The sequence below is a fragment of the Marinobacter sp. G5_S1_61_S3 genome (assembly GCF_054968585.1).
Window position 1 is genome coordinate 113139 of record NZ_JBQKUK010000011.1, and the last position, 56643, is coordinate 169781.

52 protein-coding genes and 1 tRNA gene (2 of these 53 running past the window's edge) are annotated in these 56643 nt (G+C 58.1%); 23 read left to right on the forward strand and 30 right to left on the reverse strand.

Annotated features, from left to right (window positions below; all coding sequences use genetic code 11):
• Positions 1-2451, reverse strand: the 5' portion of a protein-coding gene (polA, locus tag ACTRWH_RS12650; RefSeq protein WP_228210354.1) for a DNA polymerase I. 285 nt of this gene lie to the left of the window's left edge; 2451 of the gene's 2736 nt are visible here — the first part of the coding sequence; the start codon lies at positions 2449-2451; its stop codon lies beyond the left edge, outside the window.
• Positions 2452-2580: 129 nt separating this feature from the next.
• On the opposite strand from polA, the gene ACTRWH_RS12655 reads away from it, so the two are divergent.
• On the forward strand, positions 2581-2907 hold the full coding sequence (locus tag ACTRWH_RS12655) for a DUF2782 domain-containing protein (protein ID WP_036205605.1): 327 nt from the start codon (positions 2581-2583) through the stop codon (positions 2905-2907).
• Between the two features lie 16 nt (positions 2908-2923).
• On the opposite strand, the gene ACTRWH_RS12660 is transcribed toward ACTRWH_RS12655, so the two are convergent.
• Positions 2924-3448 (reverse strand): fibronectin type III domain-containing protein, encoded by a 525-nt coding sequence (locus ACTRWH_RS12660; protein ID WP_051946545.1) that lies wholly within the window; start codon positions 3446-3448, stop codon positions 2924-2926.
• Between the two features lie 338 nt (positions 3449-3786).
• On the opposite strand from ACTRWH_RS12660, the gene ACTRWH_RS12665 reads away from it, so the two are divergent.
• A complete protein-coding gene (locus ACTRWH_RS12665; protein WP_075195031.1) occupies positions 3787-4209 on the forward strand; it encodes a hypothetical protein in 423 nt (140 codons plus the stop codon).
• Between the two features lie 85 nt (positions 4210-4294).
• Here the strand turns inward: ACTRWH_RS12665 and ACTRWH_RS12670 are convergent, their stop codons facing one another.
• Positions 4295-4942, reverse strand: coding sequence for a DUF4124 domain-containing protein (locus tag ACTRWH_RS12670; RefSeq protein ID WP_036203157.1), 648 nt, complete (start codon positions 4940-4942; stop codon positions 4295-4297).
• A 79-nt stretch (positions 4943-5021) separates the two neighbouring features.
• Positions 5022-5660, reverse strand: a complete 639-nt coding sequence (pyrE, locus tag ACTRWH_RS12675; RefSeq protein ID WP_075195032.1) for an orotate phosphoribosyltransferase — start codon at positions 5658-5660, stop codon at positions 5022-5024.
• Between the two features lie 81 nt (positions 5661-5741).
• Between pyrE and ACTRWH_RS12680 the strand changes: the two genes are divergently transcribed.
• Complete coding sequence (locus ACTRWH_RS12680; RefSeq protein ID WP_036203162.1) at positions 5742-6548, forward strand: exodeoxyribonuclease III; 807 nt, start codon at positions 5742-5744, stop codon at positions 6546-6548.
• Positions 6549-6692: 144 nt separating this feature from the next.
• Here the strand turns inward: ACTRWH_RS12680 and rph are convergent, their stop codons facing one another.
• Complete coding sequence (rph, locus tag ACTRWH_RS12685) at positions 6693-7409, reverse strand: ribonuclease PH (protein WP_085681672.1); 717 nt, start codon at positions 7407-7409, stop codon at positions 6693-6695.
• Between the two features lie 162 nt (positions 7410-7571).
• Here rph and ACTRWH_RS12690 point away from each other — a divergent pair, with 162 nt between their 5' ends.
• From ACTRWH_RS12690 to ACTRWH_RS12710, 5 genes are all read left to right on the forward strand, one after another.
• Complete coding sequence (locus ACTRWH_RS12690; RefSeq protein ID WP_036203167.1) at positions 7572-8438, forward strand: YicC/YloC family endoribonuclease; 867 nt, start codon at positions 7572-7574, stop codon at positions 8436-8438.
• Positions 8439-8556: 118 nt separating this feature from the next.
• A complete protein-coding gene (gmk, locus tag ACTRWH_RS12695; protein ID WP_036203170.1) occupies positions 8557-9189 on the forward strand; it encodes a guanylate kinase in 633 nt (210 codons plus the stop codon).
• 91 nt (positions 9190-9280) lie between these two features.
• Positions 9281-9493, forward strand: coding sequence for a DNA-directed RNA polymerase subunit omega (gene rpoZ / locus ACTRWH_RS12700; protein WP_036203173.1), 213 nt, complete (start codon positions 9281-9283; stop codon positions 9491-9493).
• Between the two features lie 175 nt (positions 9494-9668).
• Entirely contained in the window at positions 9669-11816 is a 2148-nt protein-coding gene (locus tag ACTRWH_RS12705) for a RelA/SpoT family protein (RefSeq protein WP_091642245.1), read from the forward strand.
• Positions 11817-11919: 103 nt separating this feature from the next.
• Positions 11920-12306, forward strand: a complete 387-nt coding sequence (locus tag ACTRWH_RS12710; protein WP_127402106.1) for a RidA family protein — start codon at positions 11920-11922, stop codon at positions 12304-12306.
• Between the two features lie 69 nt (positions 12307-12375).
• On the opposite strand, the gene ACTRWH_RS12715 is transcribed toward ACTRWH_RS12710, so the two are convergent.
• Positions 12376-13248 carry an NAD-dependent epimerase/dehydratase family protein gene (locus ACTRWH_RS12715; protein WP_127402105.1) on the reverse strand — a complete coding sequence of 291 codons (873 nt, stop codon included), beginning with the start codon at positions 13246-13248 and terminating at the stop codon, positions 12376-12378.
• Between the two features lie 89 nt (positions 13249-13337).
• Between ACTRWH_RS12715 and ACTRWH_RS12720 the strand changes: the two genes are divergently transcribed.
• The 3 genes from ACTRWH_RS12720 (at position 13338) to ACTRWH_RS12730 (ending at position 17875) form a co-directional block, all read left to right on the forward strand.
• Positions 13338-14297 carry a hydrogen peroxide-inducible genes activator gene (locus tag ACTRWH_RS12720; protein WP_041332640.1) on the forward strand — a complete coding sequence of 320 codons (960 nt, stop codon included), beginning with the start codon at positions 13338-13340 and terminating at the stop codon, positions 14295-14297.
• Positions 14298-14305: 8 nt separating this feature from the next.
• Positions 14306-16381: an ATP-dependent DNA helicase RecG gene (recG, locus tag ACTRWH_RS12725; RefSeq protein WP_091642248.1), complete on the forward strand. Its 2076-nt coding sequence runs from the start codon at positions 14306-14308 to the stop codon at positions 16379-16381.
• A gap of 129 nt (positions 16382-16510) precedes the next feature.
• Complete coding sequence (locus tag ACTRWH_RS12730; RefSeq protein WP_036203187.1) at positions 16511-17875, forward strand: HDOD domain-containing protein; 1365 nt, start codon at positions 16511-16513, stop codon at positions 17873-17875.
• A 336-nt stretch (positions 17876-18211) separates the two neighbouring features.
• Here the strand turns inward: ACTRWH_RS12730 and ACTRWH_RS12735 are convergent, their stop codons facing one another.
• The 6 genes from ACTRWH_RS12735 to ACTRWH_RS12760 all read right to left on the reverse strand — a co-directional run bounded on the left by ACTRWH_RS12735 (position 18212) and on the right by ACTRWH_RS12760 (position 27106).
• Complete coding sequence (locus ACTRWH_RS12735) at positions 18212-18673, reverse strand: DUF2489 domain-containing protein (RefSeq protein WP_036203189.1); 462 nt, start codon at positions 18671-18673, stop codon at positions 18212-18214.
• 20 nt (positions 18674-18693) lie between these two features.
• A complete protein-coding gene (locus ACTRWH_RS12740) occupies positions 18694-20988 on the reverse strand; it encodes a molybdopterin-dependent oxidoreductase (RefSeq protein WP_350035459.1) in 2295 nt (764 codons plus the stop codon).
• A gap of 279 nt (positions 20989-21267) precedes the next feature.
• Positions 21268-24423 (reverse strand): Ig-like domain-containing protein, encoded by a 3156-nt coding sequence (locus ACTRWH_RS12745; protein WP_462826469.1) that lies wholly within the window; start codon positions 24421-24423, stop codon positions 21268-21270.
• Positions 24424-24436: 13 nt separating this feature from the next.
• Positions 24437-25774, reverse strand: coding sequence for an alkane uptake protein AupA (gene aupA, locus ACTRWH_RS12750; RefSeq protein WP_041332641.1), 1338 nt, complete (start codon positions 25772-25774; stop codon positions 24437-24439).
• A 342-nt stretch (positions 25775-26116) separates the two neighbouring features.
• Positions 26117-26707, reverse strand: a complete 591-nt coding sequence (locus ACTRWH_RS12755) for a PEP-CTERM sorting domain-containing protein (protein WP_036203196.1) — start codon at positions 26705-26707, stop codon at positions 26117-26119.
• 162 nt (positions 26708-26869) lie between these two features.
• The gene (locus tag ACTRWH_RS12760; RefSeq protein WP_036203201.1) at positions 26870-27106 is read right to left on the reverse strand and encodes a TIGR02647 family protein; all 237 of its coding nucleotides are present in this window, start codon (positions 27104-27106) and stop codon (positions 26870-26872) included.
• Between the two features lie 110 nt (positions 27107-27216).
• Here ACTRWH_RS12760 and ACTRWH_RS12765 point away from each other — a divergent pair, with 110 nt between their 5' ends.
• On the forward strand, positions 27217-27897 hold the full coding sequence (locus ACTRWH_RS12765; RefSeq protein ID WP_075195717.1) for a glutathione S-transferase family protein: 681 nt from the start codon (positions 27217-27219) through the stop codon (positions 27895-27897).
• A 34-nt stretch (positions 27898-27931) separates the two neighbouring features.
• Positions 27932-28264 carry a tRNA-binding protein gene (locus ACTRWH_RS12770; RefSeq protein WP_228210358.1) on the forward strand — a complete coding sequence of 111 codons (333 nt, stop codon included), beginning with the start codon at positions 27932-27934 and terminating at the stop codon, positions 28262-28264.
• Positions 28265-28281: 17 nt separating this feature from the next.
• Here ACTRWH_RS12770 and ACTRWH_RS12775 read toward each other — a convergent pair.
• From ACTRWH_RS12775 to rpsU, 4 genes are all read right to left on the reverse strand, one after another.
• Positions 28282-28358 (reverse strand) — tRNA-Ile (locus ACTRWH_RS12775).
• 113 nt (positions 28359-28471) lie between these two features.
• Complete coding sequence (rpoD, locus tag ACTRWH_RS12780; RefSeq protein WP_036203209.1) at positions 28472-30322, reverse strand: RNA polymerase sigma factor RpoD; 1851 nt, start codon at positions 30320-30322, stop codon at positions 28472-28474.
• A 180-nt stretch (positions 30323-30502) separates the two neighbouring features.
• Positions 30503-32236, reverse strand: a complete 1734-nt coding sequence (gene dnaG / locus ACTRWH_RS12785; RefSeq protein ID WP_462826470.1) for a DNA primase — start codon at positions 32234-32236, stop codon at positions 30503-30505.
• Positions 32237-32388: 152 nt separating this feature from the next.
• Positions 32389-32604, reverse strand: a complete 216-nt coding sequence (gene rpsU / locus ACTRWH_RS12790) for a 30S ribosomal protein S21 (RefSeq protein ID WP_007153483.1) — start codon at positions 32602-32604, stop codon at positions 32389-32391.
• Between the two features lie 239 nt (positions 32605-32843).
• On the opposite strand from rpsU, the gene tsaD reads away from it, so the two are divergent.
• On the forward strand, positions 32844-33899 hold the full coding sequence (gene tsaD, locus ACTRWH_RS12795; RefSeq protein WP_462826471.1) for a tRNA (adenosine(37)-N6)-threonylcarbamoyltransferase complex transferase subunit TsaD: 1056 nt from the start codon (positions 32844-32846) through the stop codon (positions 33897-33899).
• Here the strand turns inward: tsaD and plsY are convergent.
• On the reverse strand, positions 33896-34489 hold the full coding sequence (gene plsY / locus ACTRWH_RS12800; RefSeq protein WP_036203213.1) for a glycerol-3-phosphate 1-O-acyltransferase PlsY: 594 nt from the start codon (positions 34487-34489) through the stop codon (positions 33896-33898). The two genes, tsaD and plsY, sit on opposite strands and share 4 nt — an antisense overlap.
• Before the next feature lie 159 nt (positions 34490-34648).
• Between plsY and folB the strand changes: the two genes are divergently transcribed.
• The gene (gene folB / locus ACTRWH_RS12805) at positions 34649-35005 is read left to right on the forward strand and encodes a dihydroneopterin aldolase (protein WP_036203216.1); all 357 of its coding nucleotides are present in this window, start codon (positions 34649-34651) and stop codon (positions 35003-35005) included.
• Positions 35005-35523 carry a 2-amino-4-hydroxy-6-hydroxymethyldihydropteridine diphosphokinase gene (folK, locus tag ACTRWH_RS12810; protein WP_036203219.1) on the forward strand — a complete coding sequence of 173 codons (519 nt, stop codon included), beginning with the start codon at positions 35005-35007 and terminating at the stop codon, positions 35521-35523. Before folB ends, folK (ACTRWH_RS12810) begins: the two co-directional genes overlap by 1 nt.
• Before the next feature lie 7 nt (positions 35524-35530).
• Here folK (ACTRWH_RS12810) and pgi read toward each other — a convergent pair whose 3' ends face one another.
• The 10 genes from pgi to dksA all read right to left on the reverse strand — a co-directional run bounded on the left by pgi (position 35531) and on the right by dksA (position 47587).
• Positions 35531-37195: a glucose-6-phosphate isomerase gene (pgi, locus tag ACTRWH_RS12815; protein WP_136633950.1), complete on the reverse strand. Its 1665-nt coding sequence runs from the start codon at positions 37193-37195 to the stop codon at positions 35531-35533.
• Positions 37196-37226: 31 nt separating this feature from the next.
• Positions 37227-38075, reverse strand: coding sequence for a pantoate--beta-alanine ligase (gene panC / locus ACTRWH_RS12820; protein ID WP_036203225.1), 849 nt, complete (start codon positions 38073-38075; stop codon positions 37227-37229).
• The gene (gene panB / locus ACTRWH_RS12825) at positions 38072-38866 is read right to left on the reverse strand and encodes a 3-methyl-2-oxobutanoate hydroxymethyltransferase (protein WP_136633951.1); all 795 of its coding nucleotides are present in this window, start codon (positions 38864-38866) and stop codon (positions 38072-38074) included. The genes panC and panB overlap by 4 nt, the downstream gene beginning before the upstream one ends.
• Positions 38867-38984: 118 nt before the next feature.
• A complete protein-coding gene (gene folK / locus ACTRWH_RS12830) occupies positions 38985-39500 on the reverse strand; it encodes a 2-amino-4-hydroxy-6-hydroxymethyldihydropteridine diphosphokinase (protein WP_036203230.1) in 516 nt (171 codons plus the stop codon).
• A 3-nt stretch (positions 39501-39503) separates the two neighbouring features.
• Positions 39504-40880 carry a polynucleotide adenylyltransferase PcnB gene (gene pcnB / locus ACTRWH_RS12835; RefSeq protein WP_278366755.1) on the reverse strand — a complete coding sequence of 459 codons (1377 nt, stop codon included), beginning with the start codon at positions 40878-40880 and terminating at the stop codon, positions 39504-39506.
• A 745-nt stretch (positions 40881-41625) separates the two neighbouring features.
• Positions 41626-43035 (reverse strand): sigma-54-dependent transcriptional regulator, encoded by a 1410-nt coding sequence (locus ACTRWH_RS12840; protein ID WP_041332653.1) that lies wholly within the window; start codon positions 43033-43035, stop codon positions 41626-41628.
• A gap of 7 nt (positions 43036-43042) precedes the next feature.
• Entirely contained in the window at positions 43043-46003 is a 2961-nt protein-coding gene (locus ACTRWH_RS12845; protein WP_036203238.1) for an ATP-binding protein, read from the reverse strand.
• Positions 45993-46169: a hypothetical protein gene (locus ACTRWH_RS12850; protein ID WP_007153470.1), complete on the reverse strand. Its 177-nt coding sequence runs from the start codon at positions 46167-46169 to the stop codon at positions 45993-45995. The genes ACTRWH_RS12845 and ACTRWH_RS12850 overlap by 11 nt, the downstream gene beginning before the upstream one ends.
• 50 nt (positions 46170-46219) lie before the next feature.
• The gene (gluQRS, locus tag ACTRWH_RS12855) at positions 46220-47092 is read right to left on the reverse strand and encodes a tRNA glutamyl-Q(34) synthetase GluQRS (RefSeq protein ID WP_199480625.1); all 873 of its coding nucleotides are present in this window, start codon (positions 47090-47092) and stop codon (positions 46220-46222) included.
• A gap of 54 nt (positions 47093-47146) precedes the next feature.
• A complete protein-coding gene (dksA, locus tag ACTRWH_RS12860; protein WP_036203245.1) occupies positions 47147-47587 on the reverse strand; it encodes an RNA polymerase-binding protein DksA in 441 nt (146 codons plus the stop codon).
• Positions 47588-47763: 176 nt separating this feature from the next.
• On the opposite strand from dksA, the gene sfsA reads away from it, so the two are divergent.
• Complete coding sequence (gene sfsA, locus ACTRWH_RS12865) at positions 47764-48492, forward strand: DNA/RNA nuclease SfsA (RefSeq protein WP_199480626.1); 729 nt, start codon at positions 47764-47766, stop codon at positions 48490-48492.
• Positions 48493-48497: 5 nt separating this feature from the next.
• On the opposite strand, the gene ACTRWH_RS12870 is transcribed toward sfsA, so the two are convergent.
• Positions 48498-48854 carry a pentapeptide repeat-containing protein gene (locus tag ACTRWH_RS12870; RefSeq protein WP_036203251.1) on the reverse strand — a complete coding sequence of 119 codons (357 nt, stop codon included), beginning with the start codon at positions 48852-48854 and terminating at the stop codon, positions 48498-48500.
• 67 nt (positions 48855-48921) lie between these two features.
• Complete coding sequence (locus tag ACTRWH_RS12875; protein WP_462826472.1) at positions 48922-50550, reverse strand: AAA family ATPase; 1629 nt, start codon at positions 50548-50550, stop codon at positions 48922-48924.
• Between the two features lie 80 nt (positions 50551-50630).
• Between ACTRWH_RS12875 and mrcB the strand changes: the two genes are divergently transcribed.
• Together mrcB and ACTRWH_RS12885 are read left to right on the forward strand one after the other, a co-directional pair.
• Positions 50631-52955 carry a penicillin-binding protein 1B gene (gene mrcB, locus ACTRWH_RS12880; RefSeq protein ID WP_036205614.1) on the forward strand — a complete coding sequence of 775 codons (2325 nt, stop codon included), beginning with the start codon at positions 50631-50633 and terminating at the stop codon, positions 52953-52955.
• Positions 52952-53527: a tetratricopeptide repeat protein gene (locus tag ACTRWH_RS12885; protein WP_075195705.1), complete on the forward strand. Its 576-nt coding sequence runs from the start codon at positions 52952-52954 to the stop codon at positions 53525-53527. The genes mrcB and ACTRWH_RS12885 overlap by 4 nt, the downstream gene beginning before the upstream one ends.
• 54 nt (positions 53528-53581) lie before the next feature.
• Here ACTRWH_RS12885 and ACTRWH_RS12890 read toward each other — a convergent pair whose 3' ends face one another.
• Positions 53582-54490 carry a DUF4382 domain-containing protein gene (locus ACTRWH_RS12890; RefSeq protein WP_041332663.1) on the reverse strand — a complete coding sequence of 303 codons (909 nt, stop codon included), beginning with the start codon at positions 54488-54490 and terminating at the stop codon, positions 53582-53584.
• 227 nt (positions 54491-54717) lie between these two features.
• Here ACTRWH_RS12890 and ACTRWH_RS12895 point away from each other — a divergent pair, with 227 nt between their 5' ends.
• The 4 genes from ACTRWH_RS12895 to ACTRWH_RS12910 all read left to right on the forward strand — a co-directional run.
• The gene (locus ACTRWH_RS12895; protein WP_075195703.1) at positions 54718-55305 is read left to right on the forward strand and encodes an RNA polymerase sigma factor; all 588 of its coding nucleotides are present in this window, start codon (positions 54718-54720) and stop codon (positions 55303-55305) included.
• Between the two features lie 4 nt (positions 55306-55309).
• Positions 55310-56050: an anti-sigma factor family protein gene (locus ACTRWH_RS12900; RefSeq protein WP_227664981.1), complete on the forward strand. Its 741-nt coding sequence runs from the start codon at positions 55310-55312 to the stop codon at positions 56048-56050.
• Positions 56047-56424 carry a hypothetical protein gene (locus ACTRWH_RS12905; RefSeq protein WP_227517804.1) on the forward strand — a complete coding sequence of 126 codons (378 nt, stop codon included), beginning with the start codon at positions 56047-56049 and terminating at the stop codon, positions 56422-56424. Before ACTRWH_RS12900 ends, ACTRWH_RS12905 begins: the two co-directional genes overlap by 4 nt.
• Before the next feature lie 154 nt (positions 56425-56578).
• Positions 56579-56643 carry the 5' end (the start) of a tetratricopeptide repeat protein gene (locus tag ACTRWH_RS12910; protein ID WP_136633629.1) on the forward strand. 1249 nt of this gene lie beyond the right edge of the window, so only the first 65 of its 1314 coding nucleotides appear in the window; its start codon is at positions 56579-56581; its stop codon lies off the right edge, out of view.

The window sequence follows — 56643 nt, forward strand, 5'->3', positions numbered from 1 at the left end:
AAGCTGCTTGTTGCGGGCGTTGATTTCCGGCAGGTACAGGCGACGGCCGTAGAGCGTTTCCACGTATCCGTCGTCGTGGGCCTGTTTGCGAATTCTGTCCATGTATTTCAGCACGCCGGGATAGCGCTCGAAATAGCGGTCAATATACTCCTGTGCTTGGTTGCGGCCCACATCCAACTGGCGTCCAAGGCCAAAGGCGGACATGCCATAAATGAGTCCGAAGTTGATGGCCTTGGCGCTGCGGCGCTGGTCGCCGGAGACGTCGTCGACGGCCACGCCAAAGACTTCGGCAGCCGTCGCCCGGTGAATGTCCTCGCCCTTTTCGAATGCCTTGAGCAGTCCCTTGTCGCCCGACAGGTGCGCCATGATGCGCAGCTCAATCTGGGAGTAGTCCGCCGCCATCAGCTTGTAGCCCTCCGGGGCCACGAAAGCCTGGCGAATGCGCCGGCCCTGTTCGCTGCGGATGGGAATGTTCTGCAGGTTCGGCTCCGAGGACGACAGCCGGCCGGTGGCCGTTACCGCCTGGTGATAGGAGGTGTGAATCCGGCCAGTGCGATGGTGAATCAATTCCGGCAAGGTGTCGGTGTAGGTGGATTTCAGCTTGCTCAGGCTGCGGTGCTCAAGGATCAATCGGGGCAGGGTATGCTCGTGGGCCAGTTCCTGCAGCACCGGTTCCGCCGTGGAGGGCGCGCCTTTCGGGGTTTTCTTTACCACCGGCAGCCCCATCTTGTCGTAGAAAATGGCCTGTAGTTGCTTGGGAGAGCCCAGATTGAAGCTTTCGCCGGCTTCCTCGTGGGCTTCCTTCTCAAGCTCCGCCATACGCTCTGCCAGTTCCTGGCTGTGCTTGCGCAGCGTGCTGGCGCTGATCATCGCACCTCGTTGCTCCATACGGGACAGTACGGGCACCAGTGGCAGGTCGATGTTTTCATAGACGTCCCGCAGCCGGCCGGTTTTCTCCAGTTGCGGTCGCAGCGCCTGGTGCAGTCGAAGGGTGATATCGGCGTCTTCTGCCGCGTAGGGGCCAGCCTGCTCCAGATCAATCTGGTTGAAGGTCAGTTGCTTGGCGCCTTTGCCGGCGATGGATTCGAAAGTGATGGTCTGCTCGCCCAGGTATTGCCTGGCCAGCGAGTCCATGTCGTGACGAGACCCTACGGAATTGAGTACGTAGGACTCCAGCATGGTGTCTTCCGCAATGCCTTCCAGGTGGATGCCGTGGTTGGCCAGCACGTTCTTGTCGTATTTGAGGTTCTGGCCGAGCTTAGCTTTCTTCGGGTCTTCCAGCAGTGGTTTCAACTGGTTCAGCACTGTTTCCCGGTCCAGTTGTTCCGGGGCGCCCATATAATCGTGGCCAAATGGCACGTAGGCAGCCTCGCCGGGCTCAATGGCAAAGGACACACCAACGACATCGGCGTCCATATAACGCAGGCTGGTGGTCTCGGTATCAAAGGCGAACAGCGGTGCCTTGTTGAGGCGATCAATCCAGGTATCCAGCTCTGCCTGATCGGTCACTATTGTGTATGTTTTCTCTTTGCTGGCCGGATTGGCGCTGTTGTCGACGGCATCGTCCGCGCTTTTTTCATCGGCTGAGTCGCCGTTTTCGAGCTCGGCAATCCAGGATCGAAGCTCATATTCCCGGAACAGTTCCAGCAACTGACCGTCGTCCTGGGTCCTCAGCTTGAGGTCTTCCAGCCCGAACTCAAGATCCACGTCGGTTTTGATGGTGGCCAGTTGGCGACTGAGCGGCAGGGTTTCGATGGCTTCCCGAAGGTATTCGCCAATTTTGCCTTTGACCTCATCCGAGTGCTCGATGATGTTATCCAGGTTGTCCCACGCCTGTAGCCATTTAACGGCGGTTTTCGGGCCGCACTTGTTGACTCCGGGAATGTTGTCCACCTTGTCGCCCACCAGCGCCAGGTAGTCCACGATCTGCTCCGGGCCAATGCCGAATTTCTCGACCACGCCGTCGCGGTCCATGCGGGTATCCGTCATGGTGTTAATCAGGGTGACGTGATCGCTCACCAGCTGCGCCATGTCCTTGTCGCCGGTCGACACCACCACATCAATGCCCTTGCTGGTGGCTTCATGGGCCAGGGTGCCGATGACATCGTCGGCTTCCACGCCACTGACGATCAACAAGGGCAGGCCCATGGCCCGAACCATGTCGTGGATTGGCTGGATCTGCATGGCCAGGTCGTCCGGCATAGGCGGGCGGGTGGCCTTGTAGTCTTCGTACAGGTCGTTGCGAAAGGTCTTACCCTTGGCGTCGAACACCACCACCATTTTTGAGCCTGGAAAATCCTGTTCCAGCTTCCGGATCATGCTGATAACGCCCTTTATGGCGCCCGTGGGGTGGCTCTTGCTGGTCATCAGTGGCGGCAGGGCATGATAGGCGCGGAAGAGGTAGGAAGAGCCATCTACAAGAACTACCGGCGGAGTCTGCTGCTGTGTCATATCAAAACGGATCCGGATTCTGATTGAAGCGTTGATAGGCTTGTGCAACTCTGACATAAACGGGGTGCATTTCCCGTGTGTCAGCGTGATTATGCACGTCTCTAAACAGAACCGAAGAGTACCATGAAAATGAAACGTATCGCTTGCTCGGGTCTTGTGTTGGGTGTGCTCTGCGGGCCTTCAATGGCCCAGGAGGATGTCGATGTTGTACAGACACCCAGGGAGCCCCTGGTGGTGTCTGATTATCAGCCATCCGCTGACGGGGCGCAGATCGTGATTCGCCCGGGTGAGAACGAGGTGTTCTACGAATACCGGGTGAATGGTCAATTGGTGGAGATCAAAGTAGTGCCGGAAGTCGGTCCCGAATACTACCTCGTGCCAGCAGATGGTGGTGGCTGGATTCGTGAGAGCGAGACCGACATGCTGGTGCCCAGTTGGGTCATCTTCAGGTGGTAAATTTCTCGGATGCTACTCAGATCAGGTCGACGGTAACTGCGTCGGAGCGCTTGCTTTCCAGCCCGCTGTCGTCGAGGGCGGTAATGCTGAATTCATAGGCACCCGGCGGAAAATCCTCAAGCTGGTAGCGAGTGTCTTCGTCACCGGAAAGTGATATGACCTCGAAACTGTCTCTGTGCCGCAGGCGATAATAAATGCGATAGCCGCTGATGTCGCTGGCATAGAGGCGTGAGCCGTCTTCCCGGGTGAGCGGAGCGTCCCAGCGTAGTGTGGGAGGGGTGATCGACTCCTCGTCGGCCGGAACTCCAGTGTTGGATGTCTCTTCCTGTACCGGTTCAGGCTGCCCGAGGGTGTCCCGAATGGACGAAACGGCATCTCCCAGCCTTTGTTCAGATGCTTCGTTGGCTTGGCTTGAAGCGGCCCTTGATGCCCCGGAGTCTTCCTGGCATCCGGCCATGATGGCCAGTGCCATTCCGGCAACGACCATTTTCCAAAGCTGCCGATGGCCCGCAGCGTTCTGGCTGAGTCTTATACCTGGCATGGTGTTTCTCGCAATCCGTTTGTCAGCGCGTTATTGGTGCTGTTGTTACTGTAATGGGATACGTCAGAAGCGAGGCCTGAATAAAACGGGGAGACGGGCTTTCTCATTTCAAGGCGCAGAGCATGCCGAATCTTTAAAAAATCATCAAGTGAACTATCCGTAAATTCCGAGACTATCCTGTTCCCCCGTTGACAGATGGCGAATAGGGGGTGGTTTTAGTATGAACATTCTAATTTTTGACCGTAACCTTCGACATGTGATCAGAAGTCGGCATCGGTTTGCCGGCGATAACGATGCAGATTTTCAAACCACGCATCCACAATCTTAGGAGATTCATCATGGGTAAACTCAAGACCTATCAGGAACAGCTTCAGGACATCGTAGAGAAGGGCATCAACGCAGCTGAAGAGCAGCAGAAGAAGCTGGCTTCCAAGCCGTTCGAGTACGCTGAAAAGCTGGAAACCGAAGCCCGCGAGTACAGCGTAAAGACCCTGCGCACTCGTTACTATGGCTACAGTGAAAACCTGTTCGAGCAACTGCGCAGCCTGAACACCCGTTTCGGCAGCTTTGCGGCTGACCTGGTTGCCAAGCTGGAAAAAGAAGCGGCTGAAGGTGCAGATACCGTTGCCGACGCAGCGGACGAAGTGACCAGCGTCGCCCAGTCAACCAAGGCTACTGCGCAGGCCAAGAAGCCGGCTGCACGCAAAACCACAGCTCGCAAAAGCACCAGCACTGCCAAGAAGAGCCCCGCTACTGCCTGAGCGGCAACCGGAGTTCTTTGAAGCATAAAAAAGGTCACCGTGAGGTGACCTTTTTTGTGCCTGATTGTTCGAGTCGTGTGGTTTATTATTCTTCCAGGTCGTCCGGGTCCAGCGGAAGCGTTCTTTCCTCGCCTGTAATCTCTTCCAGCCGTTCGATATCGGCTTCGAAACGTTCCCGCAGGGCTTTTATATTGGCGTTCTGCGAGTTGATTTCCCGTTCGATGTCACGAATCTGGGCTTCCAGTCGCCGTATTTTTTCCAGTGTCGCTTCGGGGATGTCGCGACCGGATCGCTCCAGGTCTGCAGCCCGGCTCTGTTCGCTGTCCAGTTGGCTGACGATCACCGAAATGTTGCCTCGCTTGAGCTGATTCAGCCCCTGCAGCTCACGTATCTTGCGGTGCATGGCGCGCACGGCTTCGTCTGGGTGGCTGTAGCGCTCCAGAAGCTTGCGATCGAGCTCCCGCTGTCGTTCCGCTTCGGCCTGGCGTTTTTCCTCGGCTTCCCTGGCGGCAATTTCCTCTTCGGTGGGTTCCGGATCGATCGTTTCAATTACCCGACCGTTCTTGCTGAGAATGTCGTAGCCCCGTCTGGATGCTTCCTGGGGGATGGTACTGCTGATGACAATCTGACCGTTTTCATCGGTATAACGATACATCCTTGCCTCTACGATAGAGGCAGACATCAGCGCAGCCGCAGCAGATACAGCGATTGAAAACCTGGTCAGACGATTCATGGTGAGAGACTGGCGCTCCGCTTGAAACAATGTATGTCAGGAAGCATACCAAAAGCTGAACGATAAACCATGCCCGGATTCAGACTCCGTACTCGTCCCGATATGCGGCGACTTTGTCAGCATGTTCTGAAAAGCCGGGCCTGCTTTGCAGGTAGGCAAGCACCTGCTCAAGCTTGATAATACTGACCACAGGAATGCCGAACTCCTCTTTGACTTCCTGGATGGCGGAGAGTTCGCCAGCGCCTCGCTCCTGGCGATCCAGGGCAATGAGTACGCCTGCAGGCTCCGCCCCTGAGGTGCGGATCAGCTCCATGGATTCCCGGATAGCCGTGCCAGCGGTAATAACGTCATCAACAATCAGAACCTTGCCTTCCAGGGGGGCGCCCACGATATTGCCACCCTCGCCGTGATCCTTCTTTTCTTTTCGGTTGAAGGCGAATGGTTTGTTGTTACCCTCGGCGGCCAGGGCCATGGCGGTGACCGTCGCCAACGGTATGCCCTTATAGGCAGGCCCGAAAATAATGTCATAATCCAGCCCACTACGCTGGAGTGCTGCGGCATAGGCCTTGCTTAACTCAAGCAGATCCTCCCCGGTATTGAACAACCCCGCATTGAAGAAATAGGGGCTGGTGCGGCCGGATTTAAGCGTAAATTCTCCGAAACGGAGTACGTTACGGCGGATGGCGAACTCAATGAACTGTTGCTGATAGTCGTGCATGACAGGGCTTCTGGCGGGTTTGGATCTTTAATTAACGCGTAAAACCGGTATCATACACACAAACCGAATCAGGGAACACGTATGCGGGTAGTTACAATCAGCGTCAACGGTCTGGCCCAGGCTGTTGAAAAAGGTTTCTTTGAATGGCTAGCCAGGCAGGACGCTGACGTGGTTTGCGTTCAGGACCACCGCATGCGGGCTTACGAGGTCGAGGATTTCAACCTGATCCCGGACGGCTATGAGGCCTACTTTATTGATGGCGAGCGTAACGAGGATGGGGGCGTTGGTATCTATACCCGCCATTTCCCGAAGGCCATTATGTACGGTTTCGCCAATGAGCAGGCAGATCGCGAAGGCCGTTTCATTCAGGCGGATTTTGACAAGGTATCTGTCGCCTGCGTTCTCTCTCCCTGCGCACTTGGCCGCGAAGAAGAATTGATTGGCGAGGACGACCTGACGGTTCTGGATCACAAGGACGACTTCATGGAAGCCTTTGGCCTCCATATGCAGAAAACCCTGCGCAAGCGCCGTCAGTTTATTTTCTGCGCCAACCTGCAAACCGCCCATCACGTAACTGACGCCAGCCCGCTGTACCACAAACTGGATTTTTCCGGCTTCCTGCCCCATGAGCGGGCATGGCTGGACCGTTTGTTTGATGAAATGGGCTGTGTTGATGCATTCCGCGATATCAACAAGCAGAGCAACCAGTATACCTGGTGGCCCGAGCAGGCAGAGGGTTCCCGTAAGAGCGCAGGTATCCGGGTGGACTATCAGCTACTGACGCCGGGTATCCGCAAGACCATTCAGGATGGCTGGATTGACGACAGTACCCGTTTCTCCGATCACGCGCCGGTGATCATGGATTACGACATCGGAATCGGTTTCTAGGATTGGAGTAAGCGGTCTCGGGAAGATGGGCCTTCCCGGACACGCTACAAGCACATCCCTGTGCGCTCGACTCCGGCCGTCCCTGGCCGGAGACGGTCCGGGAAGGCCCATCTTCCCAAGCCCGCCGAACCTCGGAGTTAACGGCTACTGAGCCAAAGCCGCTTTCTGCGCCTCAAACAACTGTCCAATGCCCAGTTTCGCCAGCTTCAACATGCCGTCCAGTTCTTCCTGTTCAAACGGCGCACCCTCGGCAGTTCCCTGAATTTCAATGAAACCACCTTGATCCGTCATGATCACATTCATGTCGGTTTCGGCTTCGGAATCCTCCGGGTAATCCAGGTCCAATACCGGTGTGCCCTTGTAGACGCCCACGGAAAACGCCGCAATCATCTGCTTCAGCGGCGATTTTTTCAGCCGGCCTTCTTTCACCAGATGGTTCAGCGCATCCACAAGCGCCACGCAGCCACCGGTAATCGCAGCGGTGCGGGTGCCACCGTCGGCCTGGATGACGTCACAGTCGATGGTGATGGAATGCTCGCCAAGAGCGCTCAGATCAACCGCTGCACGCAATGAACGGCCGATCAGTCGCTGGATTTCCACGGTGCGGCCGCCCTGCTTGCCGCGAGCAGCTTCCCGCCCCATACGGCTGCCGGTAGAGCGGGGCAGCATGCCATACTCGGCGGTTATCCAGCCTTTGCCTTCGCCCCGCAGGAAAGGGGGGACCTTGTTTTCAACAGAGGCGGTGCAGATCACCTTGGTGTCGCCAAATTCCACCAGCACGGAGCCCTCAGCGTGGCGGGTGTAGTGACGGGTGATGCGAATGTCTCGGGATTGTTCCGGCGTTCTTCCGCTCGGTCTCATAATTGTTCCTGGTATCAGTGGTGAGTGTCCGGGGTGAATCCCCGGTCGATTGCAAAGTCGAAAGATTGCGGAGTATAACACGCAGTCTGTGGCGTCTGTTCGATGTTGGAGCGGCCAGCCTGCTAAACTTGAAATCTGCTTCTTCGCAAACGTGGAGTCACCATGATCAGAAGTATGACGGCCTTCGCCCGCCAGGATACCCAGGAAGACTGGGGAACGCTCACCTGTGAAATTCGCACGGTTAACCACCGGTACCTGGAGCCGTCCTTTCGCTTGCCCGAAGCGCTCCGGGAGCTGGAGAACAGTTTCCGTGAGCAACTGCGCAAGCAATTGCGGCGCGGCAAGGTAGACGTGGCCATTCGTCTTCAGGCCAATGAATCGGCAACCCAGGGCTTCGAGATCGACGAAGATGTGGCAAACGCTGTCAATGAGGCGGCCAACCACATCAACAGGATGCTGGACAACCCGGCCCACATTAGCGCACTGGATATACTCCGTTGGCCGGGAGTGCTGGCCTCCACTGAACAGGATTTTGGCCCCGCCAGGAAAGCGGCTGGCGAACTATTCGAGCGTACTGTGAGTGAATTGGTGACGGTCAGGGAGCGGGAAGGTGAACGCCTGCGGCCGCTGTTTGAAGACAGGCTCACCACCATGGGTGAGCGGGTGACTGAGGTTCGGGAGCGAATGCCGGAACTGATTCGTGCCCAGGAAGAGCATCTGAAAAACCGCTTTGAGCAGGCGAAGGTGGAGCTTGACCCGGATCGCGTGGCCCAGGAAATGGTGATGCTGGCCCAGAAAAGCGATGTCGCCGAAGAGCTGGATCGCTTGGAAGCCCATATCACCGAGGTGTCGGACACTCTGCAGTCCGACGATGCCATCGGTCGCCGTTTGGATTTCCTGATGCAGGAGCTCAACCGCGAGGCCAATACGCTCAGCAGCAAAAGCATCGATGCCCGGGTGACAAGGGCAGCGGTTGACCTGAAAGTGTTGATAGAGCAAATGCGGGAGCAGGTCCAGAACCTGGAGTAACCTCACTTGGATGCGGGGGCGGCGCAAACGCCGTATAATTCCGCCCTCGTTATTGTGGTGGCGCCGGGGTTGTTCCGCGCCAACTGAAAGCCCGTCAATGCCCGGAGTTGTTAGTCCCATGAGCCAGGAATCAGAACAAGGCACGCTGTATGTGATTTCCGCCCCCTCGGGAGCCGGTAAGACCAGCCTGGTGGCTCAAATGCTGAAGCAGGACGAAAAGCTGGGTGTTTCCGTGTCCCATACAACCCGGCCTATGCGGAAGGGGGAGCAGGATGGCGTCAACTATCACTTTGTCACCCGGGAGGCCTTCGAGGCGATGATCAGCCGGGGCGACTTCCTGGAGCATGCGGATGTCTTCGGGAACTACTACGGCACCTCCCAGGTCTGGGTGAAGCAAACACTGGCCACGGGTCAGGATGTAATCCTGGAAATTGATTGGCAGGGTGCGGAGCAGGTCCGCCACCTGATGCCAGACTGTGTCAGCATCTTCATCGTGCCACCGTCTCCGGAGGCCTTGAAAGACCGCCTGACTGGCCGGGGCACAGACGCACCGGAGGTGGTGGCGCGTCGCCTCAATGAGGCGGCGGATGAATGCAGCCACGCGGTGGAATTCGATTATCTGGTGGTTAACGATGATTTCGACACTGCGCTGGACGACCTGCTGGCGATTGTTCGTTGCCATCGTCTGCGCATGCAGGCCCAGCAGGTCAGGCATTCCGGGCTGTTGGTCAGGCTGTCCGAGCGCCATTGATCGGCGCACATTGCCTGTATACAAATTGAACCGGCCGCAGTAAACTACGCGGTCTGCTGAAATCAGTCATTTTGCTATTGTCGGGGAAGTTATGGCACGAGTTACCGTTGAAGATTGCCTTGAACACGTTGATAACCGCTTCCAGCTGGTTATGCTGGCCACCAAGCGTGCCCGCCAGATCGCAACCAAAGGTTTCGAGCCGCTGGTCGCCGAAGAGAACGACAAGCCTACCGTTATCGCCCTGCGTGAAATCGCGGAAGGCAAGATCTCCCGCGATCTCCTCACTGAGGATGACGACGAATAAGGTTGAATGTGGCCGAAGACGGGAATATTTTCTGGTTACCCGTCCAAAGCATTGAAATCTGTTCTTGCGGTTTTATAGTGTATCTATAGGCATGACTGGAAGAACGTCGGAAGGACCCGAATGCTTGCATTCGGGTTTTTTTATCCCTGGCATTTATGATCCCCACGGAGGCGCGGTGTCGGCAGAGGCAACGGTTGATGTGCTGGCCAATGAACTCAGCACGTATCTTGATACCAATCGCATCAATCAGGTGCGAAGAGCCTACTATTATGCCGAACAGGCCCACGAAGGGCAGATGCGCAAAAGCGGCGATCGCTATATTACCCATCCCCTGGCGGTTGCTCGAATCCTTGCTGGCCTGAAACTGGATCACCAGAGCCTGATGGCGGCCATGCTCCACGATGTCATCGAAGATACCGGCATCCCCAAGGATGCGCTGTCGGAGCAGTTTGGCGAGGATGTGGCTGAACTCGTAGACGGCGTCAGCAAGCTCACTCAGATTGAGTTCCGTTCCCGCGCCGAGGCCCAGGCCGAAAACTTCCAGAAAATGACGCTTGCCATGGCACGGGATATCCGCGTGATCCTGGTCAAACTGGCGGATCGCCTGCACAACATGCGCACCCTGGGCCCGATGCCTTATGAGAAGCGTCAGCGCATCGCCAACGAAACCCTGGATATCTACGCCCCGATTGCCAATCGCCTGGGTATGCACTCCATTTGCACCGAACTGGAAGATCTGGGGTTCTCTTCACTGTACCCGATGCGGTCAAAGTACATTTCCAAGGCGGTCGCAAAGCTTCGGGGCAGCCACCGGGAAATCATTGACGATATCCGTGGCAAATTGCAGGAGAAACTGGAAGAGCGAAGCCTGCCCGGCCGCATCCTGGGCCGGGAAAAGCATTTGAACAGCATCTACAACAAGATGAAGTTCAAGCAGAAATCCTTCCACGAAATCATGGATGTGTACGCGTTCCGCATCATCACCGACACCGAGGACGACTGCTATCGCATCCTCGGCGCCGTACACAGCCTCTACAAGCCGCTGCCGGGCCGTTTCAAGGACTACATTGCCATGCCCAAGGCCAATGGCTATCAGTCCCTGCACACCACTCTGTTCGGCATGCATGTGAATATTGAAATCCAGATCCGCACCGAGGAAATGGAGCACATCGCCAACAACGGTATTGCGGCCCACTGGATGTACAAGAACGAGCCCTCCAGTGTGACCAGCGTCAACCAGACACGGGTGGACCGTTGGGTGAAGGGCCTGATGGAGATGCGTGAGCGCGCGGACGACTCCCTGGAATTCATCGAACACGTGAAAGTCGACCTGTTCCCGGACGAGATCTACGTGTTCACGCCCAAGGGCAAAATCATGGAATTGCCCAGCGGAGCGACCCCCGTCGACTTTGCTTACGCCATCCATACGGACATCGGTAATGCCTGCGTGGCCTGCCGTATCAACCGCAACCTCGGATCCCTGAGCCAGCCGCTGCAAAGTGGCCAGACCGTTGAAATCATTACCGCACCCGGAGCACGGCCTAATCCCGCCTGGCTCAGTTTCGTGGTAACCGGTAAGGCTCGCAGCAGTATTCGTCATGTGCTCAAGAACCAGAAGCGTGCCGAATCCCTGGACCTGGGCAAAACCCTGTTGAAGAAATCCCTCAAAGGGTTTGGTACCAGCCTGTCCGAGATCAACGAGCATCAGATCCAGGCGGTGGTCCGCCACAACCAGGTGGACAGTTTCGAGGATCTGGTCAGCGATATTGGTCTGGGCAATCGCATGGCTTATCTCGTGGCGCGCCAGTTGGTCAGCGGCAGTACAGACGATGAGGCATCGGACGTGGCATCCGCGACAATCATGGACAAGGCCGATAACAGCCCGGTTACCATTCGTGGCACCGAAGGCTTGCTGGTTCGGTTTGCCAGCTGTTGCAAGCCGATTCCAGGTGACCCGGTGGTCGGTGCCATGGACTCGGGCAATGGCATGGTGATCCACTCGGATACCTGCTCACGGTTGCCAGAGGACGATGAAGGCAGGGCGCGCCTCACTCATTTGAAGTGGGCCAAGGACATTGCCAACGAGTTCTCCGTTGAACTTCGAGTGGAGCTTGAGCGCCAGCGTGGGGTCATTGCAGAGCTTGCCAACGCGGTTGCCATGGCGGATGGCAATATCGAGCGCATCAACGTGGAAGAGCAGAACGCCAAGCTGGGCATTGTCAGCCTTGTGGTGCATGTGAACGGTCGCCGGCATCTTGCCAGGGTGATGCGGCGGATCAGGAATATTCGCGCTGTTACCCACATCAACCGGGTAAGGCACTGACGCAACCGTGGTGCAACGGGCCAGAGCCGCGACGTTTGGCCTGTTGACACGCCTGCCACCCAAAGGTGAGGATTGGCGTTTTGATAAAGAGGACCCCAAGGTCATGACCAACAAATCCATAATACAGACTGATAACGCGCCACAGGCCATCGGCACATACTCCCAGGCAGTGAAAGCCGGGGACACCGTGTACCTGTCGGGGCAGATTCCGCTGGTGCCGGAAACCATGGAAGTGGTCGCGGGTGATTTCGCCGCCAAGACCCGCCAGGTGTTCGAAAACCTTAAAGCCGTCTGCGAGGCCAGTGGCGGCGAGCTCAAGGATATCGTTAAGCTCAACATCTACATGACGGATCTGAGCAACTTTGCGACGGTGAACGAAATCATGGCCACCTATTTTCAGGAGCCGTACCCGGCGCGTGCCGCCGTGGGTGTCGCGGCGTTGCCCAAGGGTGTCCCGGTTGAGATGGAAGCGGTGATGGTGCTGAGCTGATACTCGTTCAAGCAAACACCGAAGGCGGCCCATGGGCCGCCTTTTTCGTTGGTAGGGGGCTCGCCAGGACTACCGGGTTTTTTCGGTAATCATCTCCTGGTAGCCCACCCGGAAGTCCGGATAGCGGAAATGGAAACCAGAGTCCAGCAGCCGCTGGTTGTTGCAGCGTTTGCTCCCTGCGCGACCACCCTGGCGGGCGTCGGGGCCAGGCTTGGCACAGGGTAGTTGTTCACGCACCCACGCCACCACCTCATCCAGTCGCACAGGCTCGCAATCACTGGCAAGGTAGCAGTCTTCAAGTGGTTGGCCGGCGAGTGCCCGCTCCACGATATGGCAGGTGGCCGCGGCCGCATCCGCTTCGTGGATACGATTGCTGTAGGGGCCGGGAGAGGTCGGGTTCATGTTGCCGTTCATCACGGCATCGAGGAAGCGCGCCCGCGACGGGCCGTAGATGCCACTGAAACGGATTACGGTTGCCGGACTACCGCTCTCCAGGGCGACCCTCTCACCCGCGAGTATCGCCTGGCCACTGTATCGGGTGGGGTCGGTTGGGCTGGTCTCATCCACCCAGGAATCGTCGTCCTGAGCGTAGACACTGCTGCTACCGATAAACACCAGCCGCGTGAGCTGGCGCCCGTCCAGTGCGTCGATCAGGTTCCGCAGGCCCTTTACGTAGGCATTGTGATAGCCCTCGTTGTCGTAGCTTGCTGGCGTGAGGCAATAAACCACAATGTCGAGGTTGTCCGGCAGTACTGAACGCACCTGCTCCGGCACCATGAGGTCCGCCCCCAGCGCCTGGATGCCCTCCGGGACCTTGTCCGGACTGCGCCGTAGGCCGTATACCTGCGCCGTTCCGGTAAGCTGAGAGGCAATGGCGCCACCGAGCTTGCCACAGCCCGCAACCAGTATTCTTGGCGTTTGTTGGTGCTCAGTGATTGCCATAGACAATATCAATCCTTATGCTTTGGCTAATAAATTAACGGAACGTTTGTACGATCCCTGACCTGGACGAATTCTGACCGGAGCCCGCCATGACTCTGACCGAGTTAAGATACGTTGTTACCCTTGCCCGGGAAAGGCATTTTGGCCGTGCCGCCGAGCGCTGTCATGTCAGTCAGCCGACCTTGAGTGTGGCCGTCAAGAAACTGGAGGACGAACTCGGTATACCCTTGTTTGAGCGTAGCAAAAACAGTATCCGGGTCACCGAAACGGGCAAGCGTATCATCGACCAGGCCCAACGGGTCCTGGATCAGGTGGGTGTTATCCGTGACATGGCTCAGGATGGCAAGAACCAGCTCAATGCCCCCCTTAAGGTGGGTGCCATCTACACCATCGGCCCCTACCTGTTCCCACACCTGCTGCCGGAGCTGCGCCGCGCGGCGCCTGACATGCCGCTCTACATTGAGGAAAACTACACCGCCACACTGCGGCAGAAACTGCGCCAGTCAGAACTGGACGCCATCATCATCGCACTGCCGTTTGAAGAGCCGGAGGTCGTTACCCTGCCGCTCTACGACGAGCCTTTCGTGGTGCTGCTGCCGGGAGGTCATCCACTGACCAAGCGTGACAGCCTGACCGCCGAGGAGTTGGCGAAGGAACAGTTGCTGCTGCTTGGCCCCGGCCACTGTTTCCGTGACCAGGTGCTGGAATCCTGCCCGCCGTTGGTGGATGCGGTCACCCGTAATCCGAGTGCTGCGGCGCCGTCACTGGTGACTGAAGGCAGCTCTCTGGAGACCATACGTCACATGGTCGCCTCTGGTTTGGGTATCACCGTTTTGCCTTTGTCCGCTGCAACGGCGATGCAGTATGACGAGAGCATACTTGCGGTCAGGCCTTTTGCGGCGCCAGTACCCTATCGCACGGTGGCGTTGGCCTGGCGGGTCACTTTCCCACGACCAAAGGCGATTGATGTGCTGTCGCTGGCGGCCAGCCAGTGTCGGGTAATTGAGAAAGCGAAGATTGAAACCCCGGCTGCGGCCGCAACCGCCTGAGCCAGGCCATGATGTCACTGGACGACATTGCCGTTACCACCCTGAAGGGCGTCGGTAATGCCCTGGCCGACAAGCTGTCGAAGCTGGGCATCCGTTCGCTGCAGGATTTGCTGTTCCATCTTCCCCATCGATACGAGGATCGCACACGCATTGTCTCCATGGGCAACCTGCGCATTGGCGACGTCGGGGTGGTGGAAGGCGAGGTGATGAAAACCGATCTGGTGATGGGCCGGCGCCGAAGCCTGCAGGTGACCCTGAAGGATCACAGTGGCTTCGTGGTCATGCGTTTCTTCCATTTCAATGCCGCCCAGAAGAACCAACTCACGGAAGGCGCGAGGGTGCGTTGTTTCGGCGAAGTTCGGCCGGGGCGGGCCGGTTACGAATTCTACCACCCTGAATACCAGGTCAATCCGCCGCCGATGCCCGCGCAGGGTGAGGCCACGCTAACGCCCGTTTATCCCCTGACAGAAGGCATTCAGCAGCCGCGAGTGCGCGCTCTGTGCCAGCAGGCGCTGGGCTACCTCAAACGTTACCCGATCCGTGACTGGTTGCCGGAAGAACTGCTCGCCAGTTACCAGTTGCCGGGTATCACCGAAGCGGTCGAGCTGGTGCATTCGCCGCCGGCCAATGCGCCGGTTCATCTGTTGATGGAGGGGCGGCACCCGGCCCAACAGCGACTGGTTATGGAAGAGCTGCTGGCCCACCAGCTAAGCCTTTTGCAGGTACGGCAACAGGTTCAGGCCCGGGAAGCGCTGCCGTTACTGCCAACCGGTGATCTGCCGGAACGTTTTCTTGATCTGCTTCCGTTCAGCCTTACCGGGGCACAGCGACAGGTTATGACCGAGATCCGCCAGGATCTCAGCCAGCCGGTACCCATGTTGCGGTTGGTGCAGGGAGACGTGGGGTCTGGTAAAACCGTGGTGGCGGCGCTGGCAGCACTGCAGACCATTGGTGCTGGCGCCCAGGTGGCGCTGATGGCGCCCACGGAAATACTGGCGGAACAGCACTACCAGAATTTCCGCGGCTGGCTGGAGCCGCTTGGCATCCAGTTGGCGTGGCTGTCGGGAAAGATTAAGGGCAAGGCACGAAAGGAAACTCTGGAGGCCGTTGGCAGTGGCGAAGCCACCGTGGTGATAGGTACCCATGCCCTGTTCCAGGAAGATGTTGCGTTCAGTCGCCTGGCACTGGTGATTGTGGACGAACAACACCGTTTTGGCGTGCATCAGCGGCTGGCCCTGCGGGAGAAGGGCGTCGGCGGCACCATGGCGCCACACCAGTTGATTATGACAGCGACCCCGATTCCGCGTACGCTGGCCATGAGCGCCTATGCGGACCTGGATACGTCGGTGATTGATGAGCTGCCCCCCGGCCGCAAGCCTATCGAAACCATCGCCATTCCCGACAGCCGGCGTGACGATGTGACCGATAGGGTACGAAAGGCCTGCAAGGAAGGCCGGCAGGCATACTGGGTGTGCACGCTGATTGAGGAGTCAGAAGCGCTGCAGTGCCAGGCGGCGGAAGTGACTGCGCAGGAGCTGGCGGAACGTCTGCCAGATCTGAAGGTGGGGCTTGTTCATGGTCGCCTCAAGGCGGCCGAAAAAGCAGCGGTCATGGAACAGTTCAAGAACGGCGAGCTCGACCTTCTGGTCGCGACCACCGTAATTGAAGTGGGGGTGGATGTGCCCAATGCCTCGCTGATTATCATCGAGAATCCGGAGCGCCTGGGCCTGGCGCAGTTGCACCAGTTGCGGGGCAGGGTTGGCCGGGGCGAAGAGGCCAGTTTTTGCGTGTTGATGTACCATCCACCATTATCGCTGAATGGCAAGGCGCGTTTGCAGGCCCTGCGCGACAGTCAGGACGGTTTTGTGATTGCCGAGAAAGACCTGGAAATACGCGGGCCAGGAGAAGTGTTAGGCACCCGCCAGACCGGTATGATGCAGTTCCGGCTGGCAGACTTTGAACGGGACAAGGGCTGGATCGAGCCAATCCGTGAAATGGCGCCGCCGCTGATGAAGCAGCCGGCGTTGGTGAACGGTTTGATTCGCCGTTGGTTGGGGGAACGAATTCGTTACGGCGACGTGTAACTGCGCCGCGCCGGTAGAAAAAATCGTGTGAAAACCCACCTGATGTCAAAGTTGGGTCGCTGTTTGTGCCCTATACTGAGTGAAACCAATGTGTCCAACGGGGCACCGTCTACATTTTGGGAGAAACTTATGGAGCTACCTGTCGTAGTCAGGCAGGCGTTGGGTGAGTCTGCTGCCGGCGTTTCCCTTAGGGATGTGAGCCAGGCCCGGGACGACGAACTGTTGCGAATGGTGTTGCTCACGGATGAGGAGGGGAATCTCCAGGCCATTTGCCGCGAGGGTGACCTGCTCGATATCAGTGCCCTGAACAAACAATTGGGGCGAGATCTGCGGGTGATGAAGCGACGGGAGCAGGTCCGGGTTCGTGAGCGCTCTGGCCTGACCGAGCTGCCCGCCTTACCGTCTCTGACCGGCTGGCCCACGATTGTGGACGCGCGGGTGGATGAGTTGGCGTCCGTGGCATTGGTCCTGGGCGAGCAGAATCTTTGTATGGTCATGCCCGGCGACGAGTTCCGGGGAATCACCGTCGCGGCCGACCGCCATTCGTTTTCGGTGGCGCGGGATACCATTGCCGTGAATCTCAACAGCCCGGAAAAAGACCGGGACCAGCTGCATTCCGCCATTCGACGGTTTACCTCGCTGCGCATTCAGCAGCGCCTGGAAGACACTCTTGAGTTGCCTCCTCTACCCGAGACCGCCCAGCGCATTATTCACCTGCGGGTGAACCCCAATGCTGTGATGGGGGATCTGGTGGATGTCGTGGAAAGTGACCCCAGCCTGGCGGCTCAGGTGGTCAGTTGGGCGTCCTCGTCCTTTTATGCGGCGGCGGGGCAGGTGCGTTCTGTGCACGACGCGGTCTCTCGGATTCTGGGCTTCGACCTGGTGATGAACCTAGCCATGGGCCTGTCTCTGGGGCGTGCCCTGAAGCAGCCCCAGGATCATCCGGAAGGCTATGTGGATTACTGGCAACAGGCGATATGGCAGGCTCAGTCGGCCGGTATCCTGGCCAGCATGATGCCTCGTGGCGAACGTCCTATCTTTGGTCTTGCGTACCTGGGGGGGTTGTTGCACAACTTTGGCTACCTGGTGCTGGCACAGGTGTTTCCTCCCCATTTCAAGTTGGTGTGCCGGTCGCTGGAAGCCAACCCCCATCTCGACTCCTCAATGATTGAGCATTATCTGCTGGGCGTGACCCGGGAGCAGATTGCGGCGGAACTGATGCAGAACTGGGGTATGCCCGACGAGGTCTGTCTGGCAATCCGAAACCAGAAGAATCCTGGTTACGACGGCCCTCACGCGGTATACAGCAAACTGCTCTGGCTGAGTCGGCAACTGCTGACCAAGCGCGGTGTTGCGTTGGGTGCGGGGGAAGAGGTGTCGGACGCGTTCTACGAATCGCTCGGTCTGAACAGGGAAAAGGTGGAAGCGCAGTTTGATGAACTGGTAGGAAACAAGGACAGCATTATGGCGATGGCGGGGATGATGAATCAGTAGGTCCTCTCTACCGCCAAACCTCTCTAGTTTAGCCCCGCAAAAAAGCCGGCCCGAAGGCCGGCAAGCTCACCCGCTTGTTGCAGATCAAACCAAACGTGTTCAGGAGAAAACAACGTGAGCAGTTGCAGGGTCGGTAGTGGCAACGTGCTTTTTTAAACTTAGCCAATATGGAGTGAAATAAAAGCTGGCTACGTTGGTGTTTGGTGAATGAGCCGGGCGTCATAATTTCGTGACATCTGAAGAGATTGATTTGTAAAGCTAATCAAACCTTCAGTGATGAAATTCGATTACAAACTGTTACAAAATACTGGAGCGTCAGACTCATATTGGTAAGGGTCAGGCCTGGAACGGATGGTGTCGAATGGCCGTTGCGGCGCGGCGAATGGCGTCGGCGTGCTCCTTTTCGACTGCCAGGCGCTCGCGGTCCATCTTTTCCACGAAGCGGGCATCTGTTTCCTGGCGGGCGCGATGGGTCGGCATGTGCTGGATCTGCTCATGCACTTCCTGGAACACCCGGAAAGGAGACTGGTCCAGCAACTCCGGTGCCACGTGGTCCAATAGGCCCTTGATTCGCAGACAGGCTTCGGAGTATTCAACCTGATTCTCTTCCACCGCCATGGCCAATACCCGGATACTTTCAATCATGCTGTCGCGGCGTTCCTTCTGGAAAGACTCTGCTTTCTCCTGCCGCCTCCTGCTGTCCTGCAGGGCACGGGACTGGCGGCCGATAAACGCGACAAGCAGCGCGATGGCCAGCAGGCCGGCAATAATCAGTGTCCATTGAAGCCACGGCGGCATAGAAGTCTCCCTTGAGAATGTCAGGCCTGTTTACGCTGGCGGTCCGCACGCCAGACTTTTACAGACACGGTCTGCCCATTAAGTACGGACGTGCCAACAAGCGGATCAATCTCCTGATCGCTCAACACGTCGTTTATGCTGGCGCCAGCGTGGGCAACCGCCACACTCTGCCCGGTACCCTTCCGATGGTGGCCCCAGCCATGGGGTACTGAAACCACGCCCGCCATCACATCCTCGGTGATCTCCACCGGCAATACGATCTGCCCGGAGGTGGAGCCAATCTCGGCGGAATCACCAGCCTGAAGGCCACAGCGAGCAGCATCTTTCGGATGGATCATCAGGGTACAGCGGTCTTTGCCTTTCACCAACCGCTGGCTGTTGTGCATCCAGGAATTATTGCTGCGAACGTGCCGGCGCCCGATCAGTAGCAGACCGTCGGAGGCCGGTGCCGTGAGTAAGGCATGGAGCCGCCCCAGATCCTGTAAGTAGCGGCGTGGGGCGAGGTTTACCTTGCCGTCGCGGGTAAACAACCTGCCGGGCATGCATGGGCGAAGTGGCCCGAGATCCACACCGTTGGGTAGTTCCTTAAGGGCGCTGATGGACAGCCCCTTGGGCAGGTCCTGCCAGTGGCGGTTCAGTGGGCTCATTTTTGCCAGACCCCGCAGGGGATGGCGCTCCGGAAGTATATCCATCACCAGGTCGATGGCGGGCTGGACCAGGCCGCGTGCAGGACCGATGTCGGTTCCGTAGGGCCCGGCCCGCAACATAAGATCAAGGATCGGGTCCGGCCCGATCTGTTTGAACGCACGCCAACCCATCTCGGAACGCAGGGGCAGGCGGCCACCTTTTCGCTTCTTCTCCAGACGGTGGGCCAGTTCCAGCAGTATCTGCCAGTCGTGGCGGGCGTCTTTGCCCGCATCGAACAGGGCAGGGCTGTATTTGGCGGTGTTGCGAACGGCAAACATGTTGAAGATCAGGTCGTAGTGGCTGCGTTCAAGCCCGGCGGTGGGAGGCAGTATGACGTCCGCATGACGGGTGGTTTCATTGAGGTAGTAATCCACCGACACCATGAAATCGAGGCCGCCGAAGGCCTCGTCGAGCCGTCCACCGTTGGGGCTTGAAAGCACCGGGTTGCCCGCCACCGTCACGAATGCCCGTATCTGGCCCTCGCCCGGCGTGAGAATCTCATCGGCAATGGTGCTTGAAGGGTATTCGCCGGCAAACTCAGGCAGTTTTTTCACCCGGCTGAACCGCTTGCCGAAATGGCCCTTCTGGCCGGACATGCCACCGAGTGCGATCAGATCAATCGCGGGTTGCGTGAACATCATGCCGCCAGTGCTGTCCAGCTTCCCGGTCAGGATATTGAGCACGTAGGCAAGCCAGGTCGCAACGCCGCCAAAGGCCTGGGTACTGGTGCCCATGCGAGTGTACAGCGCAGCCCTCGGTGTTGTGGCCAGTTGCCGCGCGAGGTTGCGGATATCAGCAGCCGGCATGCCCGTCTGTTCGCTGACGGCTTCGGGGGTGAAGCCCATTGCGGCCAGCCGGACCAAGTCTACGTCTTTCGTCCATTGTTCTGCATGGCCGAGGTTCACCAGGTCTTCTTCAAACAGGGTGTGCACCATGGCCATTAACAGCAGGGCATCGGTGCCAGGGCGAATGAAGTGGAACTCGTCGGCCAGTTTGCCGGTCTCTGTGCGGCGTGGGTCCACGACCACCATCCTGCCGCCACGGCCCTTGAGTGCCTTGAGTCGCCCACGGAAGTCCGGCACGGTCATCAGGCTGCCGTTGGAGGCCATCGGATTGGCGCCAATGCAGATGAACAGGTCGGTGCGGTCGATGTCCGGTATCGGGAAGAGAATCTGGTGCCCGAACATTTCCAGGCTGGCCAGCATGTGGGGCAATTGGTCGTTGGAGGTGGCGGAGAACCGGTTCTGGGTACCCAGGGCCCGGAGGAATGGCATGGTAGCCACCAGCGAGCCGTGATTGTGTACGTTGGGGTTGCCGAGGTAAGCGCCAATACTGTTGCGGCCGTGCTCTTTGCGTACCCGGTGCAGTCGGCTGGCCACCAGGTCAAAGGCTTCGTCCCACTCCATTTCCTGCCAGCCGTCGGTGGTGCGCCGTACCGGTTTGCGCAGGCGCTCCGGGTCTTCGTGGAGGTCCTGGAGGGCGACGGCCTTGGGGCAGATGTGGCCATGGCTCAGCGGATCGTCCTCGTCGCCCTTGATGGAGGCGACGTGGCCATCCCTGACCTCGATGGCCACGCCGCACATGGCTTCACACAGATGGCAGGTACGGTAGTGGGTGCCGTTTTCCATGGGGTCTCTCCAAACTGGTTGTTATTGTTCTGAGCATGGCCAAGCAGGGACGGTATTCCGAAACACGCTTTGAATACGTCCCTGTAACGCTCGGGCTCCGCCATCCATGGCTCCGCACGGTTTCGGAACACCGTCCCCGCTTGGCCCCGGACTTCGGAGTTGGTTTCAACAGGCAACCAGATTAGCAGGAAACGCAGGAGAGTGGAAAACCGGTTTATGGCCTTTCCGGCCACAAAAAAGGCCAGCCCGAGGGCTGGCCATAAGTAGCGGAGCCTGAAGTTAGTACTCTGCTGGAATTTCCTTGATGGGGTTGGACAGGAAGTTCAGGTAAACGCCGCCAGCTGGAATTTCCAGAGGAATGTTCCCCAAGCTTTCTATGTTGACTGTCAGCGGCACACGATTGGTGTTTCTTTGCTCTATTTGCATCCTGCCATCATCAAAGAAATTGATGTCGCCTTTCAGTTCAAGAGTGAACGGTTTGCTGTACAGGTCGTGTGGTCCGCCAATGGGTGGTTCCAGCAGCGGGGCGTCGAGCTGAAGGCGGGCTTCGGTTCTGAACTCGGTCTGGCCATCATCATTCTCGACAATAACGCCTTCCACCAAGCCTTGTGGATTGTCCTCGGAAGTTTCCGTGTTGTATCGCATCCGAAGGATCTGTGGGCCTGTCGGTTCTTCCAGCGTGATTAAGCCGATAATCCGCAGGTAAACCGAGGTAGAGGTTGTCGCGAGCATGGTTGGGTATAAGAGTACCCTTACACCGGTCTGCTCTCCTGAGTCCGGATCGATGTAGGGGCCGATAACCTCTGTATTCAGTCCATAGGTCTGATAGATGAATTTATTCTCTGGGCATTCATCACCGTTGGTCGGGCACCCGACTCTTGCCGGAGTGGACATTAGCAGTATTGTTGCGTTGCCTGCTGATTTCAGTTTTGCGGCATTGGCGGACGGCAGGAACTCGCTGGCATCGTTTGGATCCACTTCATGATCGAATGGCTCCAGGCAGTCCTGGGAACCCAGCGCGTCGCAGTCAACCACATAGTTCGAGTTTGTATCCCGAATCGGCAGGTTCCGTAAGGGAGTGAATACTGTATCTAGCGCTTCACCACCTCGGAAGTAAATGTCCATATTTGGCCCGCCAACATCTTCAGGGTTTACCAGGAGATCGGTTTGCAGGGCAAGGCCGTTGGCACCGCAGATGAAATCCTCGGTTCCGGTCTGGCATTGGCCTCCGGAAGTGGATTTCATGCGATAACGATACAGGCTATCGATTTCCCAGGGCTCGTCCGGGTAAAACCGAATCCGTTGATTGTTCTTCTCCAGCCGGCCGGATACCGCTTCAATTGCAGCGCCGCTCTCGTCCACTCTCTCAACCACAAACGTCTCGCCGCTGCGGATGGAGTCCAGATCCATGGACTGGGAGAACACGACCACGATGGGGCGGTCCGTAGGCATGGTAGTTACCGGCAACTCGTCCCCGCGAGGACCATTAGGTGCGTTATCCACACACTGCCCATGGCTATCTTGGCTTAGGTTGACCCCGGTGGTGACGCATGGGTAACCGGGATAGGTTGTCAGCGCCAGAGGTGACCTCTGTGGGACTGAACCGCCGCCAATGTCAGGGAGGGCGAAGCTGAGGTTCTGCGGTGTGACACCATTGCCTGCAAGGTCGGTCAACGCGTTGCCAATCTGCACGGTGTAATCAACACCATGCTCCAGGCCTCCGACCGGGTTCAGTACCAGGGCGGTTCCGTCGAGTTTGGCGTCCAGTGTGTTGTCGCCAACCGTCAGCGGTGTGCCTGCCGCGTCCAGCACAATGCCATCGGCGATGGTATCGGCGTCCAGCGGTTCGTCAAAATTCAGTACGATCGGGTCGCCAGGGCGCTGCATCTGATCACGATCACCCGGGAAGGCATCGTCCGGTCCTGGCATCCAGCTCACTAACTGTGGGCCGGTGTTGTCCGCCAGTTCTTCGTCCCGTTGTTCGGCGGCATCCAGTGCGGACTCGGAATCCGTCGCGGCTTCGATGCGAAACGCAATGGTGGCATCGGTGAATTCCTGGCCCAGCAGGTTGGGTTCCACCATGCCGATGGCGTCGATGGTCAGAACGCCGTCTTCCACGATCGCGATGCCGGTCAGCTCCACCCCAAGCAGGTCCTGGGATAACGAAGCATTGGGCTGCGCCTCTTCCGTGTTCATGGCAACATCCATGAACAGTTTGACGTGGCGCGGCGCGTTCATGTTATCCGTGTAGGGGTTTGGCATCAGGTAACCGGTGGCGTCCGACAACATGGTCACCTTGATGTCACCGGTTTTCTGGATGTTTCCGGTTGCCGGATCTATAACCGGTACCTCACCGTTGACACGGACATCCAGGCTGCTGCTGGTCAGCACGCTGCCTTTCGGAACTCGCAGTGGCAGGGGCTCATCCGCCGTAAATGCCGGTGCGTAAGCGAGCTCTGCAAACAGATCGCCGGTTTGCTGGGACGGCCCGGCATTGCCCTGCAGTACGGAGTTCAGAGTAATTCCGTTGATGATTTGCCCGTTTAGCCGAGACTTGCGGGTGTTCTCAGCACTCTCGCCGGCGTTCAGACCGGAATCCACCACTTGCTGGGACAGAACAACGGTTGGGCCGGTGTCGCGTGGGGTGATAGTTTCGCTGAAGTCGTCCAGCGTGCCGCCATGGAGACTCGGCAGGTTGTGGACTGACACGGTGTAGGTCTTGCCCGAGGTGAGTATGTCCTCCTCGCGGCCACAGCGCTCTTTCGAGTCTGCAAGGCAGGGGTCGATGGTGATGTCCCGGCCTTTCACAAGAACGGTGGCCGGCACCACGTTCGCGTTGCTGTCAGTGATTTCAATGACACCACCGAGTGCCTTCCAGTCCGGGTGTACGGTCTGGGTCATTTGCAGTCGGAACGTTGAGAAGTTCATGGGCTGGAATACATTGCCCCCGGAGGGAATCATTTCCGCAACTGTGAACTCGGGGCTCAGGTTGTCCAGCCCGGCGATGCCGCTGAATGCACCCCGTGTTGAAAACTGCACGCCCTCCGGGCCAAAAGCATTGGGGGTCGGAATCGTACGGCCGCCTTCTGCCTGCAATACCTCGGTAAACTCAATGGTGTAGTCGGCGCCCGGGCTGAGTTCGCCCTGTGGCGACAATGTCAGACTGCGCCCACCATCCACGCTTTCGGCCGTGAAGCTCAGGTCGGTGCTACCATCGGTGATGCGGATTTTGCTGGCAACATCGTTGTCAGACAGCGCATGGGAGAAGCGCAGCACCATGTCGGCCTTGGGGCTAACGTTGCTCTGGCCATCCGCCGGGTAGGAGTAAACCACTTCTCCCGGAGTTGTGGGCTCGTCGATGGTCTGATCATCACCCCCGCCGCATGCTGCCAGGAACATCGCGGGAATCAGTGCCAATGTATTGTTGTGTTTCATGGCAAACCTCTCCTCAGAACTTCAGGGTGATGGAGCCGCTGATAACGTGAACGTCACCGTCGGCGGTTGCCTGCTGTTCGTTACCGTCATAGTCGACGATGGTGAAATCCCGGTCCTGCAGCTGCTGATATTGGTAACCGATATCCAACCGTACCGGGTAGGCCAGCACACGGGTGCGTTCATAGGTTGCACTGATGCCTAGCCCGGCCACGATCTTGTCGGTGTCCAGATAGTTCAGCTCCGGGTTGCGGGTGGTTTTGAGGGGAGACTCCTCATACGCCAGCCCGCCCCGGACGGCAAAATGACGGCTGAGCTGGTATTCAGCGCCGATGCGAGGCACCAGGATGTCATCAAAACGGATGCGATTGGCTGCGCTGACATTCTCCTGATCCTTGATTGTATCGCCGGCGAACTCGTCTTCCAGCTCAGACCAGTTCTGCTGCTCAATGCTGCCGCCGATGCGCCAGCCGTCACCCTTGTACTGGGTGCCGATGGCAAAGGTTTCCGGTTGGAAGGAATCGATAGTAGCCACCGCGAGGCTCAGGCCCGGGTCGGGGATGGTCTGTGTAACGATAATGTTGGAGTCTACAGACGTCGAAGCGGATGACTTGGTGCGATAGGTGATCGCGCTTTCCCAGCCGTCGAGGAAACAGTCACTGTCCGGACAGAAAGTATCGCCCCACTTGATGGTGGTGCCAAGGATGGACTTCAGCGAGGGCTCGGCGTTAACCGCCAGTCGCTCGCGGCTGGTTTCACCGCCAAGTGTTGAAACGGCATCCAGTTGAGCGGCTGCTTCCAGAGTGACACGCACCGAAAAACCGCCTGAGATGCCCCGCCAGAGGGGGGTGGCACCACCAATGTTCAGGAATAGGGGTTCCTTGCCATATTGCAGGTACTGCCCGGTTTCGGAGGTTTCCGAGGAGAATGCCAGCATTTCCTTACCATACTTCTCAACGCCTGCGATGAAGCCCAGGTAAATCGGGTGATCGAAGCGGGTCAGGGACGCCAGGTTGGTTTTCATACCGATCAGGACGTGCTGGCTCGGCGAATCCGAAATGATATCGCCGTCTGCATCGGAACGGCTGGAGCGCAATTCCTGCTCCGCGTGAAGGATGCCGCCGGTCAGCTCGCCACGCTCGTCACTGGTCAGATAGGACGGATTGTAATAGGTGGCTGACACATGCTCGTTGAACATCGACAGGGACTGTGCGGTAGCCACGTCCACGGGCATCACGCCATAGGTTGTACCGATATTGCCCATACTGGCAGAGGCATTCAATGAAAAACCGGCCGAGGCGGCTGCAACGGCGAGTGTCATCGCACGCAGGGAAAAGCGGGAGGTTGAAACCATGAAACACACTCCATTTGTTTGTCTTTGTTATGGACCTTTGCCGTGCCCCCGGAGTCGGGTAACAGGGCTGGCAATTATTGTTGGTACATTTGTTCGAAAAGCAGTGTAGTGCTCTTGTCTTATCGGGACGTTGGCTTCTTTGACAGCTTTTGGTGTCGAAACGACCACCCTCTAGTTAAAGATGGTTTAAAAATGAAGGAAATACAGAGTCTTATCAGGCCGGAAGGTGTTTATTTCTGTAACGAAGAGTTGTGAACTGTTGCAGGTTTTCTGCGGGCATAAAAAAGGCTCCCTTCCGGGAGCCTTTGAATACTGCGCTAATGTGTATTGAAACTCGACGTTTCAGTTCGCGCGGCGTTTTCGACCAACCAGTGTCAGGCCGATGATGCCAATGCCCAGCAGCGCCAGTGAGCCAGGTTCGGGCACGGTAACAGAGCCCTTGCCGTAAAGGCTCACGTGAGACAGGCCATTACCCTTGCCGAAGTACGCCCAGTCTCCAGAGGAGACGAGGGAGTTAAGTTCATAAACGAACCAGTTGTCAGCCTTGTTTCCGCCACCAAATTTGAAGCCGATTGCAATAGTGCTGTATGAGTCCCAAAGGCTGCTATCGAATTCCCAGGTGCCGGTGCTGTCGGTCTGTCCGTACTCCAGATTGTAAAGTGCTGTGGGGTTCCCTGCGTTTTCAGATTTCTCCACAAACTGATAACCCGTTCCTGCGGCGTTGTTAAGAAAAATGTCATTGGCAGGGTTGCCGGTAAAGCTCGGGTTGTTCTTGCCGGACGCCAGGCATGCTGTGGCCTGCGAATCGTCCATCTGCATATAGTTATAGGCATCATCACATTTGATGGGTGCCGCGACAGCATAACCTGACATCAGTAATGCGGATGTCAGCGTTCCAGCCACCAGTGGCCAAAACTTAGTTCTCGTGTTCATTTTTGCTACTCCCGGTGATATTCCTTACTACGGGAGAATCACAGCATTAAAGGTGCCACAGTCCAAAATCATCGTTGTTACCGATACATAGGCAAAGCGCAGTTTCCGACTCGGTTTGATAGTGTAAGAAAAGCTGACATTCCCGGAGTCACGATGCCAGTGTCAACTGGTCAGCACCGATAGCACCTTCTGCGCATGCTCCGCCATTTCACTGCCCAGACTTGTCAGGTAACCGCCATCCTTCTGAGTGATCAGCCCCTTCTGGTGTAGGCGTTCAGCCGCGGTCACCATCTCCGGTGCAGCTGAATGCTGGTGAACCTTGATGCCCTCCTGCGCGGAAGACAGATCGAACATCGCCAGCAGGTTGAGTTCATCAATGTGGTCGGAAGAGAAAGGCATGGTGCGTTCCTTGTGTTATTTTTAATGGTCTTAGTGTAGTTGTATACGAAGCCACGGTATTCGGCAAAACTGATTTCCGGATAAACCACCCCACCTGGATGGAGACAGGGATGTACACCCTTCATATTGCGAACAAGAACTACTCGTCATGGTCGTTACGCCCTTGGGTCCTGATGAAGGAGCTGGGCATTGAGTTTAATGAGCAGCTCATTGTGTTTGGTGATGAGCCCACCTGGCAGGCTTACAGGCGCCTGAGCCCCAGCGGCAAGGTACCCTGCCTCACGGATGAAAGCACAACCGTATGGGACTCGCTGGCCATCATTGAGTATCTGGCCGAGCGTCACGAGGGCGTCTGGCCCAAAAACGTAAAGGCCCGCGCCTGGGCTCGCTGTGCTGCTGCTGAAATGCATTCCGGGTTCCAGTCGCTACGGGATATCTGCAGCATGAACGTGGGCCTGCGTATCCGCATGAACACGGTCAGTGAGGGCCTGCAAAAGGATGTCGACCGCATCGACAGCCTGTGGTCCCATGGCCTGCAGCAGTTCGGTGGCCCGTTCCTCGCCGGTGACCGCTTTAGCGCTGTGGATGCCTTCTTTGCCCCTGTCGTCTATCGGGTACGCACCTACGGGCTGGACCTGAGCGAAGGCGCCGCTGCCTACGTTGAGAGGGTTCTGGCGTTAGGCAGTATGCAGCAGTGGGAAGCCGAATCCCTCGCGGAACCGTGGCGAGACACCGAACACGAGGACATCGCGTTCACCGTCGGCACCTTGCTCGCGGACCACAGACAATAGCCACTTTCTTTAACAGACAGAGGACTCACCAGGCATGATCAGTTGGGAAGACTTTGAGAGCGTAGAGCTGCGCATCGGCACCATCATCGAGGTAAACGAATTTCCGGAAGCCCGCAGGCCGGCGTACAAGTTGAAAGTCGATTTCGGTCCGGAAGTGGGCATCCGAAAATCCAGTGCGCAGATTACCGACCTGTACGATCCTGAGACGTTATTGGGTAAACAGGTGCTCGCCGTAACAAACTTCCCGCCAAAACAGATTGGCAAATTTATGTCCGAGTGCCTGGTGACTGGGATCAAGAATGATGAGGGGGCGATAACCCTGGTAAGCACGGATCACAAGGTGAGTAATGGGCAGAGGCTTATCTGAAGGTAAAACTGGGGAAATGGTGGGCCCACCTGGACTCGAACCAGGGACCAAAGGATTATGAGTCCTCTGCTCTAACCAACTGAGCTATAGGCCCTTTTTCAGCGGATGCTGCTTAAAGGTTTGCTTTTGGGGTGTCGCTTCCGGGCGGGAGCAACAAAGCGGGCGCCATTATACCGGTGAGGGATGGCGCCCGCTACTGTTGTGGTGTTATCCGTTGCCCTGATCGTCAATGAAGCCGCGCAGGTGATCGGAGCGGGAAGGATGGCGCAGTTTGCGCAGGGCCTTGGCTTCGATCTGGCGGATTCGCTCGCGGGTTACGTCAAACTGCTTGCCCACTTCTTCCAGGGTGTGGTCGGTGTTCATTTCGATACCGAAGCGCATGCGCAGCACCTTGGACTCGCGCGCGGTCAGGCCGGAGAGCACGGAGCGGGTAGCTTCGCGCAGGCCTTCAGCGGTAGCGGAGTCAACAGGTGACAGGGCCTGGATATCTTCAATGAAGTCGCCCAGGTGGCTGTCTTCGTCATCACCGATCGGGGTTTCCATGGAGATCGGTTCCTTGGCGATCTTCAGTACCTTGCGGATCTTGTCCTCGGGCATTTCCATGCGCTCGCCCAACTCTTCCGGCGTGGGCTCGCGGCCCATCTCCTGCAGCATCTGACGGGAGATGCGGTTGAGTTTGTTGATGGTTTCGATCATGTGCACCGGAATACGGATGGTGCGGGCCTGGTCCGCGATGGAGCGGGTGATGGCCTGACGAATCCACCATGTGGCGTAGGTGGAGAACTTGTAGCCACGGCGATACTCGAATTTGTCGACCGCCTTCATCAGGCCGATGTTGCCTTCCTGAATCAGATCGAGGAACTGCAGGCCGCGGTTGGTGTACTTCTTGGCAATGGAGATAACCAGACGCAGGTTGGCTTCCACCATTTCCTTCTTGGCACGGCGGGCCTTGGCTTCGCCGATGGAAACGCGGCGGTTGATTTCCTTGATGTCGGAAACGTCCAGGTCCACTTCGGTCTGGATATTGGCAATGCGCTTCTGCAGGCGGACAATTTCGTCGATGCGCTCAGCAATCAGCGGTGCATAGGGCTTCTTGCCCTTGGACATCTTCTCGGCCCAGTCCAGGCTGGTTTCGTTACCGGGGAACGACTTGATGAAATCCTTACGCGGCATCTTGCACTCGCGTACGCAGATTTTCATGATCGCCCGCTCGTTCTCCCGCACCAGATCGTTGGTGGAGCGAACGACGTTCACCAGTTCGTCAAACGCCTTGTTGCCCAGCTTGAACGGGGCGAATACCTGGCCCAGTTCGTTCAGGGCTTCCTGGGTTTTCTTGTGGCCGCGGCCGTGTTTGGCCAGGCTTGCGTCGGCGGCATCGAGCTTTTCTTTCAGCAGCTCAAAACGCAGACGGGTTTCTTCCGGATCCGGACCGCTTTCGGTTTCTTCTTCGCTGTCGTCATCGTCATCATCGTCGTCGGATGAATCGTCCGAGGTGCTGGACGTGTCCGGGGTAGTGTCTTCCTCCATGAACGGCTCGGCGCCGTCGGGGTCGAGGAAGCCGGAGACGATGTCGCTGAGGCGGCCTTCGTTCTCGATGATGCGGTCGTAGGCCTGGATAACGGTACCGGTGATGCCGGGAAAGTGGGCCACGGCGGCCATGACATCACGGATACCTTCCTCGATGCGCTTGGCAATGACAATTTCGCCTTCGCGGGTCAGCAGCTCCACGGTGCCCATTTCGCGCATGTACATGCGGACCGGGTCCGTGGTGCGGCCAGCGTCGGATTCCACGGCTGCAAGTGCCGCAGCGGCTTCAGCGGCCGCAGCTTCGTCAGCGGTGGAGTCACCGTCAGTCATCAGCAGCGTGTCCGCGTCCGGCGCCACTTCAGACACCTGGATGCCCATGTCGTTGATCATGCGAATGATGTCTTCGACCTGGTCCGGGTCAGCAATGTCTTCCGGGAGGTGGTCGTTTACCTCGGCGTAAGTCAGGTAACCTTGTTCCTTGCCTCGTGCAATGAGGTCTTTAAGACGTGATTTCTGCGAATTGCCTGACATAGACACCCTGTGAACTCGCTGGTAAAAGGAAAAAAGTGAAACAGCCATTATAGCTGTCGCGCGGTTGCTCTGCCACCGGATGGTTAGATGGTGATCAATACTGCAAGTTTCAAGTGCAGTGCCGTTTCCGGCGGCAGTTATTGCGTTTTTTGGCCCGCCGGCTCTGTTTTCTGGCGCTGGTCAGTCGTCGTTCTGTCCGGTCAGTGCCTTCAGCTCCTGCCGCTCTTCAGCGCTAAGGTCTGCCAGGCTACGTTTTTCCGATAGCAGAGACGCCAGCCGCTGCTTGCGCGCCACTTCCCGGTTCGGGTTTAGCATTTCCCTGGCGCCAGCCAGGGTCTGTTCCCGTGCGGGGATGTGTTCAATGCCATCGAACAGGCTGTAAAACTGTTCTCTGGCGCGGTTATCCGTTGCCAGTTCGCGGACCAGGGAGCGCCGGTCTTTGATGGCGTGCTCCAGGATCCAGCCGGCGAACTGGCTTGCCTGCCGGTATTGGCGGCTGCTGCGGCAAAGTTCAGCAATTTCGCTGGCCATGTCCGGCGCTTCAAGCAGGGCCAGACAAAGCTGGGTATCCTTGCTGAGTTTTACGTCAATCCGTTGTTCCTGCACCCGGCGTTCGCCGTATCCGCCCTTGCCGTTTGGCTGGCGGCGGTTCTGCCAGTCGCCCCGGTTGTTGCCGCACAGTCGCAGCATTTCATGCCACATGGCATCCCTGAGGGTGCTCCTGGGCATTTTCTTCAGCAGCGGTTCTACCCGTGCCTTCAGCTCACCCCGGTCTTCCGGCAGCGTCAGGTCCAGTCCCTCGCTTTGCCGGTTGAACAGGTAGCGAGACAGGGGCGTGGCGCCGTTGATGCGTTCCTGGAACGCGTCGGGGCCCTCCTTGCGCACCAGTGTGTCCGGGTCTTCACCGTCCGGCATCATCAGGAATTGCAGATGAAGGCCGTCGGTCAGCAATTCCAGAGCATTCTCCAGGGCCTTGTCGGCCGCCCGGTAACCGGCCTGGTCGCCGTCAAAACAGAACACCAGATGCCGTACCTGCTTCAGCAGTGCCGACAGGCTGTCCTGGTTCGTGGCTGTGCCCAGCGTGGCCACGGCAAAGTGGATGCCGTTCTGCGCGAGCGCAATGACATCCATGTAGCCTTCCACCACCAGCAGCCTGTCGAGTTGGCGGATCGACTGTTTGGCTTCATAAAGGCCGTAGATTTCGCGGCTTTTATGGAACACATCAGACTCCGGAGAGTTGATGTACTTGGCCTTGTCATCACCCAGTGTGCGCCCGCCAAAGGCAATGGTTCGTCCGCGGCTGTTGCGGATCGGAAACATCACCCGGTTGCGGAACAGATCCCGTGGCCGGCCATACTTGTCGGAGACCGTGCCGGTTTCAACCAACGGCCCCTGCAGATCCTTGCTGGCACTGTCGAACAACGCGGTGCCGGTGCCGGGCGCGTAGCCCAGCTGGTACTGTTCGATAATGCTGTCGTCCAGGCCCCTCTGTTTGAGGTAGTCCCGGGCGAATTCGCCTTGCTGGCCCTTCAGAGCGGACTGATAGAAGCGGCTGGCGTAATCCAGGGCGTCCGTCAGTGTTCGCGCCTGCTGCATTTCCTGGCGCGCGCTCTGGTCGTAGGGCACTTCCATGCCGGCTCGGCGGGCCAGTTCCTCTACCGCGTCGGTAAAGCCCAGGCCATCGAATTCGCGGACAAAACTGATGGCATCGCCATGGGCGCCACAGCCAAAGCAGTGGTAAAAGCCCTTGTCCGGCCGAACGTTGAAAGACGGCGTTTTCTCATCATGGAAGGGGCAGCGGGCCTTGTAGTTGCCGCCGGCCTTTTTCAGGGTGATACGTGATCCGATCAGCTCCGCCAGGTCTATCCGGTCGAGCAGGTCTTCAACAAAGCGTTGCGGGATCAGTCCACTCATGATGTCTCCGGTCGCGCGGAAAGTGCCGGGCCTGGAAGTACAGCCAAAAATGCCGCCGAAGCCAGGCCTCGGCGGCATTTTGGTATCGCTCTGTGCAACCTGCGGCTATACAGGCGATTATAGGCTTGCAGTCAAGCGGCGTCCGGTAAAGCTTAGTACAGACGCTCGAACTTGCGCTGTTCCCGCTGAAGCTTCTTGAGATGACGCTTGACGGCTGCGGCTGCCTTGCGCTTGCGCACGGCTGTCGGCTTCTCGTAGTGCTCACGGCGACGTACTTCCGACAGAACGCCTGCTTTCTCGCAGGAGCGCTTGAAGCGACGAAGGGCTACGTCAAACGGTTCATTCTCTTTCACTTTAACAGCTGGCATTCGAAAATCACCTACCTGATTGATTCGGTTTCTGTTTTGTCTGATCGACCGGTCTGTCAGATCGACTCGATACCTGGTCAGATTGGCTAAAACTCGACCAGTGCGTATTTAAGGCCGGCAATGATAGCGCCTGCCCATGGCCGAGGTCAATGTTTGTTCGATGAAACTGACGGAGGGTTTCGGGTTTCTGCTAAAATGCTCCGCTGATGTTCACCAGTCTGGAGTTGTGGCCCTTATTTATGCTGATTCTCGGTATTGAAACCTCCTGTGATGAAACCGGCGTTGCCCTCTATGACAGCGAACGCGGGCTGCTGGCGCATGCGTTGTTCAGCCAGATTGATATGCACGCGGATTACGGCGGTGTGGTGCCGGAGCTGGCCTCCCGCGACCATGTCCGCAAACTGCTGCCGCTGTGTGATCAGGTGCTTGCCGATGCCGGTCGGGTTCGCGCTGATATCGACGGCATTGCCTACACCGCCGGTCCCGGTCTGGTGGGAGCGCTGATGGTAGGTGGTTCTGTGGCCCATGCCCTGGGATTTGCTCTGGGTGTGCCGGTGCTGGGTGTCCATCACATGGAGGGTCATCTGTTGGCACCAATGCTGGAAGACAATCCCCCGGCGTTTCCTTTTGTTGCCCTGCTGGTTTCCGGCGGCCATACCCAGTTAGTGCTGGTTAAGGGCATTGGCGAGTATGAAATGCTGGGTGAGTCTGTGGACGATGCCGCCGGCGAGGCCTTCGATAAAACCGCCAAGATGCTGGGGCTGGATTATCCCGGCGGGCCCAGGGTGGCGGCGCTGGCTGAAACGGGCACGTCTGGCCGGTATCGGTTCCCGCGCCCGATGACAGACCGGCCGGGGCTGGATTTCAGTTTTAGTGGCTTGAAGACGTTTACCCTCAATACGGTAACTGCGGCAGAACGTGCTGGGGGGCTGGATGACCAGACCCGCGCCGATATTGCCCTGGCCTTCGAGGCAGCGGTGGTGGATACACTGGCCATCAAATGTCGCCGTGCCCTGGAGCAGACCGGTTGCAAGCGCTTGGTGATTGCCGGCGGCGTTAGCGCCAATAAGCGGTTGCGTGCCGGGCTTGAGAAAATGACTGAGAAACTTCGTGCCGCCGTGTTCTACGCACGCCCTGAGTTCTGTACGGATAATGGCGCCATGATTGCTTACGCGGGTTGTCAGCGTATGAACTCAGGCCAGCAGGATGGCGATCGAATTGTGGCGGTGCCGCGCTGGCCGATGAATACACTGCCACCGGTTGGCGAACCACGGACGAATGGGCTGGTGGACTAGAAGCCCGGTTCCCGGCCCTGGGCCATGCGGATCAGGTTGTTGCGGTGACGCACCACAATCAGGATGGCCAGCAAGCCGAACAGTGGCAGGGTGTCGGGTTCGATCAGGGCGCTGATGATGGGGCCGCTGACAATGGCTACAATCGAGGCGAGCGCCGAGATCTTCCAGCGCCACATCACCAGGGCCCAGATGGCGGCCAGTAGAAGCGTGGTCGCTGGAGCCAGCGCAAGCCCGGCGCCCAGTGCCGTCGCCACGCCTTTTCCACCCTTGAATCGATAGAACAGTGGAATCATGTGCCCGGTCACCGCGCACAGCGCCACCATGGCCTGGGAAAGGATGGTCAGGTCTGCCTGGTGGGCAAACCACACCGGAAGCCAGCCCTTGGCGGCATCCAGGAATAACGTCAGTGCCGCTGGCGGCCATCCGCCGGTACGGTAGACGTTGGTGGCGCCGGGGTTCCCAGAGCCCTGGGCGCGTGGGTCTGGAAGATGCCAGGCGCGACAGACCGGCAGTGCAAACAGCATCGAGCCCGCCAAGTAGGCCAGGGCGCACAGTAGAACGGTCAGTACCGGGTCACTCAGATAGCTCATCGGTGGCGATCATTGGCAAAGTGAAAAAGACGCAAAGACGCGTACTGGTCATTTGTGAGAAAATGCCGGCCCCGCGACGAAGCAGGTCAGATTTTACACAGTATCCGCTGCCTGCGCGTTATTCAATCAGCAAAGAGTGTAAGCCCGGGAGAGCCTCCGTTGACAGATAGTGTACTGATCGAAGGTCTGGCCGTTGAGGCAATCATCGGCGTGTACGACTGGGAGCGGGAAGTCAGTCAGCGGCTGTTGGTGGACCTGGAGATGGCCTGGGATAACAGGGCACCGGCGGCGTCGGATGATGTCAGTGATGCTCTGAACTACGCTTTGGTCAGTGAGCGGGTCTCAGACTACCTTGTCGAGGCTCGCCCCCAATTGCTGGAAACCGCTGCGGAAGGCATTGCCGGTTTGCTACAGAGTGAATTCAACGTGCGCTGGGTCAGGTTGACCCTTCGTAAGCCAGGCGCCGTTCCGGCTGCAGCAGCCGTGGGTGTAAGGATTGAACGGGGGAGCCTCTGATGGCGCGGGTGTATATCAGTATCGGTAGCAACATTGACCGCGAGCGCTATATCACTGCGGCGCTGGATGCACTGGCTGGCTGGTTTGACGAACCGCTTATCTCATCTGTCTACGAGAGCGAGTCGGTCGGTTTTGATGGCTCGCCCTTCTACAATCTGGTGGTGGGCGTCGATACCGACCTGAGCGTGGCCGAGCTGTCGGCCCGCTTCAAGCAACTTGAGGCGGACAATGGTCGACGGCGGGGTGTGCCAAAGTTCAGCCCCCGAACACTGGATCTGGATATTCTCACCTACGATCACGAGGTGGGCCGGGTCGATGGTGTCGAGCTGCCCCGGGGCGAGATCCTGAAAAACGCCTTCGTGCTGTTGCCACTGGCGGAAATTGCGCCGACCGCCGTTCATCCGGTCTGCGGCGAGCGTTACCAGGCACTGTGGCAGGCCTATGACCGTGACCAGAAATTGTGGCCGGTGGACTTTACCTGGCGGGGCCGGCGCATCTCGCAGGCCGCTGCCCGATAAAGGGACTTTACGCCCCGTGATGTGAGCGGTATATCTGGATCAGGCTGGCCGTTGAGCTGTCGATGGCCTCGTCGCCTTCGGCAGTATCGCCGGTCAGGCGGTCCAGTATGCCCTTGCCCATCTGTTTCCCCAGTTCCACGCCCCACTGATCGAACGAATCCACATCCCAGATAATGCCCTGCACAAAGGTACGGTGTTCATAGAGAGCGATCAGCGCGCCGACGGTTTCCGGCGTCGATTTCTCCATCAGCAGGGTATTGCTGGGTTTGTTGCCGGGAATCACCTTGTGAGGCGCCAGTTTGTCGATCTCTCCAGAGCTCATGCCTTCGGCTTTCAGTTCCGCTTTGGCTTCGTCCAGGGTCTTGCCGGACATCAGAGCTCGTGACTGGCTCAGGCAGTTGGCAAACAGCGTAACGTGGTGACTGGCGACCGGGTTGTGGGTCTCCAGAGGAATAATGAAGTCCGCCGGAATCAGGCGTGTGCCTTGATGCAGTAGTTGGTGGAAGGCGTGTTGGCCGTTGGCACCCACGCCGCCCCAGATCACCGGGCCGCTTTGGTAGGTTAGCGGCTCACCGCCCTGGGTCACGCTCTTGCCGTTACTTTCCATGTCCAGTTGTTGCAGGTGCGCGGGCAGGCTGCGGAGGTAATGGTCGTAGGGCAGGATGGTGTAGGTTTCCGCGCCCCAGAAGTTGTTGTACCAGACCCCCAGCATGGCTATGACCACAGGCAGGTTCTGCTCCAGTGGCGCAGTATGGAAATGTTGGTCCATGGCATTGGCGCCGGAGAGCAGGGCACGGAAATTCTCCATGCCGATGGTCAATGCCACGGGCAGGCCGATGGCGGACCACAGCGAGTAGCGTCCGCCCACCCAGTCCCACATGGGGAAGATGTTGTCTTCGGAGATGCCGAATTTAACGGCTTCCGGGGTATTGGCAGTAACCGCCACGAAGTGCTTCGCGATCTGATCCTCGCTGCCGCCGTTGTCCAGGAACCAGTCCCGGGCCACCTTGCTGTTCTCCAGGGTTTCCTGGGTACGGAAGGATTTCGACTGGATCAGGAAGAGGGTGGTTTCCGGGTTGACCCGGCGCAGTACCTCGGCTATTTGGGTGCCGTCGATGTTGGCGACGTAGTGGCCCTTCAACTGGCCATGCCAGTAAGGGCGTAGAGCTTCCGATACCAGTTTGGGGCCGAGGAAGGAGCCGCCAATGCCAATACTGACCACATCGGTAAAGGCCTTGCCGGTATGCCCCTGCCAGCGCTCGCTAAGCACGTCGTCTACGAACTGCGCCATGCGATTCAGCGTGCCTTCCACTTCCGGAGTGATGTCCGTGCCGTCAACGTGGATGGAAGCGCCGCTGGTGTCCCGCAGGGCGATGTGCAGCGCCGGGCGCTTTTCAGTGACGTTGATGTGGTCGCCACGAAACATGGCTTCGATTTGCTCCGGTACACCGCATTTCCTGGCCAATGCCATCAGCTTCGCCAGGGTGTCATCGGTCATGCGGTTGCGGGAGTAATCCAGCGACAGGCCGCCGCCGCGAATGAAAAAACGGCTGGCTCGGTCGGGATCGTCGCTGAAAAGCTCCCTCATGTGGGTGCTTTCCAGTTCCGCCTGATGTGTCTTCAGTGCCTGCCACTCGGGCCGGCTGGTGAGTGGTACAGAGCCCTGGGACATTGTGGAATCCTTTCTGTCAGTGAATGTCGGATTAGCGGGTGATCGACAGGTTGTCGATCAGTCGTGTGGTACCCAGAAACGCTGCCACCAGTAGAGTCAGTTCGGTATCGTCGGCGCTGGCCGGTTTCAGGGTCAGGCTGTTGGCGATGTTGAAGTAATCCGGGCGTAACCCCGCTTTACTGAGGGCATCGTTGGCCTCTTGGGACAGCACTGTGAAATCGGTCCGGCCTTCGTGAATCTGTTCTGCGGTGTTCTTCAGTGTCTGATAGAGAGTCGGTGCAATGGCGCGTTCGTCCTCGGTAAGGAACCCGTTGCGGGAGCTTTTCGCCAGACCGTCCTCTTCGCGAACGGTCGGGCCGCCGATGACTTCCACCGGTATCATCAGATCCTGGGTAAGTTTGCGAATGACTGCCAATTGTTGGTAATCCTTCTCGCCAAACACCGCGATATCCGGCTGAACCATATTGAACAGCATGGTGACGACCGTGGCTACGCCCTCAAAGTGTCCGGGCCGGCTGGCGCCGCAATGGCCCTCACTGACTTCCGGAACAATAATACGGGTGTGCCTGGCCAGTCCCTCGGGATAGATTTCTTCATTGGAGGGGGCGAACACCAGGGTGCTGCCTGCAGCCTCAAGCCGCTCCTGATCTTCAATCAGTGTGCGGGGATAGGTGTCCAGGTCTTCCGTAGCGCCGAACTGCATCGGGTTCACGAAGATACTGGTCACGACGATGTCGGCTGCTTCACGGGCCTTTCTGACCAATGAAATATGCCCGTCATGCAGGTTGCCCATGGTGGGAACCAGCCCAATACGTTTCCCTTGCTGGCGATAGCTGCGCAGCATGGCACGGAGTTCTTTAAGCGTATGTACGGTTCTCATGCCTTGAACGTATGCTCCTCGGCGGGGAATGAGCGGTCGCGAACTGCGGCCACATAGGCTTCGATGGCACCTTTGATGGAGCCGGACTCCGCCAGGAAGTCCTTCACAAAGCGTGGTTTTCGGCCGGTGACCATGCCCAGCATATCGTGGACCACCAGTACCTGACCGTCGGTGTCTGCGCCGGCACCAATGCCGATCACCGGCGCTTGTACGGCCTGGGTGATCCTGGCTGCCAGCGGCGCAGGTACGCATTCCAGCAGGATGGCATCGGCGCCCGCGGCCACCAGTTCACAGGCGTGTTCAATCATAAGCTCGGCGTGCTTTTCGTCCCGGCCCTGGACCTTGTAGCCGCCAAACTTGTTGACGAACTGCGGGGTCAGGCCCAGATGGGCGCATACCGGCACGCCGCGTTCGCTCAGGGCGTGAATGGTGTCCTTCATCCAGTCGGTGCCTTCCAGCTTGACAATGTGGGCACCGGCGCGCATCAGCTCGGCGGCGTTCTCCAGGGCGGCCTCGGTGGTACCGTAGGTCATGAACGGCATGTCGGCCATGATCAGCGAGCCCCGGTTGCCTTTGGCTACGGACGACACGTGGTACACCATCTGATCCATGGTCACGGGGAGTGTGCTGTCGTGCCCCTGAAGCACCATGCCAAGAGAGTCGCCAATCAGGATAACATCAACGCCGGCCTCACTGACGATTTGAGCAAAGGTGGCATCGTAGGATGTCAGAACGGAGAAAGCTTCGCCCTTCTGCTTGTAATCGCGCAGAGTATTGATGGTAACAGCCATAGAATCCTTGCCTTGTGGGTGGATGGGCCAGACCGGGCCGGGTGTATGCCGGCATCCAGGCCTTTAGGGTAATCCGGGGGTGTGTTTGTGGCAATAGCCGCACGCCGAGCCGTTGGTCTCAGCCGGGCGGGAAAGGTGCCCGTTCCACCGGATTGAGTTTTTGCAGGTTGTTATCAGGGCATTGTTGTCGCAGTTGCGCGATGGTGCGGCCGTCTGGCAGTGCCAGTCCGGGCTCCAGGTCCAGTAACGGCTGCAAGACAAAGTCGCGGTTGGCGAGTTCGGCGTGGGGTACGGTCAGGCGTTCGCTGGCGATGGTTTCATTGCCATAGAGGAGCAGGTCCAGATCCAGGGTTCTCGGCCCCCAGTGCTGTATGCGTTCGCGGCCATGAGCCTGTTCAATGGCCTGTAGCTGGTCCAGCAGTTCCAGGGCGGAAAGTTCCGTGCGTAACCAGGCTGCGCCGTTTACGAAATCGGGCTGGTCCTGCGGGCCCACCGGCTTACTGCGATAAAAAGGGGACTGGGCCACCAGTTCAGTTTCCGACAGCGCAGCCAGCCGGGCCACGGCACCGGCCAGTTGCGCGGAAGGGTCAGCCTGGTTGCTGCCGAGCCCGATAAAAACATCCGTGGCCGTCATCGGTCAGGCCTTTTTCGCGGGCTTCTTGCGGCGGCGTTTCTTGGGGCCGTCACTGCCCAGTTGTGTCAACATACGTTCCTGGCCGCGTTCGTCAGTTTCCTGGAATTCCGTCCACCACTGGCCCAGTCCGGGTTCGATTTCGCCCGAGGCTTCCCTTACCAGCAGGAAGTCATAGGCGGCCCGGAAGCGGGGATGGGACATGGTGGCGAATGCGCGCTTACCCTGGCGACGTGGCAGGCGCATCTGCAGTTCCCAGATCTCCTTCATCGGGCCGGAGAAGCGCTTGGGGATCGAGGTGGCCTGAACCTGTCGGCCGATCACCTTGGCGATGGCCATGTGCAATGCCGGTTGTACCGGCTCCCCATTATCCTGGCGTTTCCGCCATTCCGCCTGCAGGGCTGGCCAGAGCATGGCCGCAAACAGGAAGTAGGGCGTTACTGACTTGCCCTGAGCGATGCGGGCATCGGTATTTCGCAGGGCCTTGCGGATCAGTTCATCCGGCTCGCCGTTGTTGATGGCCTGCACCGTCTCCGGGAACAAAGGCGCCAGCAGGTTGTATTCGCTGAGCAGGTCGTAAGTGGCTTCACCGAAACCTGCGGAGAACAGCTTAAGCACTTCTTCGAACAGGCGAGCTGGCGGAATGTGCGTGAGCAGTGGTGCCAGTTCCCGGATCGGGGCTTCGGTGTCGGGTTCGATATCGAAGCCCAGCTTGGCGGCGAAGCGTACGGCGCGGAGCATACGTACCGGGTCTTCCCGGTAGCGGGTTTCCGGGTCACCAATCAGGCGCATCTGACGGTTTTCCAGGTCTTCAATGCCGTTTGCGAAATCCACCACGGTGAAGTCGCGGATGCAGTAATAGAGGGCATTCACGGTGAAGTCCCTGCGCAAGGCGTCTTCTTCCAGATTGCCGTAGACGTTATCCCGCAGCAGCAGGCCATGCTCGCTGGTTCTGCGGTCATCGTCGTCGTCATCTTCCTGCGCTTCTGCCGCATTTCCGCGAAAGGTTGTGACCTCAATGACTTCCCGGCCGAACAGGACGTGAACAATGCGGAAGCGCCGGCCAATCAGCCTGGAGTTGCGGAACAGGTCATGCACCTCTTCCGGCGTGGCGTTGGTGGCGATATCAAAATCCTTGGGTTTGCCGCCAAGCAGTATGTCTCGAACACCGCCGCCTACCAGATACGCTTCGTAACCGGCATTATTCAGCCGACTGAGCACTTTCTTGGCGGGCTCGCTGATGAACGAGCGGGAAACGTTATGCTGGTCCCGGGGGATTTCCTGACGTTGATAGGTTCGGGCTTTTTTCTTCCCGTTTCCCTTTAGGAGCCCTCGAAATTTCTGGACGGCTGACGACAGAATGTTTGGAGTATTAGTAGACATTGAATTCCGTTATTGCGCTGAGCAAAAGCGAGAGTTTAACGGTTTGGGCGGGATTTGCACACGTTTGGCGACATAAGCTGGTGAAAACAACCAAGGGAAGGGCGCAAATGGTCAGTTCGAAAAAACGGTTGGGCCAGATAATCAAAAGGCGGATTCGTTTACACGAACCCGCCCTGAAAGCGTTGACGATCTGCATTGTTTTTGTTTTTACCGGGATTTTTCTTCGTTTTTCTACCCCACTGTCAATCCCCAAGCTTAGGGATTCCAGGAGTGCAAACGGAAAGCTTTGAATACACAGAGCAGTCAGAGACATCGGGCAAGTCATTGGGTAAATGCAGTGCCGCCTGGAAGACGATTCTTCTCTACATCTACAACTCGCACGTGCCGTGGGACCACTAAAAAGCAAAGTACCCAAAACACTCAGTTCGCTCACGTTCTGTTTTTGTTTTTGTTACCGAACGTCTTCTACAGCTTTTTGTTCTTGTTGTTGGCGCTGCGTTGTCACTGTTGTTTTTGTTGTTGTGCGCCCTATAGACTGCAGTCCGTGTGCCAGTTTTTGAAAACTGTTTATTAACAGTAGGTTAGTATTGTCGGTCTATTTGAGAAGGTGGATCGTAAGACTTAAGTGTTACTGAGGTCGCGTTTTTTAGATCTGGGGTGTTACCGTCAGGAACACTGGGTAACAACTGAGCTCAGGTTCACACTTTCCCGGTAACAACGCTTGCTGAGGGGTACCGGAAAAGTATCAGTTCCCCGAACTTTTCTTTCGTGGTATGCCCAGGCGTTGCCGCCGCTCCCACAGAGATTTACGGCTGATCCCCAACTTTTGGGCCAGCTCGGTTTCACTCATACGATCCTGGTTTTCCAGCACAAAGTGTTGGAAGTAATCTTCAAGGGAGAGGTCACTGGTGGCCTCGGCTTCCCGGGAGGGCGCCTGCTCGTTGTTGCCGTCCACCAGGGTTTCGGGGATGTTGACGTCGCCGCCTTCGCCGTCCAGATCCAGCAGGGACGGGGTGATCAGGTCGCTGTCACAGAGGATGGTGGCGCGCTCGATGGCGTTTTCCAGCTCCCTGACGTTGCCGGGCCAGCGGTGTCGTTCCAGCGCACGCATGGCCTCTGGTGTCAGGTTCAGGCCGGGTTTACTCATCTTTTCGCCCTGGCGTTGCAGGAATCGCTGGGCCAGGCCAAGAATATCCGACTGCCTTTCCCGCAGCGGCGGTATGCGAACCTGCATGACGTTCAGTCGGTAAAACAAGTCTTCGCGGAACCCACCGGTTCGTGTCATGGCCTTCAGGTTACGATGGGTGGCTGCAATCATACGCACGTCCACCTGGCGGCTCTGGGTGGAGCCCACCTTGCGAATCTCGCCTTCCTGCAACACCCGCAGCAGACGGGCCTGAGCCTCAGCGGGCAATTCGCCGATTTCGTCCAGAAACAGGCTGCCGCCGTCGGCTGCTTCGATCAGGCCGGTCCGGGCCGATACCGCCCCGGTAAACGACCCCTTTTCATGGCCGAACAGTTCCGACTCGATCAGGCTTTCCGGAATCGCGGCGCAGTTCACGGAAATAAGAGGTCTGGCGGCCCGGGGGCTCATCAGGTGAAGCGCGCGAGCAGCCAGCTCCTTGCCGGTTCCGGATTCGCCCTGGATCAGCACTGTGGTCTCCGTCGGCGCCACTTTGCGTATCAGGGTGAACACCTTCTGCATGGCATCGCAGTGACCAAACATGATGCTGGCCGGGTCGCTGTCCGGTGCAGCTGCATCTGCCTGATTCGATGATGACTGGGTATTAGAGGAAGAAATCTGCGGCTTTCTGGCGAGAATGCCCTCGACCGCTTCCAGCATTTCATCGTGATCGAAGGGTTTGGCAATGTACTCCACGGCGCCCATTTTCATGGAGTCCACGGCGGAGCGGAGGCTGGCATAGCTGGTCATGATTAGCACCGGAGTGTCCGGTGCGCGCCTTATCAGTTCCGTTCCGGCTGCGCCGGGCAGTCGAAGGTCGGAGATGATCAGGTCAAATTCGCCGGGGTCGTGGTTGTCTTCGGCTTCTTCAACGGAGCCAGCATCGGCAACCTCGTAACCGGCGTGCTGAAGCAGCTTGCGAACCGCTGAACGGATGATCTCTTCGTCTTCTACAATCAGAATGCGAGGCATAACGCGTTTACGACCCTTCGTTCTGGCTGATGGTGGTACCGGTGTCCGGCTCGTAGGCCGGCAACCTCATGCGCACACAGGTGCCGCGGCTAGTGTCAGCATCAGCCGGGCTGTCCACTTGAATGTTGCCGTAATGCTCTTCAATGATGCTGTACACCAGCGACAGGCCCAGGCCCGTTCCTTTATTGGGGGCCTTGGTGGTGTAAAAAGGCTCGAAGATATGGTCCAGCTGGTCTTTCGGTATGCCGGACCCGTCATCGGTGACCTCGATAATAGCGGAGTAGCCATCACGGTTTCCACTGATACGCACTTCTCCACCGATGGGTGAGGCGTCCCGGGCATTGGCCAGCAGGTTGATAAACACCTGCACCAGCCGTTGTTCATCCCCCAGGATGGTCAGCTCATTCGGACATTCGTTGCGGTAGTGAATGCCCATGCCCTTGTCACTGAGGGACAGCAGGTTGATGGACTCGTCCACACAACGGTGTATGTCCACCGGTTCGTAGCGGTTGGCGTGGGCATGGTTTCCGGTACGGGCAAAGTTCATCAGCGACTGCAGGATGGTGGAGATCCGCCGGGTCTGCTGTTGGATCTGATCCGCGGTGGACAGAATGTCCGGGTCGTCGGTTTCCAGCTTCAGGTTCTGGGCCAGGGAGGAGATACCGGTGACCGGATTGCCAATTTCGTGGGCGACACCGGCCGCGAGCCGGCCCACGGAGGCCAGGCGCTCGCTGTGCATCAGTTCGTCTTCCAGCAGGCGGGTTTCCGTCTGATCTTCCACCAGGATAATGCTGCCGCCCTCGGTGTGATCGGGGCCGCTCAAGGCTGCTTTGTGCAGGTTAAGCCAGTGGGGGCGGCCTTTCAGATCCAGGCGGTGCTTGTACCGGTGCAGGTCCTCACCGCTGTTGAAATCATCCAGCAGCAGGTGCCAGTGCTCGGGCAGGGCCATCAGTCGGGCACCCACCACATCGTCAGCTGTAATGCCGGTGAGGGCTTCCATGGCGTTGTTCCACATGAGTATTTCGCCGTCTTCGCCAACAGAGCAAGCGGGAATCGGAAGGTTCTGAAGGGTCTGGCGATAGTGACGGCGCAGGTTGTCCAGTTCCCCGGCGAGCCCGGTCAGGCGATTCTGGTAATCCCCGAGGGCCCGTTCGACATAGCGTATATCCTGTGCGGTGCCGCCGCTGGCCATGGGTTTATAGCCCAGGTGCCGTTTAACCAGATCACGAGCGACAGCGGGGCCCAGCAATCCCGAAAGGTTTACCTCCACTCGGTCGCGCAAGCGCCGAAGTTGGTAGGGCCGGTATTCCACGTTGGGCAGCTTGAGCTGGGTAAGGGCTTTTTCCACTTCCCGTCTTGCAACCCCCAACCCTAATGGAACCGCAAGCTGGCGGGTGAAGTCCGCAGACGAGGTTGCCAGTAACTCTCTGCGCTGGGGGCGGGAAAGCGCGCCCAGAGAACATGCCTGGGCAGCCCCGGCTTCTTCGGCGGAGCTCGTACTCAGTACTGAAATGAGGGTGAATATGGTGACATTCACCGTCAGGCTAACGAAGGTGAAGATGTGCCAGTTGCTGTAGTCCGGTACCAGCGGGGCACCGATGAAATCCAGCAGGTTGGCGGTATGGGAGAAGGGCAACACCAGGGTAATCACCCAAATGACCAGGCCGGAGACCAGCCCGGCGATCAGGCCACGGCGATTGCCTTCTGGCCAGTAGATCACACCAAGGGCGCCGGGGAGTAGCTGGAGCATGCCTGATAGTGAAATGGCGCCGAGGATCGACAGGTCCAGGTTTTTGCCCAGGGTTTCATGGAACAGCAGCGCAGCGAAGATGATGGCCGCGATAAGCAGGCGCTTGACCCATTTCAGCCAGTGGTAGATGTCACCGTGGTCCTTGGGGGTTCGTAGTGGAAGAACCGCATGGTTCAGCACCATGCCCGCCAGAGCCAGGGTGCTGACGATCATCAGGCCGCTGGCGGCGGACAGGCCGGCAATGTACATCATCAATGTTAGGGCCGGACTGCCGAGGGCCTGGGCGGTGCCGATGGCGTAGAAGTTCGGTCCCGTGGTGGCAGCCAACGCCTGGCCGCCCCAGAGAATCAGTGGAATCGGCAGGCCGAGCAGCAGCAGGTAGAGGGGCAATCCCCAACTGGCCTTTGCCAGTGCTTTGGGCGATGGGTTTTCACTGAAGGTCATGTGGTACATGTGGGGCAGTACCAGGGCACCGGCGAAGGACATCAGCATCAAGGCGCGCCAACTGCCGTCATCGATGCTCATGGTCATGGTGCTAACCGGAGTGCTCTGGTCCGCCAGCCAGGTTTCCAGTCCTGCCATACCATCGAATACGCCAAACAGGATGACTCCGCCAAGGATCAGCAGTGAGAAGAGTTTCACCAGGGAGTCGAAGGCAATGGCCAGTACCAGGCCCTGGTGGTTCTCGGAACCCTGGCTGCGACGAGTGCCGAACAGCATGGCAAACAAAACCACGATAATGCTGAAAAGCACACTGATGAGTTGGGGCGACGTGTCTGGCGCCAACAGGCTGGCAGACGTGGATACCGCCTGGATCTGCATGCTCAGCAAGGCCAGTATGGCGGTGCCGGAACAGATGGTTACCAGCGTGCCCGCCCACTGGCTTCGATACCGGTAGGCGAACAGGTCGGCAAGGGAGGTGAGCTGGTAGGCGCGGCCAATCCGCATCACCGGGTTGAGCAGAACCGGTGCCAGCAGAAAGGCGCCGCTGATGCCCAGGTAGTAGGCCAGGAAGCCAAACCCCGATTCAGCGGCCATGCCCACCGCGGCGTACACGGCCCAGATGCCGGCGTAGACGCCAAGGCTAAGCGTGTAGACCAGAGGGTGCCTGATCCAGCTGCGGGGCAGCGCGCCTTTTTCGGTCACCCACGCAATGCCGAAAAGCAGGACCAGATACAACAGGCTGGCCAGTAATAGGCTGGGAGCGCTAAAACTCATTGGGATCCCGTCGCCACTCCAGCCAGAAGCCGATGGCAATCAGGCCGGCCCAGATTACGTAGGGGCTGTACCAGGCATTCCCTGGCGACGTCCACCAGTCAAGAATGTTGGGAGAGAATATGTAGATGGCCAGAACCAGAAGGAAGACCAGACGGTAGATATACATCAGGCATGATATCCGCACTGTCGCTTGTGAAAAGGTTTATAACACGTCGTTCACCGGGCTGTCAGGTGAATCCGCTCCGGCGCCCAGTTGGCAGCGGCCCGGGCAAGCAGGGTACCGATGTCTGATGCCCCTGCCAACAAACGTTGTTCCTGTCCCAATGCGACGAGGGCCCGTTTCAGGTTGTCTATTGCTTTTCGGTCATCCAGGGCTGGTGCGTGGTTTTGCTTGCTGAGCTTCTGGCCTTCGGCGTTGAGAATAACCGGAATGTGCATCCACTGAGGTGGTGGCGCGCCCAGTGAACGATAGATCTGCTGTTGCTGTGCGGTCATGTCCAACAGGTCTGAGCCCCTGACGACGTGGCTGATGCCCTGGTCGATGTCGTCGGCAACCACCGCCAGTTGGTAGGCGTAGAAGCCTTCCTTGCGGAGGATGACCGGATCGTCCAGTTCAGCGTGTACCTGCTGCACTTGCGGCCCCAGTAATTGATCGTGCCACTCGCTGTGTTCGTCGTGAAGGGCAAAACGGACAGCGAACGGGCGTTCGCCCGGTTCGGCCTTCCCTTCACGGCAATGCTCCGGGTGGCGCCCATTGTTTTCCCGCAGTTGCTTTCGTGAACAGGCACAGCGATAGGCCAGCCTTTGGGTGAGTAAACGATCAATCAATGCGTGGTAATGGGCGTGGCGTTCTGACTGGAAGCGCACGGGTTCGTCGGAATGCAGGCCGTGGGCGTTCAGGCTATCCAGTATCCGCTGGGTGGCTTCAGGGGATTCCCGGAGAGGATCAAGGTCTTCAATCCGCACCAGCCAGGTGCCTTTATGACTGCGCGCCTCAAGGTAACTGGCAACCGCGGTGACCAGGGAGCCAAAATGCAGAGGCCCGGTTGGAGACGGCGCAAACCGGCCGCGATAGTGGGAATCAGTCATGGCTGGTGAACACCGGCCCCGGGTTCAGGGGCCAGCATATTCAGAGGCGTGGGGTCAGATGCCAGTCTGGCGCTCGCGAATTTCAGCGAGAGTCTTGCAGTCAATGCACAATGTCGCGGTTGGCCGTGCCTCAAGGCGACGGATACCGATCTCAACGCCACACTGGTCGCAGAAGCCGTAGTCGTCCTTGTCGATGCGGTCGATGGTCTGGTCAATTTTCTTGATCAGCTTGCGCTCGCGGTCGCGGGTGCGCAGTTCCAGGCTGAATTCCTCTTCCTGGGTTGCACGGTCACTGGGATCCGCGTAATTTGCCGCATCTTCCTGCATGTGGTGCATCGTGCGGTCCACTTCTTCCATCAGCTCCTGCTTCCATTGCAGCAGCAGATCCTTGAAGTGCTCCAGCATTTCCGCACTCATGTACTCTTCACCCTTCTTCATTTCATAGGGGGTGAAGTTGGTGAAACGTTCGCGTGGTTGTTCTGCAGTCTTTGCCATTGAACCCGGCCTCATGTTTGTACTTCGCAAGAACGCTTTATTTCCGGCGGCCAGCGAATACTGGCCGGCCATTACCCTGGAAAAAGCATTCGTCCTGAAACGGGAATTTGCGGAAAATAGCAGATTAGTCACAGGGGTGCCAGCCTTGTGATGCCTACTTTTGCACGGAGACCAAAATGAAGTTGCCCGTACCATTGATCGAAGGCCGGCTAATACGGCGCTACAAGCGGTTCCTGGCTGATGTCCGGTTGCCGGATGGCAGCGAGGTCATTGCCCATTGCCCCAACACGGGCTCCATGCTGGGGTGTCAGCCCGAGGATGCCAGAGTATGGCTGAGTACCAGTGACAATCCCAAACGCAAGTTGAAGTATACCTGGGAGCTGGTCGAAACCGCGCCGGGTGAGGTGGCCTGTATCAACACGGCGCGACCGAATGCGCAGGCCCGTGAAGCCATTGAAAGTGGGGATGTTCCGGAGTTGGCCGCGTACCAGACCTGCAGGGCAGAGGTGCGTTACGGCACTGAAAAAAGCCGGATTGATCTACATCTGTCAGGTCACGAGCATCATCCGGATGCCTGGGTGGAGGTGAAAAATGTGACCCTGTGCGAGGACGGGCAGGGCTTTTTCCCCGATGCCGTAACCACTCGTGGCCAGAAGCACCTGCGGGAGTTGATGGCCCAGGCCAGGGCCGGCGAGCGTGCGGTGCTGTTTTTTGTGGTCAACCACACCGGTATCGACAGTGTGCGGCCGGCTGATCATATCGACAGCGCCTACGGTGTGCTGCTGCGTGAGGCAAAGGCCGCGGGCGTGGAGGTGCTGGCATACCGGGCGGGGCTTTCCGGCCCGCAAGGGCCGGATGGGGATATCTCGCTAGGGGAGGCTGTGCCGGTTGTCTTGGGCGCCTGAGTCGGTTACTTCAGGATGTTGTAGCGCATTCGGGTGCCGTGATTGAGCGACAGGATGATTTCGTCCGAATGCAGCTGTGAAGGAAAGTAGCAGCCCGAAATCTTGGCACCAGCGATGCTCGCACCTTCCAGGTTGGTCTGGCTGAAATCGATACCGCGCAGGTCCGCGCCACGAAAATAGGCGTGGCTGAGGTCCAGCCCTCTTGCGTCCATCCCGCGAAGGTCCAGTCCCCGGAAATCACCGTGCGCCAGGCTCGGGAGTTCGGTCAGTCTGCTTTTTGCGGTATTGAAAGCGTCAATGTCTTCGCTACGAAGCTTTTCGTAAAGCGGGTCATTGATGTGGCGAACGGCATCGGTATCCATTGTGGAGCTCCAGGAATCTATTCACAGTGGCCCGGCCAGGGGCCGGGCACTGTTCAGTGTAGACGTTTTACATCCCGGGAAGGCCAAAATGCTGGCGGATTCGGTCTGCGACCGCTTCCCCCACATGCTCCTGGTCGGTGTACAGATGAATGGTGTGGGTTTTTTCCTCGGTGGTAAGGGGCTCAAGCCACGCTTCCTGTTCTTCCAGGAATTCTTCAGTGGCTTCGGAGGCATCGCCTGAGCGGTTGCGAGCCCATTCCTTACGGCTTTCCAGGGGCGCTTCGCAGTGCAACAGAGCGAACGGCATGCCCCGGCTCTCCGCCACGTCCGCCATCATCTCCCGCTCGGACTGTTTCAGGCAGGCAGAGTCTACGATGACCGGCAGGCCGCTGGTCAGCAAGGCGCCGGCCAACTCGGCCAGGCGCTCATAGGTGCGCTGGTTGGCTTCTTCGGTGTACAGCCTTTCGCCGGTCGGGGATTTGCTCTGGTCCAGCGGGCCCAGGCCAAAGAGCCGCTTGCGCTCTACGTCCGAACGCAGCCGAATCAGCCCCAACTCCGCCGCCATGGAACCGCTGACACAGGATTTTCCACTGGCGGAGAGCCCGGTGGTGGCCAGTAGATAAGGGTTGGGTATGGCGCTGTAGTCTTCCGCCAGTTGGGCGTAATCGCGATAGCGCTGCATCAGCCCCTGTCGCTCAGCATCGGTCAGCGATGGGTTGCCCAGGGTAAACAGGGCGATTTTGGCGCGGACCATGGCCCGGTACGCCTTGTAGAGGGGCAGCAGCGGCAGGGCCTCGAAGTCGCCGCGGTATTCCAGGTAGGTATTCAATACCAGGTTCGCCAGCTCGGGCTCACGGCGGGACTCCAGGTCCATCAACAGGAACGCCAGGTCGTTGATCACGTCAATCCAGCGGAACGGCTCACTGAACTCGATGCAATCGAATACGGTCACGTCGCCGTTATAGATTGTGATATTTGCCAGATGCAGGTCGCCATGGCACTCCCGTACAAATCCGCCCTCGTAGCGCTCGGAAATCAGGGCCGATTGGCGCTCAAAGGTGCTGCGGGTCCATTGCTCCAGGTTGTCGAGCTGAAGCAGGAGCACGTCATCGTCAATCATCGGGCGGATCTGGTCGAAGTTTTCCTGCATTGCAGCGAAGACCGCTTCTGGCGTTCCCAGTGGTTTGCCGGGTTCAACCGGTGGTTGGCTGTCGTGGAAGTTCGCGGCCTGCCGGGCGAGGCTGGTGAGCAGTTCAGGCGTGAGTTTGCTGTTTTCCTGTCGCACGTCGAACAGCTCGTTCTGGTCGAACTGGCGCATGCGGATGGCGTACTCGAACGCGTCCCCCTCGCCACCGAGTGCCGGAGCCTCGGCCGAGCCGGTGATGGGCAATACGTCGAGGTATAGATTGTTGGCGAGACGCCGATTCAGGCGCAACTCCTCTTCGCAAAAGTGTTTGCGCCGTGCCAGGGTCGAAAAGTCGAGAAAGCCGAAGTCCATCGGCTTCTTGATTTTGTAGGCATAGTCGCCGGTCAGGATGACCCATGAGATGTGCGTTTCGATAACCTGAAAGTCTTTCACCGGGTGGTCATACAGCGCCGGATCCTGCAGTGCCAGAATCAGGTTGTCGGAAGGTGCATCGCTCACGGCTCTCTCCTTGGGTTCCTTGAACTCGTTGATTTTTATCGCCCCCATCATAACGAGCAAAACGGGCAGATTACAGAAATAACACACGGATGACCTGCCGTACCGATGCCCGGATTCGTTATAATCCCGCCATGAAAAAATCTGCTTCCCCCCGGAAATCGCCCAAGAAAAACACCCGCAAGGGAAAGTCTGCCCGCCGGCCCTGGTTCTGGCGCCTGTTTTTGCGCGTCTTTTTTATCGGTGTGGTGCTGCTCGCCGGTTGGATGGTTTACCTGGATGCGGTGGTCACCTCCCGCTTTGAAGGCCGTCGATTTGAAGTGCCTTCTCGAGTCTACGCGAGACCACTGGAGCTGTATGACGGCGCGAGCGTCAGTTCGGGGGCTCTGCAGCGGGAGCTTGAGCTGTCCGGCTACCGTGCCGGGGATGGCAGCCGGGCAGGTACCTATCGTCGCAATGGCGGCCACTTTATTATCAGCACTCGGGGCTTTCTGTTTACCGACGGGTTGGAACCTCGTAGACGCCTGTCGCTTAACATATACAGCGACCAGGTGCAGGATTTCCGGGTACTGTCGGGCGACCCTTCGCCGATTGTGCGCCTGGAACCGGCCCAGATCGGCGGTATCTATCCCGCCCACAAGGAAGACCGGGTGTTGGTGCAGCTGGCGGATGTACCCGAACTTTTCACCGATACGCTATTGGCCGTTGAGGACCGCAATTTCCATGACCATGTCGGGATCGCCCCGCTATCGATTGGCCGGGCAATGCTGGCTAATATCCGGGCCGGGCAGATCGTGCAGGGGGGCAGCACGCTGACCCAGCAGTTGGTGAAGAACTTCTTCCTGACCCGGGATCAAACCTTGTTGCGCAAGGGCAACGAAGCCCTGATGTCGCTGCTTCTGGAGCTCCATTACGAGAAGAACGACATACTGGAAACCTACGTCAACGAGGTGTACGTGGGGCAGGCCGGCACACGAGCCATTCACGGATTCGGGCTGGCAAGCCAGTTCTATTTCGGCGAGTCGATTCGTGATCTTCAAACCCATCAGATTGCCTTGTTGGTCGGCCTGGTGAAGGGGCCGAGCTACTATAATCCCCGACGCCATCCGGACCGTGCCCTGTCCCGTCGCAACCTGGTCATTGATGTGATGGCTGAAACCGATCTTATCAGCGAAGAGGATGCCGCCAGGGCCCGTGCCCAGCCGCTGGGTGTTACGAACCAGGCTTCATACTCTGAAAACCGGTACCCGGCCTACATCGATCTGGTTCGTCGTCACCTGGCCCGGGATTACAAGCAGGAAGACCTGCAGAGTGAGGGGCTTCGCATCTTCACCACCCTGAACCCCGCGATCCAGTATGCGGCGGAATTTGCCGTCAAGGATATGCTCGGGCGAATGGAGGGGAGCTCCGATACCACGCTGGAGTCCGCCATGGTGGTGACCTCGCGGGACAGTGGAGAGGTGTTGGCCCTGGTTGGTGGGCGTGATCCGAAATACGCCGGTTTCAATCGCGCCGTGGATGCGAGCCGTCCTATCGGTTCCCTGGTCAAGCCGTTCGTTTACCTGACGGCGTTGCAGAACCCGGATCGGTATACCCTGATTACACCTGTCGAGGACAAGGGCTTCTCCCTGGTGTTCGACGACGGACGCCGCTGGGAGCCTGAAAACTACGATAAGGAACAGCGCGGCGAGGTGCCCCTGCACAAGGCGCTTTCCCACTCGTATAACCTACCTACTGTGCGTGTAGGGCTGGATGTGGGTATCGGCGCTGTGAAGTCTACCTTGCAGGGATTTGGCGTTCCCGGGGGTATTTCGGAGTACCCATCAATGTTGTTGGGCTCAGTCTCCATGACGCCGGTAACGGTCGCCCAGATCTATCAGGGGCTGGCTACGTCCGGTTTCAATACGCCCCTGAGAACCATTCGGCAGGTCACCGATGCCGAAGGCGAGGCCCTGTCTCGCTATAGCCTGAAAGTGGACCAGGTAGCGGATCCCGCCGCGGTACATCTTGTCCAGTATGTTATGCAGGAAACCATGCAGGAAGGTACCGGGCGTTCCGCGTACCGGACCGTGCCACGAGAGCTCACGCTTGCAGGTAAGACCGGAACCACCGATGATGGCCGCGATTCCTGGTTCGCCGGTTTCAGCGGCGACCTGCTGGCGGTGACCTGGGTTGGCCGGGACGACAACGGCCCAACGTCTCTGACAGGCGCCACCGGCGCCTTACCGGTGTGGTCCCGGTTTATGAGCCAGGTACCGCAGCACGGCTTCTCGCCGGTGGTGCCGGATGGGGTAGAGTACCTCTGGGTCAATCCCGACGAAGTCGCCCTGACAGAAGAACATTGTGACAATGCACGCCTCGTACCGTTCATCACCGGCAGTGAGCCTGATGTGGAGGTTTCCTGCGGAGGTAATATCGAGCGGCGGATACGGGGCTGGTTTGAAGGACTTTTCCAATGAAATCGAACACGTTTACATGCGCTGGTTTATTGGCCCTGTCGCTGACGGTGGCCGGTTGCGCCTCTGGCCCGGGCGGTGGCTCCATTTATGTGCCAGCCGGTGATCGGTCATCCCCTGACGAGGCGCCCCAGCCGCCACAAACCGGTGAGCCTCGTGACGAACCGCGGGTTGAGCGTAAAAGCGAGCAGCCTGATCAACCGGTGCGGCAGCCAGAGCGCACGGCCCCCAGCTACCAGGATGAGGGTGACGCTCTGTCGCCGGCAGCACGAAGCCTTATCCAGCGGGCGGACAGCCTGATGGCGTCCGGCGAGACCCAGGCCGCCGTGGCGCAACTGGAGCGGGCACAGCGAATCGCCCCACGCTCGGCGCAGGTGTACTTCAAGCTCTCACAAGCCTACGTGGCACTGGATCAACTGGGTTCGGCGGAGCAGTTCACGTTGAAAGGGTTGTCTTTGGCGGGCAGCAATTCGTCATTGCAGCGCTCGGGATGGTTGCTGCTGGCGGATATCCGGCGTGCCAGGGGTAATGTGGCTGGGGCGGATCAGGCAGAGGCGCGTGCGTCGGCCTTGTGATTTGCGGTAGCTGGAGCCGGGCAGTGTTTGAACTGCCCGGCTATCTATCGAGAACTACGGCTGTGTCTGGAGTTCAAAATCAGCGGTAGACGTCTCGCTAGCAACAACGGTGACATTTTGAGCTCCGTTGAAGTTGATGTCGTCGTCTGATGGTTCTCCTTGATCGTTCTCGATCAGGTCATCCCCGCAGGTATAACTCACGGTGTACTCGCCAGCTGGAATGAAAGCGGCGGTGTAGGTATAGGTTCCGTTTTCGTCGACCGGAGCAACAACCAGCGGTTCGTTTTCGCTGCCAATGTCGTCAGGCACGGCATCTGCTCCTTCATGAACGTAGACATTGCCTGCAAATTCAGGAGTCATTGCGTCACCACATTCCTGAGTGATCAGTTCGCCAGCTACCGTACCCTCGATAGTGCCGACCTCAGAGTTGTCGACAAGCCTGAGTACCGGCTTGAGTCGATAGCTGTCCTGCCCGACAGGGTTAACCAGTGACTTGCGAACATCGAAGTCGATGGTAAAGCTGACTTCACCTCCGGCAGGAACGGTAAACCCTGATGTCTGTACGCCTCTTGCCGATGGAGTGGTAAGGATGTGAGAGCTTCCGTCATCAAGAAGGACGGTGTTGTCGTCGCCGAGTTCGATTCTCATCCAGTTGTAGTTGCCAGCCGGAACTTCCTCATCAGTGACGAGGCTTTCAAATGAACCTCCCTGCAGGTCGAGAAGATTGATCGGTGCGGGGAATTCCAGCTCAAACCTGCGACGTTCGCCGTCTGAAGGTTGAAGTACCAGCGCGGTAACCTCAATGTTTACTTCCTGGGCGCTGTCTACAGGTGCATCAGTCAGTCCGACGCTTACGCTGCCTGTTTCCCCTCCGCTAAGACTGCTGCTGTCGCTGTCACCGCCACAGGCAGTCAGCGCTCCGGTAAAGCCAAGTATTGTCAGGTATTTCAGAGACTGATTCATAGCAAACCTCCTTAGGGAAAGACACTGGCCGGTTGAAGAAATGTTGGGTGGCCACAAGGGCATAACGCTGAAATGTCGTCAGCCGTTCCATTGTGTCTGCTAACCCTTGCCTATGGGACGGCTGATGCGACTTTGATCGGTGGTTTGGTCATGGGCCAATACTTACGTGCGGATTGTGTTGTAAACTGCGTCCTCTTTTTGCGCGATTAATCAGACGAGTACCGGTTTTGGCTTTACTTTCCTTTAACCCTTCCCGGGCCAAGCGATTTGAGAAACTGGTGCAGCCGCATTTGGAGGCTATGTACCGGTTTGCGTATCGTTTGGCTGGGCAGCAACAGGATGCCGAGGATTTGGTTCAGGATGTGGTCTTGAAGCTATATCCCCGTCTCTCGGAGCTGGAATCAGTGGAGCAACTGAGGCCATGGTTGAATCGCGTGTTGTACCGGCACTTTATTGATCAGGTCCGTCGCAAAGGACGTCGCGCCGACAGGCCTGTTAGCGACGTAGCAGAGCCGGAACAGCAATCCTCCTTTTTAGACTCCTACGCCGCGGATGTCCCCGATCTCAGTGAGCAGATCAGTTCTGAGCGCTTGAAGCCCGTTATGGATGAGATTATTCAGACTCTGTCGCCGGATCGGCGCACTCTGATGCTGCTGCACGATGTGGATGGCTGGAGCCAGGAAGATATTGCTCAGGTGCTTGAAATACCGGTTGGCACGGTGAAGTCGAGAGTCCATCGTTGTCGGGCCGCCCTGCGGGAAAAGTTACTTGAGCGTCCGGAACTTTTTCCGCAGGCCGAGCGTGTGAAAGAATGAGGTGATGGCAATGATGTGTGACGAGTGCAAAAACAATCTGGGTTCCTGGGCCAAGGCCGAGCTGTCGGCTGCTCAGGCTAACCGCCTTGAGCAGCATCTTGCCGAGTGTGAGAGCTGTTCCGTTGCCGCACACAACGAATTGGCAATCGTCACCGCGATGCGTGAAAGTCAGGAGATACCGGCCTCGTCGCCGGGTTTTGAGAAACAGGTTCTGGATGTTGCCATCGGAAGGGAGCGCCGGTCCCGCAAAAGCCTTACGGACTACGGTTGGAGTGCCCCGTGGGTGGGAGGTGCCATTGCGGCGGCCCTGGTCCTGGGGATTGCACTTGGTTTTGGCTGGCGTTCAGGCCAGGAACCGGCGGATGAATTGGCGCAGATTAAAACGGATTCAGTAACCGATCATCGAGTAACCGTTGTTGATGAAAGCGCGGATGAACGCTCGGCACTGAAGCCGGTTGCCCGGAATGTTCGGCTTGCGTTTCGCTCCAGAGAAGCGCTGCAGGGTGTTACTTTAACAGTGGAATTGCCGCCTCATGTAGAGGTTTCTGATTATCCCGGGCACCAAAGGTTGAGCTGGAGAGTTGATCTGGATAAAGGCGAAAATGTGGTAAACCTGCCATTAAACATTCTGTTCTCTGGTGAGGGTGAGCTGGTCGCTCATCTTGACGATGGCCAAAGAACCAAAACGTTCCGGGCCAGTCTCAACGGCCCATCAATAAATGGACGTCCGGAGCCCTCGTCATGATGTCGGGAATCTGGCAGAGAGCTGTCTGTTTCGTCGGTCTCAGCCTGTTTTTGGTGGGACCGTCAACGGTTTTTGCCAGTGATGATCTTGATGTGACCATGAGAATGGTTACAGACGACGAAGACCTTACGGAATCTGTCGTGCGTGAGATTAACCTGCGTGAACCGGTATCACTTGGTCGACCGTCGAAAGATCGTGGCATCGATAAGTCGGTTCATTCCGCGGATAAGGCCCGGGACGCACGCGAGAGAGGGCGGGATGCCGCCAACGCAGCGTCTGAGCGGGCTCGGGAAGTCCGTAATGACAATGGGCGAAAGGGGCGGCCTGAGTTGCCTGATCTGCCAGATGTCTCCAATCGTCCCGACCGGCCCTAGCTTCCCTTGCTAACTACTTACTAACTATACGGCATCGTAATTTTCCTTCTGCGACGAAGCACTTCGTCAGTTGCTATACTCCGGTTTTTGTCGTGCCCTCACTCAACGCGTCTGTTTTGAGGGGCGCCACCACAGCGTATTTCCGGAGTAAAGCTTGGGGTTCCCACGATCAGCCATTCTGTTTATTGCCCTGATGACCTCGACTCCTGCGGCGATGGC

Excerpts from the sequence above, each read along its gene's own strand:
- ACTRWH_RS12655 (WP_036205605.1), top strand. The coding sequence starts at position 2,581 with ATGAAACGTATCGCTTGCTCGGGTCTTGTGTTGGGTGTGCTCTGCGGG.
- ACTRWH_RS12660 (WP_051946545.1), bottom strand. The coding sequence starts at position 3,448 with ATGCCAGGTATAAGACTCAGCCAGAACGCTGCGGGCCATCGGCAGCTT.
- ACTRWH_RS12665 (WP_075195031.1), top strand. The coding sequence starts at position 3,787 with ATGGGTAAACTCAAGACCTATCAGGAACAGCTTCAGGACATCGTAGAG.
- ACTRWH_RS12670 (WP_036203157.1), bottom strand. The coding sequence starts at position 4,942 with ATGAATCGTCTGACCAGGTTTTCAATCGCTGTATCTGCTGCGGCTGCG.
- pyrE (WP_075195032.1), bottom strand. The coding sequence starts at position 5,660 with ATGCACGACTATCAGCAACAGTTCATTGAGTTCGCCATCCGCCGTAAC.
- ACTRWH_RS12680 (WP_036203162.1), top strand. The coding sequence starts at position 5,742 with ATGCGGGTAGTTACAATCAGCGTCAACGGTCTGGCCCAGGCTGTTGAA.
- rph (WP_085681672.1), bottom strand. The coding sequence starts at position 7,409 with ATGAGACCGAGCGGAAGAACGCCGGAACAATCCCGAGACATTCGCATC.
- ACTRWH_RS12690 (WP_036203167.1), top strand. The coding sequence starts at position 7,572 with ATGATCAGAAGTATGACGGCCTTCGCCCGCCAGGATACCCAGGAAGAC.
- gmk (WP_036203170.1), top strand. The coding sequence starts at position 8,557 with ATGAGCCAGGAATCAGAACAAGGCACGCTGTATGTGATTTCCGCCCCC.
- rpoZ (WP_036203173.1), top strand. The coding sequence starts at position 9,281 with ATGGCACGAGTTACCGTTGAAGATTGCCTTGAACACGTTGATAACCGC.
- ACTRWH_RS12710 (WP_127402106.1), top strand. The coding sequence starts at position 11,920 with ATGACCAACAAATCCATAATACAGACTGATAACGCGCCACAGGCCATC.
- ACTRWH_RS12715 (WP_127402105.1), bottom strand. The coding sequence starts at position 13,248 with ATGGCAATCACTGAGCACCAACAAACGCCAAGAATACTGGTTGCGGGC.
- ACTRWH_RS12720 (WP_041332640.1), top strand. The coding sequence starts at position 13,338 with ATGACTCTGACCGAGTTAAGATACGTTGTTACCCTTGCCCGGGAAAGG.
- recG (WP_091642248.1), top strand. The coding sequence starts at position 14,306 with ATGATGTCACTGGACGACATTGCCGTTACCACCCTGAAGGGCGTCGGT.
- ACTRWH_RS12730 (WP_036203187.1), top strand. The coding sequence starts at position 16,511 with ATGGAGCTACCTGTCGTAGTCAGGCAGGCGTTGGGTGAGTCTGCTGCC.
- ACTRWH_RS12735 (WP_036203189.1), bottom strand. The coding sequence starts at position 18,673 with ATGCCGCCGTGGCTTCAATGGACACTGATTATTGCCGGCCTGCTGGCC.
- ACTRWH_RS12740 (WP_350035459.1), bottom strand. The coding sequence starts at position 20,988 with ATGGAAAACGGCACCCACTACCGTACCTGCCATCTGTGTGAAGCCATG.
- ACTRWH_RS12745 (WP_462826469.1), bottom strand. The coding sequence starts at position 24,423 with ATGAAACACAACAATACATTGGCACTGATTCCCGCGATGTTCCTGGCA.
- aupA (WP_041332641.1), bottom strand. The coding sequence starts at position 25,774 with ATGGTTTCAACCTCCCGCTTTTCCCTGCGTGCGATGACACTCGCCGTT.
- ACTRWH_RS12755 (WP_036203196.1), bottom strand. The coding sequence starts at position 26,707 with ATGAACACGAGAACTAAGTTTTGGCCACTGGTGGCTGGAACGCTGACA.
- ACTRWH_RS12760 (WP_036203201.1), bottom strand. The coding sequence starts at position 27,106 with ATGCCTTTCTCTTCCGACCACATTGATGAACTCAACCTGCTGGCGATG.
- ACTRWH_RS12765 (WP_075195717.1), top strand. The coding sequence starts at position 27,217 with ATGTACACCCTTCATATTGCGAACAAGAACTACTCGTCATGGTCGTTA.
- ACTRWH_RS12770 (WP_228210358.1), top strand. The coding sequence starts at position 27,932 with ATGATCAGTTGGGAAGACTTTGAGAGCGTAGAGCTGCGCATCGGCACC.
- rpoD (WP_036203209.1), bottom strand. The coding sequence starts at position 30,322 with ATGTCAGGCAATTCGCAGAAATCACGTCTTAAAGACCTCATTGCACGA.
- dnaG (WP_462826470.1), bottom strand. The coding sequence starts at position 32,236 with ATGAGTGGACTGATCCCGCAACGCTTTGTTGAAGACCTGCTCGACCGG.
- rpsU (WP_007153483.1), bottom strand. The coding sequence starts at position 32,604 with ATGCCAGCTGTTAAAGTGAAAGAGAATGAACCGTTTGACGTAGCCCTT.
- tsaD (WP_462826471.1), top strand. The coding sequence starts at position 32,844 with ATGCTGATTCTCGGTATTGAAACCTCCTGTGATGAAACCGGCGTTGCC.
- plsY (WP_036203213.1), bottom strand. The coding sequence starts at position 34,489 with ATGAGCTATCTGAGTGACCCGGTACTGACCGTTCTACTGTGCGCCCTG.
- folK (WP_036203219.1), top strand. The coding sequence starts at position 35,005 with ATGGCGCGGGTGTATATCAGTATCGGTAGCAACATTGACCGCGAGCGC.
- pgi (WP_136633950.1), bottom strand. The coding sequence starts at position 37,195 with ATGTCCCAGGGCTCTGTACCACTCACCAGCCGGCCCGAGTGGCAGGCA.
- panC (WP_036203225.1), bottom strand. The coding sequence starts at position 38,075 with ATGAGAACCGTACATACGCTTAAAGAACTCCGTGCCATGCTGCGCAGC.
- panB (WP_136633951.1), bottom strand. The coding sequence starts at position 38,866 with ATGGCTGTTACCATCAATACTCTGCGCGATTACAAGCAGAAGGGCGAA.
- folK (WP_036203230.1), bottom strand. The coding sequence starts at position 39,500 with ATGACGGCCACGGATGTTTTTATCGGGCTCGGCAGCAACCAGGCTGAC.
- pcnB (WP_278366755.1), bottom strand. The coding sequence starts at position 40,880 with ATGTCTACTAATACTCCAAACATTCTGTCGTCAGCCGTCCAGAAATTT.
- ACTRWH_RS12840 (WP_041332653.1), bottom strand. The coding sequence starts at position 43,035 with ATGCCTCGCATTCTGATTGTAGAAGACGAAGAGATCATCCGTTCAGCG.
- ACTRWH_RS12845 (WP_036203238.1), bottom strand. The coding sequence starts at position 46,003 with ATGAGTTTTAGCGCTCCCAGCCTATTACTGGCCAGCCTGTTGTATCTG.
- ACTRWH_RS12850 (WP_007153470.1), bottom strand. The coding sequence starts at position 46,169 with ATGTATATCTACCGTCTGGTCTTCCTTCTGGTTCTGGCCATCTACATA.
- gluQRS (WP_199480625.1), bottom strand. The coding sequence starts at position 47,092 with ATGACTGATTCCCACTATCGCGGCCGGTTTGCGCCGTCTCCAACCGGG.
- dksA (WP_036203245.1), bottom strand. The coding sequence starts at position 47,587 with ATGGCAAAGACTGCAGAACAACCACGCGAACGTTTCACCAACTTCACC.
- sfsA (WP_199480626.1), top strand. The coding sequence starts at position 47,764 with ATGAAGTTGCCCGTACCATTGATCGAAGGCCGGCTAATACGGCGCTAC.
- ACTRWH_RS12870 (WP_036203251.1), bottom strand. The coding sequence starts at position 48,854 with ATGGATACCGATGCCGTTCGCCACATCAATGACCCGCTTTACGAAAAG.
- ACTRWH_RS12875 (WP_462826472.1), bottom strand. The coding sequence starts at position 50,550 with ATGATGGGGGCGATAAAAATCAACGAGTTCAAGGAACCCAAGGAGAGA.
- mrcB (WP_036205614.1), top strand. The coding sequence starts at position 50,631 with ATGAAAAAATCTGCTTCCCCCCGGAAATCGCCCAAGAAAAACACCCGC.
- ACTRWH_RS12885 (WP_075195705.1), top strand. The coding sequence starts at position 52,952 with ATGAAATCGAACACGTTTACATGCGCTGGTTTATTGGCCCTGTCGCTG.
- ACTRWH_RS12890 (WP_041332663.1), bottom strand. The coding sequence starts at position 54,490 with ATGAATCAGTCTCTGAAATACCTGACAATACTTGGCTTTACCGGAGCG.
- ACTRWH_RS12900 (WP_227664981.1), top strand. The coding sequence starts at position 55,310 with ATGGCAATGATGTGTGACGAGTGCAAAAACAATCTGGGTTCCTGGGCC.
- ACTRWH_RS12905 (WP_227517804.1), top strand. The coding sequence starts at position 56,047 with ATGATGTCGGGAATCTGGCAGAGAGCTGTCTGTTTCGTCGGTCTCAGC.